This window comes from Curvibacter sp. GW821-FHT09D12, from assembly GCF_059416245.1.
The window spans coordinates 1-57,137 of sequence record NZ_JBWKOU010000008.1; the positions used below are offsets into that span (position 1 = coordinate 1).

Below are 57,137 nucleotides of genomic sequence, written 5' to 3' on the forward strand. Positions count from 1 at the left end.
AATGTCCATTTAGAAGTGAAATGGGCATCTTCGGGACCTCGGAAATGGGGGGCAAGATGGGAGGACTGGCCGCTTACGCTCTCTGAGCCAACTGCTCCGCTGTTTCAAGCCGCCAATGTGCATTCAGGCCTTGGGCACGCGAGCCAGCACGGGCGCCCGAAAAACCACGTCTGGGTAATTTTCAAACATCGATTTGATCAGTTCGCGAAGCAAGCCGCCATTTTCGAAAGACAACTGCACCCCTTTCAGAGGTGGTCTTCGTGGGTCGGGGCAAGAAATTGGCTACTACCGGGTGATCAGATTTTTACGAAAGAACGCTAGGACTTGGGCATCGAATTCCTTATGAAATGAGGCTCGATCAAAGCTTTGGCGATCTGAACAAATCTCGGGAGCACGCTTCACCATTTCGGGCGGGCAAGGAGGCAGGAAATCGAAATGCTGGGAAGCTGGCACTGTATGAAATTCGACTGCCGCTGGCAATGCGTGAGCAATAGCGGCAACGCTTGCCGGCTCCACGCCATCTCCACCATGCTCGGAACGCCAGAGTTGTATCGGGATCCTCACATTTTTGAAGCTCTCCGCAGTGAAGAAGTTACTGAGCGGATCAGCTATCGCAGCGGCTTTTATTCGAGAATCATGGGTAAGTTCCAGGAATTCGTGCCTTTTAACTTGCTTGCAAACTTGCTTGTTTTTGTCTCGACACAACTCACCGAGAGGGTTGGCTCCGGCAACGACAAGCCCAGTGTAGCCTCCGCGTGAGAAGCCAAAAAAACCGATATTTTCAGGGTCAATTTTCTGAGCATCTGGCCATGTACCCAGCATGAAGTCGATTACCCTCTTGATATCATCAGGTCTCTCTATCAGCACAGATAGATCTCCAAGACGCCTCGGATCCATCGCGTTATCACCATGATTAATGGCGGCCACGACAAAACCGGAATTCGCTAATTTTTCCGCAATGTCACGATGACTGAGAAAAGTTCCACTCCAGCCATGAGAGATCACAACGAGAGGAAATTTGCTGCCAACGACTGGACAATCCTTGGCGACGGACATGACATAAGGTCCAATTTTCACATCGCCCAGAGGTTGTGTACATGGAAACCAGACCGCCCCCCTCAGAGTTGGACTGTCATTATCAGTTGGGACCTCAATGAGTCGGAAACCAGCAGCATGAGCAAAAAACATCGTGCAGCCAAATGTTGCCGCAAAAAATAATTTCAATAGATTCATTTATTTTCTCCCGATATCAATCACAGTCCTTGAGGTCTTCATCAGCCCGAGAGACCACTCAAGCGCGATTAAGTAGTTTAGCCCCATCAGAACGCAGCCCTTTCTAGGTAGACAAGTCTCGATACAGTGTTTAACGCGTAGTCCCAAGTTTCTGGCAAAGATTATTGGTGCGCAGCCCGACCCTGCTCTCGACCCATCCCGGCTCGGGCATCAAGAGCCTGGCTGATTTGAAAGCCAAGGTGGCCGGTGGAGGCCTGTCACTGAGCTATGCGTCGTGGGGAATCGGCGGCCTGGGCCATTTGCAGGGCGAAACGCTGAACCGCAGCCTCAAGGCGGGCATGGTGCATGTGGCTCAACGGGGCGAGGCACCTGTGATCTCGGACCTGCTCGCTGGCACGGTGGAGCTGGGCTACTCATCGGTGGGCAGTGCTATGCAGCATGCCCCGACCGGCAAGCTGATCCCGCTGGCCGTGATGGGGCGTCAACGATCCACCTCGCTGCCTCAGGTGCCCACCCTGCGCGAACTGGGCATGGCCGACCCGATCTACGACACCAGCATCTGGATCAGTCTGCTGAGCCCGGCCAAGACACTGGCCCCCATCGTTGACCGCCTGGCGCGCGAGGTGCGGGCCATCGTGGGCACCCCCGAGATGAGCCAGTTGCTCAATGGCCGAGGTTTTGAAGTCATGAACTCGACGCCCGAGCAGTTTGCAGATGATTTCAAGCCTGAGTTCGAAGTGGTGACCCGCAAGCTCCGGGAGCTGGGCATTCAGCCCCAGTGAGGCTTTGCTCAAACCCGCGGGATGAACGTCACCACCAACAACACGTTTGAAGGCTGTCGAGCCACCCGGGCCATCGCACGGCAGACGGATTTCGCCCAGGCGTGCATGCGACTTGGCGTCAAAAGGGGCTCGACCGTTGCCAAGCGGCCCCTGGCTCATCATCGGGCTGCTGCCGATGGATCGCTCAAAAGGGCCGTGGAGGCTTCGTTCGGCCTCCCGGGCGTGGCCTCCCCGGCGCGATCCTCCCAGTCCTCCCACGCCACAGACTCAGCCACGAGATAGCGCTTCACCGCTTCTCCGAGCGTCGGAAAAAAGCGTTGCTCGCCGAGTCTGGAAAACAGCCCAAAGCGCTTGAGCTTGTCTTTGACGGGGCCCTTCATTTCTGCAAAGCACAGCTCAATGCCCGCCTGGTGCAGCGTCTGGTCGAGTTCGTCAAGCACATCGGCTGAGGTCACGTCCACACTGGTCATCGGCTCGGCACCGACAACCACCCAACGAACCGGCGTGGGGGAGTTGGCGACCACCTCCAGCACGCGGTCTCGAAACAACTCGGCGTTGGCGAAGAACAGCGGCGCATCCCACCGGAACAGCACCAGCCCTGGCACCACCCGGGCCTCTGGGTGGCGAATGATGTCGTGATACCCCTTGACGCCGTCTACCCTGCCCAGCACGGCTGAGTAGGGGCGCCAGCCATCCCACAGGAATTCGATGACCGCAGCGACAATCGCCAAACCAATGCCCGGTATGGCTCCCAGCAGTGCCACGCCGAGCAGGCAGCCAATGGACAACCAGAACTCCCAGCGCTGGATTCGCCAGATGCGGCGCAGGTCACTGATTTCGATGAGTCCGATGGCAGAGGCGATCACCACGGCAGACAGCGCCGCGACCGGCACGTTGCGCACCAGACCGGGTGCCAGCAACAACAGAGCGCCCACCGCACAGGCCCCGACGACACCGGCCAGCTGCGTTTTTGCCCCCGCGGCCTCGGCCACCGGCGTGCGTGAGGCACTGACACTGATCGGAAAGCCCTGGAACAGCCCTGCAGCCAGATTGGCGGCCCCCAGGCCAACCATCTCCTGATTGGGATCAACATGGGTGCCCGAACGACCGGCATAGGTTCGCGACAACACGCTGGTGTCGGCGAACGAGATCAGCGCCACCGCCAGCCCACCCAGCAGCACCGGCGCGACGTCGTTGGAGCCGATCCATGGCAGCGAGAAGTGGGGGAGTCCCTGGGGCAATGCGCCGAGTACAGGCACACCTGCCTGGCCGTCGGTCAACGCCAAGTCCTGCAGGGTGACAACCAGAGTGGCCCCCAGTACGCCGATCAAGACACCTGGCGCGCGTGGATACCGCCTGAGCAGAAGAAGCGCCAGCAAGGTACCCGCACCAATGAGCAGCGCTCTGGGGTTCGACTGGCCCGCCGCCAGGGCCCATCCGAATTGCCAGGCCTCGCCCAACAGCCCGCGGCCATCGACACTGAAGCCGAACAGTCCCGGCAACTGACTGACGATCACGGTCAGTGCGATACCGTTCATGTAACCGTACCGGATCGGCTTGGACAACAACTCGGTGACAAAGCCCAATCGCAGGGCGCCGGCACCGATGCACAGCGCGCCCGACACCAGCGCCATCATGCTGGCCAGCGCGACCGCCCGTTGGGGATCGCCCGCCGAAAGCGGCAACACCACGGCCAGGATCAGGGCGGCCAGCGAGGAATCCGGGCCCAACACCAGGATGCGACTCGGCCCGAACAAGGCATACGCCAGCAGGCCAGCCAGAGTGGCATACAAGCCGCAGATGCCGGGCAGCCCAGAGGCGACCGCGTAAGCAATGCCCACCGGAACCAACACCGCGGTCAGCGCCAGACCGGCCACGAGGTCATGCCCCAGCCATCCGATCGGGTAGTGGCGGACCCTCTGAAGGCACGGAAGCCAGCGCGCCCAGCCCACAGCAGGCCGCACGGACCTTGGGCCAGGCACTCGCTGCGCTGGCAGCGTTTTGGTCTGAGTTGGTTGCGGATTCACCCTGGCAATTTACCCCGAACCCAGGTGGCTCAAATCGACCTGATGTGCACCCCACCCTCGCGTCAGCCGCGCCACGCAGGGCTTACCCCAGAAGCTCGGGGCCAAGGAAGCTGCGCCGCACTTGAGGCCTTGTTCGCCGCAGGGTCTTCAAAAATCGGTCGACAGAAACGGCAAGCCACATATGATTCACAAAAAATACATTTTACAGAGAAGCCTTGTTGACTCCCCACTGGCAAAGGTCTCGAACCTGCTCCGAGGTTCAGGCATCCAAGCCTGCACCTCAGCCAGCAGACCCGACGCCTGTGCCAGTGACTGAACCGCGTGTTTCGCCATGTCACACCGACCTGACCGCCCCTTGCACGAACCGCCTGAGGCCCTGCCGGCGCAAGCGGGCCCGAGCGTGTACCTGTGCCACATCCTGTTTGCCCAGGCCCCCGGGCAGGATGCCCATGCCCTGCGCCTGCAGGCCGAACGGGTCTTGCTGGCCCTCACCAGCGCCCAGGCCGAGCCAGACCAGTTCGCCCGCCTGGCACGCCAATGGTCCGCCTGCCCATCGGCGCACAGAGGCGGTGAATTGGGCTGGGTGCGCCCTCAGGACTGCGCCCCCGAGATGCTCAATGAGTTGTTCGAAATGCGCGAACCTGCCTGGGGCATGGGCGTGCATCCCCGCCTGGTTCATACGGATCAAGGCGTCCACATCGTCCAGGTGCTGGGCCGCCGTCGCACAGACCGCCGCCCTTCACGGACCGAGCTTCCGCTTTCGTTGTAAAGGAGTGCCCATGGCACCGTCAGTCTCTTCCGCCCCGACCTTCGAGTCCGGGATTTCTTCGCTGCCCGAGGGCGACTGCCCCAGTCAGTCAATGCAGGCCTTGTGCCATCAAAACAATTTGCGGCCCTGGTCACTCAAGGGGCGCAGCCTGCTGCCCGTGGTACAGGGGGGCATGGGCGTGGGGGTGTCGGCCGGGGGCCTCGCGGGGGCCGTGGCCCGCTTGGGCGCGATGGGCACGATTTCATCGGTCGATCTGCGGCGCAAACATGCCGATCTGTTTGAGCAGACCCGGCACCTTGAACACGAACCCGATGCCAAGCAACGCATCGATGCCGCCAACCTGGAGGCGCTGGCGCGCGAAATCCGCCGGGCCCGCGAAGTGGCCGGGGGTCAGGGCGTGATTGCCGTCAATGTCATGAAGGCCCTCAGCGAATACGAGGCCTACGTCCGCCAGGCGCTGGCCTGCGGGGTGGATGCCCTGGTGGTGGGCGCCGGGCTGCCGCTCGACCTGCCCGACCTGGCGCGCGAGCACCCGCAGACCGCCCTGATCCCCATCCTGTCGGACGCCCGGGGCGTGCAGTTGCTGGTGCGCAAATGGGACAAGAAGGGCCGCCTGCCTGACGCCATCATCATCGAACACCCACGGCTGGCGGGTGGGCACCTGGGCGCGGCCCGAGTGGCCGACCTGCAAGACACCCGCTTTGACTTCGACGTGGTGCTGCCCCAGGTGCAGGCCTTTTTCCAGAGTGCCGGCCTGGAGCGCGACATTCCCCTGATCGTGGCCGGGGGCATCGGCAGTCAGGAGGAACTGCGTCGCTGGCAATCCATGGGCGCCGCCGCAGTGCAAATGGGCACCGCCTTTGCCGTGACCGAAGAGTGCGATGCGGATCTCGCGTTCAAGCACATCCTGGCTCAGGCCCGGCCCGAAGACCTGGTGGAGTTCACCAGCGTGGCCGGCCTGCCCGCCCGCGCCGTGCGCACGCCCTGGCTCGACAAGTACCTGCGCCTCGAACCCCGCCTGAAGGCGGTGGCCCATCCCAAGCCACGCTGCACCCTGGCCTTTGACTGCCTGGCCCACTGTGGCCTGCGCGACGGCGACGCCAGCGTGGGCCAGTTCTGCATCGACCGGGCCCTGGGTCATGCCTTGCGCGGGGACCCGGGCAAGGGCTTGTTTTTCAGAGGTGCCGGACACCTGCCGTTTGGCTCGCACATCCGCCCGGTGCAGGATCTGATGCGTTGGATGTTGGGCGCCCTTCGCCCCGCCGACCTGGTGGCGTGATACCCCAGGCCCCGGGGCGCAGTGGTCCAGACCATCCTCCTTCCGGGTAATGGCGCGCAGCCCCCGTCATGCCTACAGTCAAGCACCATGTCTGATCCCCTCCTGCCGGCCCTGGTCGATACCTTCGGGCGGCGCATCGATTATTTGCGCGTCTCCATCACCGACCGGTGCGATCTGCGCTGCACCTATTGCCTGCCCAAAGGCTTCAAAGGCTACGAAGAGCCGGCCCACTGGCTGCGCCCGCCCGAGCTGCTGCGCCTGCTGGGCCTGTTTGTGCGCAGCGGCGTGTCCAAGGTGCGACTCACCGGCGGTGAGCCGCTGCTGCGGGGTGGTCTGACCGGGCTGGTGCGCGGCATCGCGGCCTTGCCGGGCCTGCGCGATCTGTCCTTGTCCAGCAACGGCACCCAACTGGCCCGGCTGGCCCGCGAATTGCGCGAAGCCGGCCTGCAGCGCCTCAACATCAGCCTGGACACCCTGGACCGGGGCTGTTTTGCCCGCATCACCGGACGTGACGCGCTGGGCAGCGTGCTGGAGGGCCTGCAGGCGGCCCAGGCCGCAGGCTTCAGCCCCATCAAACTCAACATGGTGGTGCAACCGGGCGTGAACCTCGACGAGGTGGCGAGCGTGCTGGCCTTCGCCATGGCCCATGGCCATGTGTTGCGGCTGATCGAGCCCATGCCCATGGGCACCACTGGCCAGGCTGTGGCGCCGCCCGACCTCAGTGCCCTGGGCCAAAGCCTGGCGCAGCAGCACGGCCTGCTGCCTTGCGTGATGGGCCAGGGCGGGGGCCCCGCACGCTACTGGGCCAGCCCGGACGGTCGCGCCAGCCTGGGCGTGATCACGCCCCTGTCGCAGCACTTCTGCGCCACCTGCAACCGCGTGCGCCTGGGGGTGGACGGCACCCTTTACCTTTGCCTGGGGCAGAACGACCGGGTGCCGCTGGGCCCGATGCTGCGGGCCGGTGCCAGCGACGCCGAGTTGTTGAAGGCGCTTCATGCGGGCATCGCGGCAAAGCCCGAGCGCCATGTGTTTCAAGAGCAACCCCAGCATGTGATGCGATTCATGGCGCAAACCGGCGGATGAAGGACATCACCAAATCACCAAAGCGCACAATTCATGCTGCAAACGATTGGAGAATGGATTGAGCCTGCCGCCGGAGCCCTTGGAGCCAGAACCGATGCCGCCAGCCTCAGACCCGGCACGGGTCCGGCTGCGCGCCCGCCTCTCGGGCCTGGGCCTGGCTTCCAAGCTGATGGGCATCGGCGGGCTGTGCCTGGTGCTGGCGCTGGCCTCGGTCGGGCTCACGCTGTGGGTGACCTGGCAATTGGAGGGCGGTGCCGCCGCCGTCAACGAAGCCGGGCGCATGCGCATGCAAAGCTACCGGCTGGCCCTGCGCCTGCAGACCCCGGTGCCCGACACGGGCCGGGCCGAGCTGAATCAGCAGGTGCAAGGCCAACTGCAGGACTTTGACGCCAGCCTGAGCCTGCTGCGCGATGGTGACCCCGCCCGCCCCCTGGCCGTGCCCTGGGACCAGGACACAAGGGCCCATTTCGAGCTGGTGCAGCGGCGCTGGCAACCCCTGCGCGAGCTGGCCGGTGAACTGGCCGTCCAGCGACCTGGCCCCGGGCTGAGCCTGCAGGTGGACGACTTTGTGCATGAGGTGGACAGCTTTGTCTCGGCCATCGAGCTGCACCTGGCGCAATGGACCACCCTGCTGCGCACGCTGCAGCTGGTGATGATGTCGCTGGCCCTGCTCAGTGCCCTGGTGCTGTTGTACGTGGGCCATGTGCTGGTGCTGGACCCGGTGCGCCGACTGCAGCGCAGCCTGGGCCGCATCGAGCAGGGCGACTTCGGCACCCGCGTCCAGGTGGCCAGCCACGACGAACTGGGCGCCCTGGCCGAAGGCTTCAACCGCATGGCTGAGCGCCTGCAAGACCTTTACAGCGGGCTGGAAGGCAAGGTACGAGAGAAAACGGCCCGCCTGCAACTGGAACAGCAACGCCTGCGCACCCTGTACGAGACCGCCACCTTTGTGGCCCAGGCGGACACCCTGCAAGCCCTGGCCCAGGGGTTTTCACGCCAGTTGCGCAGCATTGCGGAGGCCGACGCGGTGGCCATTCGCTGGTCAGACGAGGCCAACCAGCGCTATGTGCTGCTGGCCAGCGATTGCCTGCCCAAGGTGATGGTGGAAGAAGAGCACTGCGTGCTCACCGGGGACTGCCTGTGTGGCGCATCGTCCGAACGCGCAATGGCCCAGCCACTGAAGGTGATCCCCATCCTGGATGCGTCGCGGCTGACCCCACCCGACGGTGCCAGCCAGCGGGTGCAGCAGCATTGCGAGCGCGCCGGCTTCAGAACCCTGGTGACGGTCAGCCTGACCTGGCACCAGCGGGTGCTGGGCGAGATTGAACTCTTCTACCGCCACGACACGGTGCTGGGCCCTGAGGAGCGCAGCCTGTTCGAAGCCCTTGCCAGCCACCTGGCGGGGGCCATGGAAAACCTGCGCAGCGCCGCACTGGCGCGCGAATCGGCCGTGGCCGACGAGCGCCAGATGCTGGCCCGCGAGCTTCACGACTCCATCGCCCAGTCACTGGCCTTTCTGAAGATCCAGATGCAGTTGCTGCGCAGCGCCATGAACGACTCGCGCCCGGCGGCCGTCGAGGCCACCCTCGATGAGCTGGACGCCGGCATCCGCGAAAGCTACAGCGATGTGCGCGAACTGCTGCTGCACTTTCGCACCAACACCCATGCCGAGGACATGGAGCCCGCACTGCGCGAGACTCTCTCCAAGTTCGAGCTGCAGGCCGGCATCCGGCCCAGCCTGTCCATCCACGGCGAAGGCCTGCCGATTGCGCCCGATGTACAGGTGCAGGTGCTGCACATCGTGCAGGAGGCGTTGTCCAACATCCGCAAGCATGCCCACGCCCGCCAGGTCGAGGTGTGTGTCGACACCCACCCGCAATGGCAAGTCACCATCCGCGACGATGGCCTGGGCTTTGACGCCCGGGGCGGCCCGCCCGATGGCACCCATGTGGGACTGCGCATCATGCGCGAGCGTGCCGAACGCATCGGCGCGCAACTGACCCTCGAATCGGGCCACCAGGGCACCTGCGTGACCTTGCGCCTGCCTCAGAATCCGCAGCCTGCTGCGGCCCAGACCCACGAAGCCCCTGTGACATGACCCTGCCTCCTCCGATCCGACTGCTGGTGGTCGACGACCACAAACTGTTCCGTCGCGGCCTGGTGGCCTTGCTGTCTCAGCAGCCCAGCCTGCAGGTGGTGGCCGAAGCCACCGATGCGGGCGAAGCCCTGAAGCTGGCCGCCCAGCACGCGCCAGAGGTGGTGCTGCTGGACAACCACCTGCCCGGCGTGCACGGGGTCGATGTGCTGCCCCAGTTGATGGCGCTGTCGCCCACGCCCCAGGTCATCATGCTCACGGTGAGCGAGGATGCCGAAGACCTGTCGCAGGCCCTGGCGCGTGGCGCCAGCGGCTACCTGCTCAAGACGGTGGATGGCGACGAGCTGGTGGCCTCGATCCGCCGGGTGCGCGAGGGCCAGTCGGTGGTCTCGCCCGAGATGACGGGCAAATTGTTTGCCGCCTACCGGCAGGCCGTGGCGGCAGCCCCGGCGCCAGACTTCAACGCTGAACCTGCTGAGGCGCCCCCCCCTGAGCCGCAGGTGCGCCCGTCCGAATCGGCGCTGGCAGCGTCCAAGCTGTCGCCCCGCGAGCGCGAGATTCTGCGCGAGATCGCGCGTGGCGCCAGCAACAAAGAGATCGCCCGCACCCTCAAGATCGCCGAGACCACGGTCAAGATCCACGTGCAACACATCTTCCGCAAGCTCAACCTGAGCTCGCGGGTGCAGGCCGCGGTGTACGCCGTGACTGATCCAGATCAAAGCTGACGCTCGGGCTACTCCTTTCGGAGGATGGTGCCTGCCCGGAAGCAGGATGTTCACGGCGCACTGATTTTTTGACACTGGGGACCACTCAAAAGGAGGTTCCCCCATGTCTTCACGCGGCAAAGCGCTTTCGGTACTGACCGTCAGCACGCTCGCCTTCACGGTGTGCTTCATGGTCTGGATGATGTTCGGCGTCATCGGCATCCCGATCCGCAAGACCCTGGGCCTCAACGCCACCGAATTCGGCCTGTTGACGGCCATGCCGGTGCTCACGGGTTCGCTGGTTCGTGTGCCCCTGGGGGTGTGGACCGACCGCTTTGGCGGGCGCATCGTGATGATGGGCACCCTCCTGGCCTGCGTGCTGCCGATCTGGCTCATGAGCTACGCCACCCAGTACTGGCAGTTTCTGGTGCTGGGCCTGTTCGTGGGCCTGGCCGGTGGCGTGTTCTCGGTGGGCACCCCTTACGTGGCGCGCTGGTTCCCCAAGCACCAGCAGGGCTTTGCCATGGGCGTGTTCGGCGCCGGCAACTCGGGTGCCGCCGTCAACAAGTTTGTGGCCCCGGCCCTGATCGTGGCCTTTGGCTGGGCGGTGGTGCCGCAGGTGTATGCCGCCATCATGCTTGGCGTGGCCGTGCTGTTCTGGTTCGGCAGCGCCAGCGACCCCAGCCACCTGGTGGCCAGCAAGACCAGCTGGGGCGAACAGCTCAAGACGCTGAAGGACCCGCGCGTGCTCAAGTACTGCCAGTACTACAGCATCGTGTTCGGCGGCTATGTGGGCCTGAGCCTGTGGATGGTGCAGTACTACGTGGGCGAGTATGGCCTGGACATCCGCTGGGCCGCCCTGCTGGCCGCCTGCTTCTCGCTGCCCGGGGGCGTGCTGCGCGCCATCGGTGGCTACCTGTCTGACAAGCACGGCGCGCACCAGATCACCTGGTGGGTGCTGTGGGTGAGCTGGATCTGCCTGTTCCTGCTGAGCTACCCGCAGACCGACTTCAGCATCACCACCGTCAACGGGGTGCGCAGCTTCCACATCGGGCTCAACGTCTACAGCTTCACGGCCCTGATGTTCACCCTGGGCATTGCGTTTGCCTTCGGCAAGGCCAGCGTGTTCAAGTACATCAGCGATGACTACCCCGGCAACATCGGCGCCATCTCGGGCGTGGTGGGCCTCGCCGGTGGCCTGGGCGGCTTTGTGCTGCCGATCCTGTTCGGCGTGCTGCTCGACCTCACGGGCGTGCGCTCCAGCGCTTTCATGCTGCTCTACGGCGTGGTCTGGGTCTCGCTGATCTGGATGTACTTCACCGAAGTGCGCAGCCGCGACGTGCTGCGCGGCAACCCGGCCTGAGCAGCCCCCCCCCGACAACCCCTTCAAAAGGAATCCCCATGTCAAGCAAGACCGTGGCGCCCCAGCGCGCCCGCCCCGGCAAGACCCTGGCGGTCTGGACCCCGGAAGACAAGGCCTTCTGGGCCTCGCAGGGCCAGGCCATCGCCAAGCTCAATCTGTGGCTGTCGGTGCCGGCCCTGTTCCTGGCCTTTGCCATCTGGCAGCTGTGGAGCGTGGTGGCCGTGAACCTGCCCCTGATGGGCTTCAAGTACTCCACCAACCAGTTGTTCTGGCTGGCCTCGGCACCGGCCCTGTCGGGCGCCACGCTGCGCATCTTCTACTCGTTCATGGTGCCCCTGGTGGGCGGGCGGCGCTGGACAGCGATCTCCACCGCCTCGCTGCTGTTGCCCGCCATCGGCATCGGCATCGCGGTGCAAGACCCCAACACGCCCTACCCCACCATGCTGATGCTGGCCCTGCTGTGCGGCCTGGGCGGCGGCAATTTCTCGTCGTCGATGGCCAACATCAGTTTCTTTTTCCCGAAAGAGCGCAAGGGCTCGGCGCTGGGCGTGAACGCCGGCCTGGGCAACCTGGGGGTGTCGGTGGTGCAGTTTCTCAGCCCCATCATCATCTCGGTGGGCGTGTTCGGTGTGCTCGGCGGCGAGCCCCAACACATCAGCAAGGCGGGCCAGGTGATCGACGTGTGGGCGCAGAATGCCGCCTTCGTGTGGGTGCCGTGGATTGCGCTGACCGCCGTGGCCGCCTGGTTCTTCATGAACGACATCGCCGACGCCAAGGCCTCGTTCGCGGCACAGGCGGCCATCTTCCGCAACCCGCACAACTGGGTGATGTGCCTGCTGTACCTGGGCACCTTCGGCTCGTTCATCGGCTATGCCGCCGGCTTTCCGCTGCTCATCAAGTCGCAGTTCAAGGACGTGAACCCGCTGGCCTACGCCTGGATGGGACCGCTGGTGGGGGCCCTGATCCGCCCCGTGGGCGGCTGGCTGGCCGACAAACTGGGCGGCGCCCGCGTCACGCTGTGGAACTTCGTGGTGATGGCCCTGGCGGTGGTCGGGGTGCTGTTCTTCCTGCCCAAGGGCACGGGCAGCAGCCTGGCCCTGCCCTGGGGCCCGGCCGAGGGCAGCTTCACGGGCTTTTTCCTGATGTTCCTGGTGCTGTTCTTCACCACTGGGGTCGGCAATGGCTCCACCTTCCGCATGATCCCGGTGATCTTCATCGACCTGAAGACCCGCCGCGCACCGCGCAACGATGAGGTGGCCCAGGCCCAGGCCGTCAAGGAAGGCAACACCGAATCGGCCGCCGTGCTGGGCTTCAGCGCCGCCGTGGCGGCCTATGGCGGCTTTTTCATCCCCAAGAGCTATGGCTCGTCGATCGCCAGCACCGGCGGCCCTGAGCTGGCGCTGCTGACCTTCATCGTCTTTTACCTGCTGTGCATCGTGGCCACCTGGTGGTTCTACGCCCGCCGCGATGCCGATGTGCCCTGCTGAGCACGCCCCCCGAACCGACCCCAACGGAGCCATTCCATGAGTCATTTTCTGGACCGACTGAGCTTTTTTGCCCAGGCCCGCGAACCCTTTTCCAACGGCCACGGCGTCACCACCGGTGAAGACCGCACCTGGGAGGACGCCTACCGCAACCGCTGGCAACACGACAAGATCGTGCGCTCGACCCACGGCGTGAACTGCACGGGCTCATGCTCGTGGAAGATCTATGTCAAAGGCGGCATCGTGACCTGGGAGACCCAGCAGACCGACTACCCGCGCACCCGCCCCGACCTGCCCAACCACGAGCCGCGCGGCTGCGCCCGCGGCGCCAGCTATTCGTGGTACCTGTACAGCGCCAACCGCGTCAAGCACCCCATGGTGCGGGGCGAGTTGCTCAAGCATTGGCGTGCCGCCCGCACCGTGGCCAAGAGCCCGGTGGACGCCTGGGCGACCCTGATGGCCAATGACGAGGTGCGCCGCAGCTGGCAGACCCAGCGCGGCCTGGGTGGCTTTGTGCGCAGCAGCTGGGACGAGGTCAACGAGATCATTGCCTCGGCCAACGTGTACACCATCAAGGCCCACGGCCCTGACCGCATCATCGGCTTCTCGCCGATCCCGGCCATGTCGATGGTGTCGTATGCCGCCGGCAGCCGCTACCTGAGCCTGATCGGGGGCGTGTGCATGAGCTTCTACGACTGGTACTGCGACCTGCCGCCCGCCAGCCCGCAGGTCTGGGGCGAGCAGACCGACGTGCCCGAATCGGCCGACTGGTACAACTCGACCTTCATCATCGCCTGGGGCTCCAATGTGCCGCAGACGCGCACCCCCGACGCGCACTTCTTCACCGAGGTGCGCTACAAGGGCGCCAAGACCGTGGCCGTGACGCCCGACTACGCCGAGATCTCCAAGCTCGCCGACCTGTGGATGCACCCCAAGCAGGGCACCGATGCCGCTGTGGCCATGGCCATGGGCCATGTGATCCTGAAAGAGTTCTACTTCGACAAGCGCAGCGCCTACTTTGACGACTACGCGCGCCGCTACACCGATCTGCCCATGCTGGTGATGCTGCAGGAGCAGGACACCCCGGCCGGTCGCGCCCTGGTGCCGGGCCGTTACCTGCGCGCCAGCGACCTCAGCGCCAGTGCCGCCACGGCCAACGCCGACTGGAAGACCCTGGCCTGGGACGATGAAGGCCAGGTGGTGCAGCCGCAGGGTTCGATCGGCTTCCGCTGGGGCGCCGAAGGCCGACCCGACCAGGGCCGCTGGAACCTGGAGAGCCGCGAAGGCACCGAGGGCCGGCCGGTGCAGCTCAAGCTCTCGGTGCTGGAAGGGGCCGGTGGCAGCACCCCAGCCACGAGCAGCGTGAACAAGGTGGCCTTCCCCTACTTTGGCGGCATCGAGTCGCCCCAGTTCACCGCCAACAAACAAGGTGACGTGCTGCTGCGCAACGTGCCCATGCAACGCGTGCTGGTGCAGCAAGACGGTGTGCCACGCGAAGTCTGGGTGGCCACGGTGTTCGACCTGCAGGTGGCCAGCTACGGCGTGCACCGGGGCCTGCGCAATGCGGCCGGCGACCTGGTGGACGACGGCGCTGCCTCGTACGACGACAACCTGCCCTACACCCCGGCGTGGCAGGAGCAGATCACCGGCGTGCCGCGCCACCAGGTGCTGACCGTGGCGCGCCAGTTTGCCGACAACGCCGACAAGACCCGGGGCAAGTCCATGGTCATCATCGGCGCGGCCATGAACCACTGGTACCACAGCGACATGAACTACCGCGGCATCATCAACATGCTGATGATGTGCGGCTGCATCGGCCAATCCGGGGGAGGCTGGGCCCACTATGTGGGGCAGGAAAAGCTGCGCCCGCAGACCGGCTGGACGGCGCTGGCCTTCGCACTGGACTGGTCACGCCCGCCGCGGCAGCAAAACTCGACCAGCTTCTTCTACGCGCACACCGACCAGTGGCGATACGAAAAGCTGGGGGTGGAAGAGGTGCTGTCGCCGCTGGCCGACAAGACCCAGTTCGGCGGCAGCATGATCGACTACAACGTGCGCGCCGAACGCATGGGCTGGCTGCCCAGCGCACCCCAACTCAAGACCAACCCGCTGCAGGTGTGCCGGGATGCCAGCGCCCAGGGGCTGGACGCCAAGGACCATGTGGTCGACGCGTTGAAGAACGGCGCGTTGCAGATGTCTTGCGAAGACCCGGACGACCCGGCCAACTGGCCGCGCAACATGTTTGTGTGGCGCTCCAACATCCTGGGATCGAGCGGCAAGGGGCATGAGTATTTTCTCAAGCACCTGCTGGGCACCACCCACGGCGTGCAGGGCAAAGCTTTGGGCAGCGATGAAGCGCGGCCGCAAGAGGTGCGCTGGCACGCCGAGGCTCCCCAGGGCAAGCTCGACCTGCTGGTGACGCTGGACTTCCGGATGAGCACCACCTGCCTGTACTCGGACATCGTGCTGCCCACGGCCACCTGGTACGAGAAGAACGACCTCAACACCAGCGACATGCACCCCTTCATCCACCCGCTGTCCACCGCCGTGGACCCGGCCTGGGAGGCGCGTTCGGACTGGGACATCTACAAGGGCTTTGCCAAGAAGTTCTCCGAAGTGTGCGTGGGCCACCTGGGGGTGGAAAAAGAAGTGGTGCTGACACCCATCATGCACGACACCCCGGGCGAGATGGCCCAAGCCTTCGATGTGCGCGACTGGAAGCGCGGCGAGGTTGAGCTGATCCCCGGCAAGACCGCCCCGCAGATCACGGTGGTCGAACGGGACTACCCCAACACCTACCGCCGCTTCACCGCCCTGGGCCCGCTGATGGACAAGCTGGGCAACGGCGGCAAGGGCATCGGCTGGAACACCCAGGACGAGGTGCGCCAGTTGGGCGAGCTCAACGGCACGGTGCGTGAAGCCGGCGTGAGCCAGGGCCGACCCTCGATCGACACCGACATCGACGCGGCCGAGGTGGTGATGATGCTGGCCCCCGAGACCAACGGCCATGTGGCCGTGAAGGCCTGGGAGGCCCTGTCCAAACAGACCGGGCGTGAACACGCCCACCTGGCCCTGCACCGCGAGGACGAGAAGATCCGCTTCCGCGACATCCAGGCCCAACCGCGCAAGATCATCTCCTCGCCCACCTGGTCGGGGCTGGAGAGCGAGAAGGTCAGCTACAACGCCGGCTACACCAATGTGCATGAACTGATCCCATGGCGCACCCTGACCGGTCGCCAGCAGTTCTACCAGGATCACCCCTGGATGCGGGCCTTCGGGGAAGGTTTTGTCAGCTACCGGCCGCCGGTGGACCTGAAGACCCTGGCCGAAGTGCAGGGCCTGAAGCCCAACGGGCACCGCGAGATCGCGCTGAACTTCATCACGCCGCACCAGAAGTGGGGCATCCACTCGACCTACACGGACAACCTGCTGATGCTCACGCTGAACCGTGGCGGGCCAGTGGTCTGGCTCAGTGAGGACGACGCCAGGAGCGCCGGCATCGTGGACAACGACTGGGTCGAGCTGTTCAACGCCAACGGTGCCATCGCGGCCCGCGCGGTGGTCAGCCAGCGGGTGAAGAACGGCATGGTGATGATGTACCACGCCCAGGAAAAGATCATCAACACCCCGGGCTCGGAGATCACGGGCACGCGCGGCGGCATCCACAACTCGGTGACCCGCATCGTGCTCAAGCCCACCCACATGATCGGTGGCTACGCCCAGCTCAGCTACGGCTTCAACTACTACGGAACGATAGGCACCAACCGCGACGAGTTCGTGGTGGTGCGCAAGATGGCCCGGGTCGATTGGCTCGACGGCGAAACCACCCAAGGAGCACACGCATGAAGATCCGAGCCCAAATCGGCATGGTCCTGAACCTGGACAAATGCATCGGTTGCCACACCTGTTCGGTGACCTGCAAGAACGTCTGGACCAACCGCCCCGGCGTGGAATACGCCTGGTTCAACAACGTCGAGACCAAGCCTGGCATCGGCTACCCCAAGGAATGGGAAAACCAGGACAAATGGAACGGTGGCTGGGTGCGCAAGGCCGACGGCCGCATCGAGCCCCGCCAGGGCGGCAAGCTCAAGCTGTTGATGCGCCTGTTTGCCAACCCCAACCTGCCCGAGATCGACGACTACTACGAGCCTTTCACCTTCGACTACGAGCACCTGCAAAGCGCGCCCAAGTCCAAGGCACCGCCCACGGCGCGCCCGCGCAGCCTGATCACCGGGCAGCGCATGGAGAAGATCGAATGGGGCCCGAACTGGGAGGAGATCCTGGGCGGCGAATTCAGCAAGCGCAGCAAGGACAAGAACTTCGACGCGATCCAGAAGGACATCTACGGGCAGTTCGAGAACACCTTCATGATGTACCTGCCGCGCCTGTGCGAGCACTGCCTGAACCCGACCTGCGTGGCCAGCTGCCCCTCGGGCTCGATCTACAAGCGCGAGGAAGACGGCATCGTGCTGATCGACCAGGACAAGTGCCGCGGCTGGCGCATGTGCGTGTCAGGCTGCCCGTACAAGAAGATCTACTACAACTGGCAAAGCGGCAAGGCCGAAAAGTGCATCTTCTGCTACCCCCGCATCGAAGCCGGTCAACCCACCGTGTGCTCCGAGACCTGCGTGGGCCGCATCCGCTACCTGGGCGTGCTGCTGTATGACGCCGACCGCATCGAGCAGGCGGCCCAGACCGAACACGACCGCGACCTGTACCAGGCCCAGCTCGACGTGTTCCTCGACCCGCACGATCCGGCCGTGATCGAGCAGGCCCGCCGTGACGGCGTGCCCGAAGCCTGGCTGACCGCGGCGCGCAACAGCCCGGTCTACAAGATGGCCGTCGACTGGAAGGTGGCCCTGCCCCTGCACCCCGAATACCGCACCCTGCCCATGGTCTGGTATGTGCCCCCGCTGTCGCCCATCCAGGCCGCCGCCAACTCGGGCGATCTGGGTGTGAACGGCGAGATCCCGGATGTGAACCAGCTGCGCATCCCCGTTCAGTACCTGGCCAACCTGCTGACCGCAGGCGACACCGGCCCCGTGATGCGGGCGCTGGAACGCATGCTGGCCATGCGGGCCTACATGCGCTCGCGCCATGTGGACCAGGTGGAGAACACCGCGGTGCTGAACCAGGTCGGCCTGGACGCCGCCACGGTGCAGGACATGTACGACATCATGGCCATCGCCAACTACGAAGACCGCTTTGTCATCCCCAGCACCCACCGCGAGTACGCCGAGAACACCTTCGATGTGCGCGGCGGCTGCGGCTTCTCGTTCGGCAACGGCTGCTCGGACGGCGCCAGCGACACCAGCCTGTTCGGTGCCAAGAAGAAGCGCACCATCCCGATCAAGGCAGAGGAATGAGCATGAACACGCCCCATCATCCAGCCTCCACGGCCCCTGCGACCCCGGCGTCCAACCCCCGGGCCCGCAGCCTGCGCGCCCTGGCTCATCTGCTGACCTACCCCGACGCCACCTTGCGGCAGGTGTTGCCGGAGATCGAGGCTGCGCTGCAAACTGATGCGGCGCTGTCGACCGAGCGCCGAGCCGGGCTGCTGGCCCTGACCCAGGCCCTGCTGCAAAACCACCCGCTGGAGGTTGAAGGCGATTATGTCGACCTGTTCGACCGTGGGCGAGCCACCTCGCTGCACCTGTTTGAGCACGTGCACGGTGACTCGCGCGACCGGGGCCCGGCCATGATCGACCTGCTGCAGACCTACGAGCAAGGCGGCCTTTACCTGGACCCGGCCCGCAGTGACGGCGAGCTGCCTGACTACCTGCCGGTGGTCCTGGAGTTCGCCTCCACCCTGCCACCAGAGGCCTGCTGCGACTTCATTGGCGAGTTTGCCCACATCCTCAACAGCGTGCACGACGCCCTGGAGGGCCGCCAGAGCGCCTATGCCCAGGCTGTGGCCGCTGTGCTGGAGCTGGGAGGGCAAGCCCTGGTGGCGCGCCCCCTGGTGGCCGAACCCGCCATGGACGACAGCTGGGCCGAGCCCGAAGCCTTTGCCGGCTGCAGCAGCCCGGGCCAGCAAAAGCCTGGCGACAGCCAGCCCATCCATTTCATGCCCCGCACCGGGGCTGCCCCCACACGAGGAGCCTTGTCATGAGCCTCAGCCATCAATTCGTCTTCGGCATCTACCCCTACCTCTGTGGCGTGATCTTTCTGCTGGGCAGCCTGATCCGCTTCGACCGCGAGCAGTACAGCTGGCGCAGTGAATCCAGCCAGATGCTGGCCTCAGGCAGCCTGCGCTGGGGCTCCAACCTGTTCCACGTGGGGGTGATCGGCCTGTTCTTCGGTCACCTGTTCGGCATGCTGACGCCGCCCGAGATCGTGCACGCCCTGGGCGTGAGCCCGGCGCAGAAGCAGCTGTTGGCCGTGGTGGCCGGGGGCACCCTCGGTAGCCTGGGTCTGGTGGGCCTGCTGCTGCTGATCCGCCGCCGCCTGGGCAACACCCGGGTGCGCGCCACCTCGCGCAAGCGCGACTTCGTGGTGCTGTTCTGGCTGCTGGCCACCCTGCTGCTGGGCCTGTCCACCGTGCCGCTGTCGCTGCAACACAGCGATGGCGCCACCATGCTGCTGCTGATGGCCTGGGCACGGCACATCGTGACGTTCCAGGGCGATGCAGCCAGCCTGATCGCGGGCGTATCGCCGGTGTTCAAGCTGCACATGTTCATGGGCATGAGCCTGTTCGCCCTCTTCCCGTTCACCCGCCTGGTGCATGTGTGGAGCGGCTTTGCCTCGGCCGGCTATGTGGCCCGCCCCTGGCAGATCGTGCGCAGCCGCAAGATCGGCCTTTGAGCCGGCGAGCTTTTGATCAAGGAACGCCCCATGGCACCCACCACCCCACAGCCCCTCCCCCTGAGCGTGGCCGGCCAGCGCCTGGACCAGGACCGCAACGACCTCAGCGAGGCCGAGCGGCACCAGCGTGCCCGCCTGGCCCTGCTGCGCCTCGCGGCCATGGCCGACGGCCTGTTGCCCGACAGCGACCCGGCCCCCCATGACGGCGTGCTCAGCGAGGCCGCGGCCGATGCCATCGACCAGTGGCTGGAGCAGAACCTTCAAGTACCCGACCCCGACGAAGCGGCCTGCCGCCGCTACCATGCCGCACACCGCGCCCGCTATGCCGTGGGCGAGCGGGTGCAGGCCCGCCACATCCTGTTTGCGGTCACCCCGGGCACTGATGTCAAGGCGCTGCGCGGTCGCGCCGAGCAGGCCTTGCTGAGCCTGCGCGCAGAGCCGCAACACTTTGCCGAGCAGGCCGCCGCCCTGTCGAATTGCCCCAGCGGACAGCATGGGGGCGAATTGGGTTGGCTGAGCGAAGCCGATTGCGCCCCCGAACTGGCCCGCGAACTGCTGGGCCAGGACGCAGACCGGGCCCACGTGGGGGTGCTGCCACGCCTGGTGCATTCGCGCTTCGGCCTGCATGTGGTGGAGGTCTTGGCCCGAGAGCCCGGCCAGCACCCCGAGTTCGAACAGGTGCGCGACGCCGTGGCCCAGGCCATGCGGCAAAGCGCCTGGATCACAGCGCTGCGCCAGCAATTGCTGGTGCTGGCCGCCCGCTGGCCGGTGCAGGGCGTGGCGCTGGAGCAAGCGGGGTCAGCGCTGATGCAGTGAGGGCGCGCTCACGCGCCACGCAACCGTGTCATCACGGCGTCGGCCTGGGCCTGTGCTTCGGCGTTGTCGCCAGCCCAGGCCACAAAGGCATCGGGACGCACCAGGATCAGGGGCGCCTCGTAGCGGATCAGCTCCTGCTCTCGCGGGGCTGCGATCAGCGTCAGGGGCAGGCCTGCACGGGTGGCCGCGTCTTGCAGTGCCTGCACGGCTTCGGTGGCGGCCCCCAGGGCCAGCAAGGTGTAGCCGCTGCCCAGGGCCTCGAACACATTGCGCCCATCGGGCAGCGCAGCGGGTGCCAGATGATGCCCTGCACGGGCCTTGAATTGATGCGAGCCCTTGGCGCTGCAAGCGGCCGCGCTCGGCCCGCCCGTGATGAGCGGGGAGCCTTCGTAATGAGGCTCAAAGGCATGGACCTCGCCCACCGCCCCTTGTGCGCGGGCCTGCCAAGCCTGCTCGAAGGCAGCCCGGTCCTGTTGAGGATCGAATGCGGCCAGAAAGTCGCGGTCGGTGGCAATGGAGCGGGCAATGAAGTCTTCGATCGTGGAGGCGAACACGGGGCGACGCTCCGCGTCGTAGGACGCCAGCAGGGCCTCGCCGCCCCAGCCTTGCCGATGCGCGGCCAGCTTCCAGCCCAGATTGCGGGCGTCTTCCAGACCTGAATTGATGCCATACCCCCCATACGGCGGATGGCTGTGCGCAGCATCACCGGCCACGAAAACGCGCCCCTGGCGGTACTGATCGGCCAGCATGAATCGAAGATCCCAGAAGCCGATGTGATCGAAATCGACATCGAAGGACTCGCCCACGGCCTCCTGAAGATAGGCCTTGAAATCGAAGTTGTCCGCCGTGGTGCCGGCCGGCACAGGGGCATGGAAGAACCATTGACCTTGCAAGTCGACACGCCCGAAGAACTTCCAGTAGCCCTTCAACTGAGGATGCAGCACGTTGAAATAGGACTTGCCAGGGTAGCGCTCCAGCATGCGCTGATTGAGCTGGGCCGAGCGAAAGACGAGCAGCACCATGAGGCTGTCGTGGTCGGTGCGGGTCTGGTGGATACCCACCTGCTCCCGAACCCGGGATCGGGCGCCATCGCAGGCCACGAGATAAGGGGCACGAAGTTGCTGACTGGCGCCCCCATCGCGGGGCCGCACGATGACACTGACGCCATCCGCATCTTGCAGCACGCTGTCGGCGTCCCAGCCATACAGGGTCCGGATGCCCGGGATCTCGGCCACCCTGCTGCGCATGACCGCCTCAGTGGCGTATTGCGGCAGCCGTTCGTTGGCCGTGAAGTAGAAAGGCTTGACCAGATCGCGTTGCAGCCAGTCATAGGCATAGGGCCCGAGCAGGGTGCCATAGGCCGTCAACCCTCCAATGCCATAGGTGGGCGGGATGGTTCGCGCAGCCCGCAGGGCCGGCTCGGCGCCCCAGGCATGGAAGTGCTCCAGGGTGCGCTGGGTCAGGTTCTGCCCTTTGGGGATGGGCTGAGGTTGCAGGTGGCGCTCCACCACGGTGCAGGGCACGCCGCGCTGTCCCAGCTCGATGGCCAGGCCCATGCCGACGGGCCCTCCCCCCACGATGATGATGTCGGTGTCCATGTTCTTGTCCTTGTTCTCGATTGGCGTTTTTCTGTGGGTCAGCGCTGGGTAGGCCAGGCTGTTGCGGGTCGATGCCAGCTCAGTCGGCGGTGATGCCCTGCTCACGGATCAGGTCGCCCCAGCGCCGGGCGTCGGCTTGCATGGTCTGCTGCAGGGATTGGGGGCTGCTGGATTCAGGGGTCATGCCCTGGCTTTCGAAGGCCGTGCTGACATCGGGCTGCGCCAGGATGGCCTTGACCTCCTGGTTGACACGCTGGATGAAGGCCGGAGGGGTGGCGGCCGGCCCGAGTAACCCATACCACATGTCCACGTTCAAGTCGCCGAGGTTGAGGCTGCGCAGGGGCGGCACCTCGGGCAGCAACCGTGAGGATTGGTCAGAGCTGATGGCCAAAGCGCGCAACTTGCCGCTCTTGACATGCTGCAGTGCCACATGAATGGGCAGGAACATCAGGTCGATCTGCCCCCCCAGCAGTTCGGTGAGGGCAGGCGCTGTGCCGCGGTAGCTCACATGGGTCAGCGCGATCTTCGTCCGGGCCTTGAGCAGTTCCATGGCCAGGTGATGGGGCGTGCCGGCACCTGGTGAGCCGTAGTTGAGCTCGCCTGGATGGCTTTTGGCGTAGCTGATCAGGCCGGCCAAAGAGTCCACCTTCTTGCTGCTTCCCACCACCAACAGCAGTTGACCACGGCTGGTCAGGGTGATCGGCGCCAGATCCTGCAAGGGGTTGAAGCCGAGTTTCGGGTAAAGCGAGGGGTTGATCACCAGGGTGTTGACGGTCACCAGAAGGGTGCTGCCGTCGGGTGTGGCCCGGATCACCTCCTGGGTGCCAATGTTGCCCGAGGCACCAGGCTTGTTGTCGACGTAGACCTGGCACTTGAGCCGGGCCGACAAGGGCGCGGCCAGTTGGCGGGCGATCAGGTCGATGCCCGTGCCGGGGGTGAAAGGCACCACCAACCGAATCGTGGACGGGCCAGGGGCTTCGGCTGCAGCGGCCACCCGGGGCAGGAACAGGGCGGAGGCCCCGGCCAGCAGGGCCTGACGACGAGACAGTTCGCCGAATACAACGGGGCTTGAGGACATGGTGTGACAAAGGTTGACGACGGGATGGATTCCAAACGCTTTTTTGATATAAATCAAACGAAATATTCTGCTTAATTCTTCAAAAATTTTGATCAATGTCGACAGCCGCCAGCTCATGGCGTTTTTGGAAATCACCCGCCATCAGAACTTTGCCAAGGCAGCCCACAGCGTGCACTTGTCACCGTCTGGGGTGAGCATGCTCGTCAAGGAGCTGGAGCGCCAGGTTGGGGCCCAGCTCTTTGAGCGCACCACGCGTTCGGTGGCATTGACCGAGGCCGGTCTGCGCCTGGTGCCGGTGGCCGAACGCATTCTTGAGGAATTGCATGGCCTGGGTGAGGCCGTGCGCGGCACCGAGGAGGCCTTGCGTTCACGCCTGGACATCGCGGCCACCCCCATCGTCGCCGCGAGTCTGTTGCCCCAGGTCCTTGGTGAATTCAGCCGCGACCACCCTGGCGTGAGGATGCGTTTGGCCGATCTTCCCGTGGGGGCGGTCCATGACGCGGTCATCCAGGGGGAGGCCGACCTGGGTCTGGGCTTTTTCGTCAAGGCCGCCCCCAGCCTTCTGCGCGAGCCATTGTGCCGTTTCCGGCTGGTCTGCATCAGCCCACCGGGGGTGGGATCTGCCAGCCAACGAGGTCGCCGGACCTGGCGCAGCCTGGCCGACGTGAACTTGCTGAGCCTGCCTGCCGACAACCCGATCCAGGCGGTGATCGAAAGCCACCTGCCGCGCCGTCTGGCCCGCACGGGGGAGCGCATGACGATGAACTTTCTGGGTTCTTTGATCGCCATGGTCGAAGCCGGCATGGGGCACGCCGTCGTGCCCTCCATCGTGATGGCCGAGTGTCTGCGGCATGGCCTGACTGTCGAGTTGCTGGAAGAGCCAGCCGTGCACCTTGAGCTCTTCGTTGTGACTCGCCGTGGCGCAGCGGTCAAAGCACAGGCCCAGACCTTCGAGAGTGTTCTGAGAGCCGCTGCACAGCGGCTTGAGAAGGCGGGAACATGGGCGCCCGCATGAATCGCGTCGGGCCGACTCGGCCAACGACTTGACTCAGCGCAACGCCAGGGGACGCCCGCGATGAGAGGCACGCCCTACCACCCAGCGGATTGAGCCCCCAGCTCGTTCTGCACGGCTCACGCCTTCACGCCCCCGGCTTTTTCCGCACAAACGCCCGCGCCTCTTTGTCAGAACGCCGGATGTGCAGCGACAGCCAATCGCGCAGCACACTGGACAGCTGCGACGCCACGGTGATGCTGCCGGCCTCGTACTGCCGCTTCAATGCCTCGAGCTGGCCGATGAAATGGGCGTGACCGATCTGGTGCTGCTCCAGGTGCGGAAACCCCACGCTACGCATCAGGGCCTCTTCACGGTTCAAGTGATCTCGGGTGTAGGCCAGCAATGCATCAAGCACCCCTTGCACTACCTCACGCCCCCGCCCCTGGCTGGTGGCGGTGTGCAACTGATTGACCAGATCGACCAGATGCCGGTGGTCGCGGTCGATGGGGCCGTGGTCGATCACCAGATCGTCGGCCCATTCAAAGTAAGCCATTCAGGATCTCCTGGGTTGAAGCGGGCCGGACGGTGTCATGCCCTCAGGCGAGCTTGAAAAACCGCACCGTGCCATCAAGGGACTGGGCCTGCTGCTCCAGCGCCTGGGTTGCCGCGGCCGCTTCTTCGACCAGGGCGGCGTTCTGCTGGGTGACCTGGTCCATCTGGCCCACCGCCTGGCAGACCTGGTCGATACCGGTGCTCTGTTCGCGGCTGGCCAGCGAGATTTCACGCATCAAGTCCGCCACCCGGCGCACGCTGACCACGGTTTCGTCCAGCGTGCTGCCGGCGCGTTCAACCTGGGCACAGCCCGCGCCCACATGGACCACCGAGGTGTCGATCAGGTGCCGGATCTCGCGCGCCGCATCCGCTGCCCGGCCAGCCAGTTGCCGCACTTCGCTGGCCACCACGGCAAAGCCACGCCCTTGCTCACCGGCACGGGCTGCCTCGACCGCCGCATTGAGTGCCAGCAGATTGGTCTGGAAGGCGATGCCATCGACCACGCCGATGATGTCGGCAATGCGCTTGGATGAGCTGTCGATGGCCTCCATGGTCTGAATCACCTCGGCCACCACCTGGCCGCCCTGCACCGCCACCTTGGCAGCCGACTCGGCCAGGCGGTGGGCACGCAAACCGCTGTCGTCGTTCTGCCGCACGGCGGCAGCCAATTGCTCCATGGAGGCCGCGGTCTGCTCCAGGGCGCTGGCCTGCTCTTCGGTGCGCGACGACAGGTCCAGGTTGCCGGCGGCAATCTGGCGCGTGGCCGTGGCCATGGCCTCGGTGCCACCTCGGACCTGACTGACCACGTGATGCAGGCTGCGGCTCATCTCGTGCAGTGCCGCCTGCAACTGGCCGATCTCGTCACGGCGGGTCGTTTCGATGCGGCGGCTCAGGTCACCCTGAGCCACATGCCGGGCCAGCAGCAGGGCCTGTCCCATCGGAACGGTGATGTCACGCGTCAGCCAAGCCGACAGACCGACGCCGCAGAACAAGCCCAAACCGCCCAGCACAGCCATCAGCAGGCGAGACTCGTTGCTGGCTTCCAGTACCTCCTGCGCGCTGAGGTCAGCCAATGACTTCTGCAGCCGATTGAGGTGGTTGATGGGGGCTTGCAGGGCATCAAGGGCCGGCAGCGTCTCGTGTTGCAGCAAGGTGGCGGCCTGTTCGCGCTGGCCACTTTCGACCAATTGCATCACGCGCGAAAACGAAGCCACATAGCGCTCGCGGGCCTGCTGCAACGCCTGCATCAGGGCCCGACCTTCAGCCCGGTAGATCAGGCGATCCAGGGCTCCCAAGGCTTCGGTGATGTCGCGCTTGGTGTGCTCGATCCGCTCACGGAGGATGTCGCGCTGAGGCCCTTCGACCCCAAGCACCAGTTCCATGGTGCGTCGCGCGTTGGCCCGGGTGCCCACGTCCACCGCATGGATGGCCTCGACCTTGGCCCAGTCTTTGTCGACCAGGCGTTGATTGATGTCACGCACCTGCGTGAAACGCCATCCGCTGATCAGGGCCATGCCCATCATCATCACCATGAGCAGGCCAAAGCCCAGGCTCAGGCGAACCCCGATCTTCATGTCACTGAATTTGCCCATGCCATCCCCCTGTCAGAGCCGATGCGGAACACCCCGCATACATGCAACGGATGGTAGGCAAGACCGGGCGATTTGCCCCTCCTCCATTGGAACTACGGCGAGCCCTGTCGGCCCCAAATTTGATGTAAATCAAATTTCAGGACATCCAGCCATCAAGCGCTCAGGCCTGTGCAAGACAGCAGGCATGAGGCCTCAGCCCACGCCAAGCTGGCTCTGCGCCAATTCTTGCGTGATGCGCAAGAACGCATCCACCTCCGCAGGGCTGTTGCAATGCAAAGGCGAGACCCGCACCGCGCCCTGCAGGCCGAGGGATTGCAGCATGCGGCGCGAATACAGGCTGGCCACACTGCGTTCGTAGACGGTCACGCCACGCAAGCCGTATTCGTGCACGGCACGAGTGCAGTCCAGGCCGTTCACACCCAACGCAATGATGAGGTCGCGGCGGGTCAGGTCGTCATGGTCCAGGTAAACCTGCACGCCCGCCATGGCCCGCAAGCCGGGCTGCGCCTGGCTGCCCAGCAGCAGTCGGGCCAGCAGGGCCCGCTCGTGCAACGCAATGCGCTCCATGCCGGCCTCGAACAGCGCGCGACGCGACAGCGTCGCCTCTGCCGCAGGCCGCCACTCGGGCAGTTCCTGTGCGGCCTGTTCGCCCAGCCAGCACACGTAGTCGGCCACTTCCTTCAGCACGGCAAACTGCCAGGGCGAAGAGCTGCCCAGGTCCCAGAAGTTGGCGCTCTTGCCTGCCAGCTTGTGGTGGGGCAGCAAGGCGGCGCGATCAGACAACCAGGCCAGGCCCGAGCCGCGGCAGCCAAAAAACTTGTAAGGAGCCAGGTTGATGCCATCCACCGGGGTTTTGCGCAAATCGATGAGCCCATGGGGCGCATGCTGCACGGCATCGACCACGATGTAGAGCTCGGGCTTGATGGCCCGCGCCCGGGCCACGATCTGCTCAAGATCGAGCTTGGCCCCCGAAATGTTGGAGGCATAGATCACGTTGAGCAACACCGTGTCGGTGTCCACCAGGCCCACGATGGCGTCGACATCCACCCCGCCAGTCAGCGGGTTGCTGGGCGCCACCCGCAGTTCGCGCCCGGTTTCTCGGGCATAGCGTTCCATGGCGTCGTAGGAGGATGGATGCTCCAGCACCGTGGTCACCAGATTGCCGCCGGGCACGTTCTGCACAATGGCCCGAACCATGTCGAACATGGCAGCCGATGCCGTCAACGCGGCGAAGACGGTGCCGCCTTCGGCCTGTAGCATCATGCGGAAGTCATCCGTGCCCGCGGCCTGAATGGCCTGCAGCTCACGCGCCACCGGGTGGATGCGCTCGGTGTTGTCGGGCACGGCATCGATCAGCGCAAAGCGCTCGACGGCCGCCTTGAGCCGGAACGAGCCGCCGGCGTTGTCAAAGTACAGGCGCGGGCGGCCCAGGTGATCGTGCTCAATCTGCAGAAAGCGCTCGCGCACCGCCTGCATCAGCGCGGGCGGGAACAGCAGCCCCTGAGGGTACGCGGCGGCCGTGCTTGTCATGTTCAGACCCCCTTCTTGCTGGGGTTGCGATAGGCCTCGCGGATGGCCTCGGTCATCGGGAAGTTCAGATTGATGTTGCTGGGCGGGATCGGCTGGGTAAACCAGCGGGCGTACAGGCGCTCGATCTCGCCCGATTTCATCAACTGGGTGACGGTATCGTCGACCACCGCCTGGAATTGCGGATCGTTCTTGCGGTACATGATGCCGTAGGGCTCCTGGCGCAACACCACGTCGTGCAGCATGCGGAAGTCGCCCGGCCGCGGCGCAGTGGCGATCAGGCCGGCCAGCTGCACATCGTCCAGCACATATGCGACGGCACGTCCGCTGGCCAGCAGCAGGAAGGCGTCGGCCGTGTCCTTGCCAGTGATCTCTTGCACTTCGACGTTCTCGGCCCGTTTGTAGGCCCGCAACAGCTGGATCGAGGTGCTGCCAGCCACGGTGGCCACCGTCTTGCCCGCCAGATCGGCCAGGCTGTTGATGCCCGAGTCTTTTTTGACTGCCACGGTGATGCCCGCGACGAAGTGGCTGGGCGCAAAGGCCACCAGCTGCTGGCGCGCCACCGAGTTGGTGGTGGTGGCACAGTCCAGATCCACCGTGCCGTTCTGCATCAGGGGCATGCGGTTGAGTGAAGTCAGGGTGGTGTACTCAACCCGCAGCGCGGGCAACCCGAGCCTGGCTTTCACCGCATCGACGATTTTCAGACAGATGTCATTGGAAAAGCCGATCGGATCGCTGCCACCCTTGGCCACATAGGAAAACGGAATGGAGCTGTCGCGGCTGCCGATGCGGATGACCCCGCTGTCCTTGATCTTGCGCAGCGTGTCAATGTCCTGCGCCGAAGCGGCCTGAGACGCAAGCAGGGACACAAAGGCTGCGCCGAGCAGCAGGGCCCGTGGCAATTTGGCAAGGCGGTTCATGGTGCTGAGACTCCATTCGAGGGAACAGGCGGGGTGGTTGATTCGGTCTCCGCCAACGGTGACGACGGCGGTTGAGTGAATTCTGGTGCGCCCCTCAATTCAAAAAAAGCGATTTTTTGTTCTGCTTTAACATTCCATAAAGAGATTTGAATACGCGCCCGCACCATGATGACCTTCAAGCAACTCGAGGCCCTGTATTGGATCGTTCAGCTGGGGGGCTTTGCCCAGGCCGCCCAGAAGCTGCACACCACGCAGTCGGCCGTGTCCAAACGGGTGCATGAGCTGGAGCAGGTGTTCGACACCCCCCTGTTCGACCGCAGCCAGCGCGCGGCCCGCCTGACCGAGAAAGGTGAAGAAATGTTTTTGCTGGCGCGCAAGCTGCTGAGGGAGCGAGACCTGGCGGTGGAGCAGTTTGCCAAGCCCGAAGTGATTGAGCGGCGGCTGCGCATCGGCGTGACCGAGCTCACCGCCATGACCTGGCTACCCCGCCTGGTGGCCCTGGTGCAAGAGCACTACCCCAAAGTGAAGCTGGAGCCCGATGTCGACGGCAGCCTGCCGCTGCGCGACAAGCTGCTGGCCGATGAGCTTGACCTGATCCTGGTGCCCGATGCGTTTGCCGACACCCGCCTGCGCTCCAAGGTGGTGGGACACGTCGACAGCGCCTGGATGGCCAAGCCTGGCCTGGTCCCCGCTGACACAAGCCGCCTGCACCAACTGGCACAAGTGCCTTTGCTGGTGCAGGGCGACAGCTCGGGCACCGGCCGCCTTTATGACACCTGGCTGCGTGATCAGGGCATCGAAACCACCGACGCGATCGTGGTCAGCAACCTGATCGCGCTCACCAGCCTGACCCTGTCGGGTTTTGGTGCCAGCTACCTGCCGCGTCAATGCATGGCCCCACTGGTAGAGCTGGGCATGCTGTCGGTCATCGAGGTGGAGCCCGCCCTGCCCCCTGTGCCCTACGTCGCCATGTACAAGGGCGAGGTGCGCAGCACGCTCACATCGGCCTTGATCATGCTGGCCCAGTCGTGCTGCGACTTTTCACGGGCTTTCCAGGCCGTGCCGGCCTGAAGGCCCGGCACCTGTCCACCGAGCAGACCGGACACACCAGACATGACACCCTGGATTCAGGAGCCTGGGTGCTGCGCCCCATCATCCAGGTGTGCCAGACTGGCCTCGTATAGCGCGGCCACCAGGTCGCTCTGCGTGACCATGCCCACCAGGCGGTGCTCGGCGTTCACCACCGGGACCTGGTGCAGCCCCTGATCCGACATCAGCGGGACCAGCTCGACCATGGGCTGCGTGTCCAGCACGGTCCGAACCTGGGTGCTCATGATCTGCCCGACCACCTCAGCCTTGGTGCTGTGGCTGAAGGGCGAAGCCTGCAGCAGGCGTTGCAGGCGCCGGCTCAGACCCGGGTAGCGCCGGGCCTGGGCATGGGCCAGAAAGTCGGCTCGGGTGACGATGCCCTGCACCCGCCGCACCCGGTCGAGCACCGGCAATGCCGGCAAGGCGTGGCGCTCCATCAGGCGCCAGGCCTGGCTCAACTCGGTGGCAAACACCACCGACACCACGTCGCGCGACATGATCTGCCCGCAAGTCACCGAGCCGAAGCGACGGCGAAAGGCTTTCATCTCGGTCTGCAGGAACAGCGCCTCCAGGTCATCGCGGCTGATGTCGAGCACCTGGTTGTAGTCCTGCATCACACGGGCCAGGTCATCGGGCCGGAACCCCAGCCGGGCTGAGGGGCGCAGGTCCTCCGTGTGGTGCACGCTGCGGGCATCCGGCAAGGCGGTGTGGGGGTAACGACGGCCCACCGCCTTGTTGTAGAGCACGGCGATGAGCAGCAGCAAAGCGGTGTTCAGGCCCACGGGGGTGAGCACGAAGCCATAGCCAGCCTGATGCACCGGCGCACCGCCCAGCACCGCCGTGAGCGCCACCGCACCCGATGGCGGATGGATGCAGCGCAGCGCAAACATGGCCGCAATGGCCAGGGCAATGGCCAGCGCCGCCGCCAGCACCGGGGCATCGACGAAGCGCGCACAACTCACCCCGACCAAGGCCCCCACCAGGTTACCGCCCACGATGGACCAGGGCTGTGCCAAGGGGCTGGAGGGCACCGCGAACAACAGCACGGCCGAGGCCCCCATGGGCGCGGCCAACCACAAGGCGCCCATGTTGGTGCCCAGGGCCCAGGCGCTGATCAGGCCCGTGAGCAGGATTCCGATCAGGGCACCAGCACTGGCGCGCAGGCGTTCCATGGGGTCGACAGGGGATGCGGCAGGCCACTGGCGCTGCAGCCAGCTGAAGAGAGACGTGTTCATGGTGCGGAAAGTAGGCCGACCGTGGGTCGGCAAGTGATTCAAGCCCCGGGCGTGCTTCGACAAGCCCAGCGCCGGGCGACGGATTACATCACAGCGCGATATATAATTTCAAGCCGATTGAAAAGCCCTGAGAAGCCTTGAAAAGCCCCATGACTGCACCACCCGCCCCTGAGCCACTGCACAAGCGCGACTACGAAGCACTGTCCGAATTTCGCTATCAGCTCAGGCGCTTTCTGCGCTTCAGCGAAGACGCCGCCCAATCCGAAGGGCTCACGCCCCAGCAATACCTGCTGATGCTGCACGTGAAAGGCACACCCGGCCGCCACTGGGCCAGCGTGGGTGAACTGGCCGAACGCCTGCAGACCGTGCACCACGCGGTGGTCGCCCTGGTGTCGCGCTGCGAGACCGCTGGCCTGGTGGAGCGCCAACCCAGCGCCACCGACCGGCGCCAGGTGCAGGTGCACTTGAGCGAGGCGGGCGAGCAATGCCTGGAGCGCCTGGCGGGTCGCCATCGGGCCGAGTTGCAATCGCTGTCAGGGGTGTTCCAGGTGGCCCATATTTCAGCCTTCAATGACCACCAGGGCGGCTGAGGCCGACCCTTTTTTTGCCTTTTAAGTTGCATAAAAGATGCATTTGAATTTCACAACCGATCAGGTGCCCAGATGACAAGCCCCCGTGTGATCCCCATCCAGCCAGACACGGCCCAAGACCCAGAGCCGGAAATGGTCTCGCTCTATGCCAGCCAGGCCAAGGTCTACCCGCGCTCCGTCAGCGGACGCTTTGCTCGCTGGCGCTGGGTGATGGTGTGGCTGACCCAGTTGTTCTTCTATGGCCTGCCCTGGCTGAACTGGAATGGGCGCCAGGCCGTGCTGTTCGATCTGGGGGAGCGGCGCTTCTACATCCTGGGGCTGGTGATGCAGCCGCAAGACTTCATCTACCTGGCCGCCTTGCTGGTGATCGCGGCGCTTTCGCTGTTCTTCTTCACGGCGGTGGCTGGGCGGCTGTGGTGCGGCTACGCCTGCCCGCAAACGGTGTACACCGAGATCTTTCTGTGGATTGAGCGCCGGGTGGAGGGTGACCGCCAGGCCCGCATGCGCCTGGACGCCGCACCGTGGTCGGCCCACAAGCTCGGCCGCAAGGCGCTCAAGCAGGCCTTGTGGGTGGGCGTGGCGCTGTTCACGGGCTTCAGCTTTGTGGGCTACTTCACGCCGGTCCGTGTGTTGAGCAGCGAGCTCGCGCTGGGTGCGTTCTCGCCCTGGGAATGGTTCTGGGTGCTGTTCTATGGCCTGGCCACCTACGGCAACGCGGGCTATATGCGTGAGCAGATCTGCAAGTACATGTGCCCCTACGCCCGGTTCCAGAGCGCGCTGATCGACATGGATTCACTGGTGATCGCCTATGACACCCGGCGCGGCGAACCCCGTGGCTCACGCCCACGCAAGGCCGACCCGGCCAGCCTGGGGTTGGGCAGCTGCATCGACTGCACCCTGTGCGTGCAGGTCTGCCCCACGGGCATCGACATCCGCCAAGGCCTGCAAAACGAGTGCATTGCCTGTGCCGCCTGCATCGACGTGTGCGACGACGTGATGGGCAAGATGGGCTACCAGCCCGGGCTGATCCGCTACAGCTCGGGCCACGCCATGGAGCAGCAACTGCCCCGCTCGGCCCTGTTGCGGCGGGTGTTGCGCCCCCGCGTGCTGATCTACGCCGGACTGCTGTCGCTGACCTGCCTGGGCTTTGCGCTGAGCCTGGTGCAGCGGCACGACTTTGCGGTGAACGTGATCAAGGACCGCGGCACACTGGCCCGCCAGGTGGGGCGCGGTGGCATCGAGAACGTGTACCGGCTGCAGGTGATCAACAGCACCGAGCAAGCCCATGAATTCAAGGTGGAGGTGCTGGGCCAGCCCGGGCTGACGCTGGCCAGCGAGCCCGGGCTCAGCGTGCCGGCCACCGGCATCGGCACCCTGGCGCTGCGCCTCAACCTGGAGGCCGGTGAAGCCGAAAGCCATCGAGGGCAGGTGCTGCCGCTGCAATTGCGCATCACCCGTGAAAGTGGCCAGAACGGGCCCGCCACGAGCATCACGGAGAAGACCACCTTCGTGGTGCCCCGCTGACCCGGACGGCCCCGGGGCCGCTTTCGCCCTTCAGGGGCGGCGCGGCGCCTTCATGGGGGCGCCGAGGCCTGGGCCCGCACGAAAGCCGCCCCCAGATTCATGCCCCAGAGGCCCCCCCATGCCGTGAGGACCGGGGCCATGCGGGCCGGGCTGCGTCAACAGATCGAAAATGGTTTTCTGCTTGGCGTCCAGCGTGTCATAGAAGGCCTGGGTGCGCACCTGGCCGGCTTCGAGTTGTTGCAAATGCTGATCCAGCAGGTATTTGTGGTCGCGCAGTTGCGAAATGGCCCGGGCCATGCGCTCCGGTGCGCTCAGCTCGACAGGGGGCTGGCCCTGCGGCACGTGGGCGGCCTGCCAGGCCTGGTGTTGCTCCATGCCTTGCTTCAAGGCCTGCAGCTCAGCCGCAGACCAGGTGTCCCATGCACTCTTCTGCTCGGGGGACAGGCTCAGCTTGCGCTGCAGCTCGCTCAAGCGGAACTGCGCATGCTGCAGCTCATCATGGCGATGGGGCTGCAGGGCCGGTGTCGGGCCAAAGGTGGGCCCCACTGCGGGAGCAGGAGCCGTCTGGGCCTGGGCCAGCGTGAGGTTCATCAGCAGGGCGGTGCCCAGGGCCAGCAGCGGGGGGCTGGATTTTCGAATCGACAACATCTTCAAACTCCCTGAAAAGGTACTGGGTTCAAAGCTTAATGGCCGCGTGTTACCTGGGCGTTAACACTTGCACAAGCTCAGGTATCGATCTCGCAAGGCCGCAGAAACAGGGCCCGGAGGCACTCAACCGCGCAGCGCAAAGCGGATCGGAAACTCAACCCAGCTGGCGATCGCCTGATCGCCGCTTCGGGCCGGTACAAAGCGCCAATCCCTGACGGCCCGCATGGCCGCATCGTCGAGCAAGCGGTAGCCGCTGCCTCGGGCCAGGCGGACCTCACCGGGGCGGCCCTCGCCATCCACCCAGACACGCAACCAGACCACGCCAGCGATCCCCTGCTCGCGCATCGCCAGCGGGTAATCGGGCGGCGGGTTGTAGGCGTAGTCGGGGCGCGCGCCCACATGAGGCTCGGTGGTCTGAACGGCCGCGGGGGCGGTGGCGACGGTGGGGGCGATGCGGGGTGCCGGTGCCGACGCGGCCGGCGTGCCCTGCCCCGCCGAGACCAGGGGGCTGGAGGGCGGGCCTTCGGGCATGGACTGGCTCTGCGGACCCGGGGCAGGCTCCACCTGCCAGGGCGCCTCACTGTTCGCCTGGCGCCAGAATGGCCGCTGCGGAGCACTGGAGGGCCGGGCGGGACGGGTCGCTGGCCTGGGTGGGCTGGACACGGGATTCAAGGCAGCGTGGTTGACCTGGGCCGGTGGGGGCGCCACCCAGACCAGCGCCAAGGGCGCCGATCCCCGTGCGCGATCGACCGGCGCCAATCGGCCCCCAAGCTGAAGCAGGCCCAGCAGCGCCAGCCCATGCATCAGCAGGGCCATGCCCGCCGCCACCCACTCGCGACGCCGTCGCCTCGGCGTCATGCCCGAACCTCTCCGGCCGGTCCTTGCGCTGGCCGCTTGCTCCGGGGTTGGCGCAAGGGCGCCACCACCAGTGCCCCATGGCGATCGGTGAAGCAACTCAGGCTGACGCCGTACAGCGCCTCCAGCGCCGGCAGCGCCGGTGCTGTGGCGGGCAGATCGGCCACCAGGCGGCCCTGGCGGATCAGCAGCAGACGGTCAAAGCCTGCCAGGGCCTGATTGATGTCGTGAAGAATGGCCACCAGGGCGTGCTGTCGTGCGCTGGCGTAGCGGTCCAGGCTGTCAAGCAGCTCACACTGCAGGCCCGGGTCCAGCGCCGCCAGGGGCTCATCCACCAGCACCAGGCCCTGCTGGCGGTCCCACAACTGGGCAAAGATGCGCGCCAGTTGAACCCGCGCCTGCTCGCCCCCTGACAAGGTATCGAAACGACGCCCCAGCAGGTGGCCGGCGTGGGCCAGCCTGGCCGCATCCTCCACGATGCGGGCCCGCTGCGGGTCGTGCGTGCGAGCCACCCGCCCCAGGCCGATCACCAGTTCGGTCTGCAGGCCGAAGGCCACGTCGCCCGCCTGGGGCAGCACGGCCCGGTGCTGGCTCAGCTCGGCCAATGGCCAATCGGCCGTGGCTCGGCCCAGGAACAGCACCTGCCCACCGGCTGGCCGACGCTCGCCCGAAAGGAGCTTGAGAAAGGTGGATTTGCCCGCCCCGCTGGGCCCCAGCACGGCGATGCGTTCGCCCGCAGCCACTTGCAGCGAAAAAGGCCCGAAGCGCTGCTCGCCCACGACGAAGGTGGCGGCCTCCAGGGTCAACAGCCGGCTCATGCCATCCGCCCGCGCGCCCCGCGCAGCAAAAACAGAAAGAACGGGCTGCCCAGCAAGGCCGTGAAGATGCCCACCGGGACCTCTGCCGGGATGACCACGGTGCGCGCCAGCGTGTCGGCCACCAGCAGCAGCAGGCCCCCCATCAGCAAAGACAGCGGCAAGACCCGGTGCTGATCGCCCCCCACCCAGACCCGGACCAGGTGCGGGGCGATCAGGCCGATGAAACCGATCATGCCGCACCAGGCTACCGAGAACCCGGCCAGCACGGCCACCAGCACAATGACCCGGCTGCGCAGACGCTGCACATCCACCCCGACATGGGCCGCAGCGGCTTCGCCCAGGGCCAGGGCATTCAGGGCGCGAACGATCTGGCGCAAAGGCCAGGCGGCGGCCAACAACAAGGCCCCCATCAGCAGCACCAGCCCCCACTGGGCCCCGGCCAGTGAGCCCAGAGTCCAGAACGACAGGCTGCGGAGTTGCTCGTCCGTGGCCAGATAGGTGCACAGGCCGATGATGGCGGCAGCCAGGGCATTCAGGGCCACGCCGGTCAGCAGCAGGCCCGAGATGGAACCTGGCGTGATCCAGCGAGCCACACGGTCCAACGTGAAACACACCCCCAGCGCACCCGCAAAGGCTGCCGCCGGCAGGCACCAGACTCGCCACGCCAGCGGCAATGCCAGCACCGGGCCCGAGACCAGCACGATGGTGAGGGCCGCTGCGCAGGCGGCCCCTGCACTGACGCCCAGCAAACCGGGATCGGCCAAGGGGTTGCGGAACAGGCCCTGGGTCAAAGCCCCGGCCAGCCCCATGCTGGCGCCCACCAACAGGGCAAACACCGCCCTGGGCAGGCGGATGTGCCACAACACATAGGCCCCACCGCCCAAACGGGGCGGCGCGTCGGTGCCAGCGCCTGCGGGCGCCAGCAGAGCCCACCAGTCATGCCCACTCACAGGCACGGCGCCGGCTTGGGCGGCCAGTACCCCAGCCAGCAGCAAGGCTGCCCCCAGCACCCGTGCAGGCGACGCCCGCCAGCACGATCCGCCCCTTGCCGTCCAAGTGACTGGCGCACTCATGTCTTCATCGCCCGGCCGATGGCCTTGTCCAGCGCCGCCACGGCGGCAGGCAGACGGGGCCCAAAGCCCAGCAGGAACATGGCTTCCAGGGCCAGCACCCGCCGCTGCTGCCCTGCCGGGGTCTGTGCCAGACCGGGCAGCCGAAGAATGCCGTCCACCCCGCCTGCGGTGCTCAGGCCCTGGTCGGTCAGCAGCACGAGGTCTGGCTGGGCCGCAATGACAGCTTCGGGCGTCAGGGGCTTGTAGCCGCTGACGCCGTTGATGGCGTTGCGGGCCCCCACGTAGTCGAGCATGGCCTGGGCACTGGTGTCGGCACCAGCCACCAGGATCTGGTTGGGCGCATGGGCCAGCACAAACAAGACGCGGGGTGGCTTGCCAGCCCGCTCGGCGATCTGTGCCTGGACCCGGGTCCACTGCTGAACCAGCGCTTGCTGCAGCGCCCGGGCTTCGGCCACCCGGCCGGTCAGCTCGCCCAGACGCTGAACTCGCTCACACAGGCCCTCGAAGCGGTGCCTCGCCGGCAGTACCGAAACCTCGACACCGGCGCTCGTCAATTGCCGGATCACGCCCGGGGGACCTGCATCCTCGGTGGCGATGACCCGCGTCGGCGCCAGCGCCAGCACCCCTTCGGCCGACAACGTGCGGGCGTAGCCCACACTGGGCAGCTTCTGGGCCGCCTCCGGAAACAACGAGGTGGTATCGACCCCCACCAGCTCGGCCTGGGCCTGCAGGGCAAACACGATCTCGGTCAGCGCCCCGCCCACACTGACAATGCGCTGCCTGGCCGGCGCGGCACGGGCCGATGATGTGAACCATGCGGCAGCCAGCAAACCACCTTGCAGACAATGGCGGCGTCGGGGGAGTAACCCACCGAGGCCTGTGATCGGGGACATCACACCAGGCATGGGCGGCGCTCCTCGGTCAGGGTGTCGAGCAGGGCCCGCCACTCGCAACGCTCGGCCTGCCCGGGTTGGCGGGCGCCAAACAGCATGGCGATGCTGTCGCCCTGGCTGTCGAACAGCTCCAGCGAGCTGACCAGCCCGTCCACCGTGGGCTTTCTGACCACCCAGGCGCTGGCAATGTGGTCCTCGCGCAGGTGCAGGTTGAAGCCCGGGTCCAGCACATTGAGCCAGGGGCCCATCAGCACCACCTGACGCACCGGGCCGGTGTGGATCTGGAGGGCGCCGGGATTGCCCACGAAGACCATGATCGGTAAGCCCTGCGCGGCAGCGGCCTGCAACAGACCTTGAGCATCTTCGGGCTGCACGGCCTGGGCAAACCGGGGGTCAGCCAGGCGCAGGGCCTGGGTGCGCGTGGTGCCAAAAGCCCTCAGCAGGCCCACGAAATCGTGGGTGTCGCGCAAGCGGCCCCAGGCCTGACGCAGGCCGGCCACATCGATGTCTGCGTCAGACCGCTCAGGCTCGCATGGGGGCGGCGCCTGCATGCCCAGGCGGGCAGTCTGGTCGGGATCGGCCAGCCCCTGCACCAGGCGGGTGTAGGCTGGCAGATCGCTGGCGGAGCGCAGAAATACCTTGTGCAAGGCCATGCCCGCGGCATCGAAGAACTGCAGGCTGCGCTGCACGCCCTGAGGGGTCTGCTCCTGGACCGCAAAACCATGGACCCAGGCCTGGTAGTACAAGCGCAGGTCGATGTCGGGGCCCAGCACCAGGCCGACCTGTTCGTGCAGGGAGGGGGGCTGGTAGGTGCCCGTTTTCTCGTGCACACAGGAGGCATTGCGGGTCAAGGCCATCACCTCGCCCAGGGTGGGCAAGGCCTCGACGATGGCCGGCCACTGGGGGCGCAGGCGGGTGGCGCTCAACAGGGCTTGCGGATCGGCGTGCGGCAGGCCAGTGTGCGCCGCGATCAACTCGCACTCGGACACACGCAGTTGCTGGGCGATGTCTCGGTGGCGGGCCTTGCCGTCGTGCCGCAGCAGGCGAAAGGCGTCGCGGAGGGTCTGGGGGGAAGCGTTCATGAGTGCTCCTGATTGAGGGGGGCAAGGTGCCGAGTCGGTGGCTGGCGTCAGTGCGCCGAGGCGCCCAAGGCCGTGGCCGTGGCCTGATCGGGGCTGCGGTGGCCTTGTTCGCGCCGATGCCGGATCTCGCCCAAGCCAACACCCGCCAGGGTGTAGGCCTGGGCAAAGCCCGCCACATAGGCGCCACTGAGGGGGCGCAGGCGATACAGGTGAAAGTCGGTCAGCTTGCGCAGCATCGCCATGAAGGCACCGAACTGCTCGACAAACTGATCCAGCGTCCGGTCAAACTCGGCGCTGCCGCGGGGGCACTCGGTGACAGCACACTGCAGGGTCAGGCGACGCCGCGCAAACAGGTGCCGGGCCTGGTCCTCGCTCTCGATGAACATCACCGAGCAGCGGCCGCTGGCCGCCAGGTTGGCGGTGTGGGCAGACAACTCGCTGGTGTAGACGTAGTAGCTACCCTGGTGCTCGACGTAAGCCGCATAACTGGCCTCAGGCTCGGCGTCGGCATTGCAGGTGGCCAGATGCAGGCTCTGGAACAGTCCTGGGAACTGCCGGCATTCATCCAGTACGGCCACGAGGTCGGGGAGGTGGGACATGGCGGATCCTTTCTTCAGAAGTCGTAACGAACAGAGACCTGGGCGTTGCGCCCCGGTGCGGTATAGGCCTCGGCCACCGTGCTGCTGGCGGCCAGGCCGCTGACATCAGACCAACGCCAATACTTGGCGTTGAAGACGTTGTTCAGGTTGGCATTCAGGGTCACCTGGGGTCGCACTTTCCAGTGCCATCCCAGGTCCAGCACGTTGTAGGCGGGTGGGGCAAACTGGGCCGCACCGGTCGAGATGTCACTGCGGGCCTTGCCGGCGCTGTGAGTCAAATGCGCGCGGGCACCCCAGGTGGCCTGCTCGTGGCGCAGGCCCAGGACCAGCTTGAAGGGCTGCACCGTGTCCAGCGGGGTTTTCACACCGTTGGCTTCGCTGTGACCCTTGGCATAGGCCAGGCCGGCGGTGCCCGTCCAGCTTCGGCTCAGCGTCCACTCCGAGCGCGCCTCCAGGCCATGGATGCGGGCGTTGGCGAGGTTGATGTACTGAAACACCGTGGGGTTGGCCGCTGTGCCGGCGCCACTCACAGCCTGCTGGCTGATGAAGTCGCGGTAACGGTTGTCATAGGCCGCCACCGAATAGCGCACCCGATCCAGCCGGCCGCGAAAGCCCAACTCGAGGCTGTCGGCGTGCTCGGCCTTCAGTTGGGCATTGCCGACGGTGGTGTAGCCCGAGGCCAGGTTGCTGAAGCCGTTGTTGACCTGGTCTGGCGTGGGGGCCCGAAAGCCCTTGGCCCACTGGCCATAGGGCGCAAAGGCAGGTGCCCATGGCCACACCACCCCCAAGCGCGGTGTGACGGCTTGGCCAGACAGGCTGACAGCCGTGCCGCTGTAGCCCGCGGTGGACGGTGAAAGCTTGTAGTGATCGAAGCGCAGGCCAGGGATGATGCTGAACGCCCCAGCCTGGATCTCGCTTTGCACAAAGGCGCCAGCCAGCACGTGGTCGGTGTCCGGGAAAGGCTTGGTCGGAAAGCTTTCACCGTAGGGTGGCACCGTGCCGTCGCGCACCCCGCTGATCTTGCTGCGGCTCCAATCCGCGCCGTAGGTCAGGCGCTGGTTGAGCCAGCCCGTCAGATTGCTTTCGGCCAGGGTCGAGAAACCGGCCACCTTGCTGCGGTAGGTGGTATCGCGGGTTCGATCCGCTGCGGTGTAGCGGTCTTCAGCGCCGTATTGGCTGACCTTGGCGTCCTGCCAGTAGACGCGGGTTTCGGCGCGCTGAATGGCCAAGGCATTGAGGTCGTTGAAGCGATGCTCCAGTGAGACTCGGTTGCGTTCGATGCGGTCGCGCGCATCCAGATCGATGACACTGGTCGAACTCAGTGGCGCCACGCCCCGGGCCGAGTAGACCTCGGTGTCTTGCTGGCGCTTCTGGGTTTCGAAGGTAAAGCCCAGTTGCTGGGTCGGGTCGATTTTCAAAAACGCCTTGCCCAGCAGGTAGCGGTTGTTGTAATCCACCGGGTTGGGGGTGGTGCGGTTGGCATTCAAGACATCGTTGCTGCCCTGGTTGCCCACCTCGTGGCCCTGGCGGTAACTGCCCAGCAGCATGCCTTGCCAACGCTCATTGGCGCCGGCCACCCCCAGGGTGTTGGACCAGGACCGGTCGATCGACGCATAGCTGGAGCGCGCAAAGCCCCCCACGGTCTGTCCCGGCTTGAGCAGGTCACCCGGGTCGAGGGTACGAAAGCTGACTGCGCCGGCCAGCCCATCGCTGCCGAACTGGGTGGACGCAGGGCCCCGCAGCACTTCGACGGTCTTGATGCCATCGACGTCGAGGTAGTCACCCCGACCGGAGGCAAACGAGCCGAACGAGAAGCTGTTGGGCACGCGGATGCCATCGACCAGCATCAGCACCTGATTGCCTTCGAGGCCGCGGATGTTGATGCCCTCGTTGCCAGCCCGACCCGTGGAAGCCCCCGCAGCGGTGAAGCGGGTGGGCGCGGCACGCACGGACACGTCGAGTTCGTCACGGAACACATCCTTGAGGTCGCGGGCGCCGCCTTGTTCTATTTGGGCGGCCGGAATGACGGTCACGGTGGCGGGCACCTTGTCCACCCGCCGCTCCGAACGGGTGGCACTGACCGTGATCTCATCGAGGCGGGTGGCCTCGGCCGGTGTCGGTGGTGCAGTCTGGGCCAGCAGCAGGGTCGGGGCCGTGCCCCAGACCATGCCCAGCGCCAACGCGAGCTTCTTCTTGCGCAGCATGGTGGTTCCTAAAACGAAGTTCAGGCACTGGCTGGCAAGCGCTTGCTGGTGCAGAGAGTGAGACGATTCGCAGCTTCGCCGACGGGTCTGGCCCCGGAGGGCAAGGGAGACGAAGACTGGACGCCGGGCGATTCTTCCGGCGTTGTGTGCATTCTAGATGGGATTAATTCTTATTTGCGACACATTTGAAGTCGACAATCTTTCTCCACGGAATCTTTTCAAATGACAATGGTTATCATTCAGAATCTGATAACCCCCTTGACCACTCCACGCCGCACCGGCCTGCCCCTCCCGAATGCCATGAAAACGCCAGCCGCCAGCGCCCCCCTTTTGTCGACAGACACCGCCCGGGCCAAACGCCGCCACCAGACCTATTCGCGTTTTGTCCACTGGGTGCGCAAGACCCATGGCTGGATCGGCCTGTGGGGCGCCTTGCTGGGCCTGGTCTTCGGCTTGAGCGGCATCTGGCTGAACCACCGGACCGTGCTCAAGCTGCCCTTGAGCCAGCAGAAAAGCCATGCTCAGATGGCCCTGGCCGATCCGCCGCCCAGTACCCCCGAGGCCATGGGCCAGTGGCTGGCCCCGGCACTGGGCCTGTCCGGGCCGCCGAACAGCGTGCGCATCGACCCAGCCAAAGCCTTGCCCTGGGCCGAAAAGAACAGCGATGCCCCGCGTCAACCGGAGCGTTGGGTGTTCAACTTCGGTGGCCCGAGCGAAACCGTGCAGGTGGAGTACTGGAAAGGCAATCGATCGGTCGGTATCAACACCACGCAGCACGGCTTCATCGCCGCTCTGACCAACCTGCACAAGGGCACAGGCATGACCGTGCCCTGGATCCTGCTGGTGGACACGATTGCGGGCAGCATGGTTTTTTTGTCCATCTCAGGCGTGATCCTGTGGGTGCAGATGAACCGCCGAAGAGCCCTGGGGGTGGGCATCTTCAGCGCCTCGGTGCTGACCGCACTGGGCATGGTCCTGACACGGCTGTAGGCCAGCCCGCAAGCGCACCCATCGGATCTGTTGGACCCGTTGGACCCATTTCAGGGGCCTGCCTCGCTCCATGCCCGAAGGCCTGTTCTTTCAGTTTCTTGAAGGCCGACAGACATGAACCCACCCCGGCGAGGCAGGCCTGTTTTTGCCAACTCGTGAGGCGCTCTTCACACTGAGTGCAAACCGCGGCGTCGCATCATGTCCCGGCTCATTTCGGCGTTTGACGCCTCGTTGCCCAGTTGGCACGCCGCAGGGTAGGCCACTTCGTCTTCCGCCTGCAGGTGGGCCCGGTACAGGCTCACAAAGGCCTGCAACTCCAATGCCCTGCCCTGGCCAGCGGCCACCTGTTCCAACTGTTGCCGCAGCCCCGCCCAGGCCGGCACCATGTCACGGTGCTCCTGTTGCAAACGCCCTGCCAACGCCACCCAGGCCGGATCTTCGCTATGCAGCAGCAGCGGGAACACATGACGCTCCTCGTCCTCATGATGCAAAGGTGCGGCCAGGTCAAAGTAGCGCATCACGTCGCGAGCGGCCTGCGCCGCCTGGCCGTCGGGCCCGTGCTCACGCAGGTGGGCCTGCAAGCGCTCCAGCAGGTCGAGCATGCGCTGCACCTTGTCATGGCAGGCCCCCAGCATCTCGTAAGGGGCGGCAAAGCCGGCCTCGGGCGCGGGACGGCCGGGCAGCAAAGAAGCGTTGGCAATACGGACGGTGGGGATCATGGCAGGCATGGCAGGTGGCTGGAAAGTCGATCATGCGGCAAACCGTGGCCGCATGAGCCCTCTCATGCGCAGGAACAGGCCCCTTCGCATGCAGCGACCACCGGCGCGGCGGCCGGCTCAAACTGCGGAAACAGCACGTTGTTTTCGAGGTGAATGTGCTGGATCAGGTCGTCATGAAACTGCTGCAAGCCGGCATACAGTGCTTGCCAGGTGTTGCAGGCGCCAGCCGGCGGCACCATGTCATGGGCCAGCGCCAGCATGCGTGCCAGCTCGGCGCCATGGGACACATGCTCGTGGCGCATCATGGCGATCGGTTGCGGCACAAAGGGATTGCCACCGGCCTTGAGCATCGGAAACAGCACGTTCTCTTCCTTGGCCATGTGGTCCAGCAGCTCCTGTTCCATGTGCTCCAAGTGATCGGCCAGGCCGGCCGGGGCCTCGGGGTGATCGCGGTGCACGGCCTCGACCCGCCGCGCCATGCGGATCAGTTCGGGCAACTGTTGACGGTGCACCGCATGAAAGCGCTCCAGGATGTGGTCGACGAGGGCAGGTGCGGGTTGCGGGGCTGCCGGCTGGTCTTCGCGCTGCAGGCTCTCCAGTTCGCGCAAAAGGGCCGCCAGGTCCAGGCTCTTGTCCTGTGCCGCCTGGCGCAGGCTGATCTGGCCCCCGCAGCAGAAATCAAGCTTCAGACGCCGAAAGACAGCCGTTGCGCCGGGCAGTTGCACGGCGATACGGCCCAAGGCCTGTTCGGCCAGCCCATTGACGCTGGCCTGGTTGGCAGAGGGTTCGAGCGTGGCGGTGTTCATGCAAAGGTCCTTTTTAAGATGCATTGTTTGCACATCTTAAAAAATATAAACATGCATGTCTAATGTATTTTTAAAACCAGGCACTGACTGAGGCTGTCACGGTGGAACGGCGCTCTGTACAGGCCAGTGCCAACAGCACCTGCCGCATCTCGCTATTTTTTGACGGCCCGCAAATGCCCATGCCCACCACTGAAGCGGTCAAGCCGCGGCTTGCGGACCCAGGCCGGCTATATTGAAGGGCTTGCCAAGGGCCGATGAAAAGCCGGACGGAGCAGCCGCCGCTGGCGCTCCGGCTCCGATCCAAGGCAGGTCGGTAGAGGTGCGATGCAGCTAAAACCATGACCCCGTTGAACGCCATGAAATCCGCTTTCATCCGTCTCCTTTTTGGCGATGTCTCCTTCGAGGAGAAGGAGGAGCTGCGCGAATTTCAGTACAAGTTTCTGCTGGCCTTGATGTTTGCCGGGGCCGTCTTCACTGCCGCGCTGGTGGCTGCCCACCTGAGTGGGATCAACGTGCTGGATGGGCCGCACATCTATTCCATGATGGGCTTCACTGTGCTGGCGCTGGGCTGTTGGGCCGCTTTGCGATCGAGGCCTGAGCGCTTTCTTGGTGTCGCCTGGGCTTACGAGCTGCTGTGCATGCTGGAGTACACCTCTGCCCTGCTCTTTGTTCCGGCCGACGAGCTGCGACTGCTCTGGTTCATGGTGAACATTCCAGGGGTCTTCATTCTGCTGGGGCCCCGTGCGGGGTGGGCGATGACGGGCCTGTCGCTGCTGATCGTCCTGGGCCTCAACCCCAGACTGGCCCACCCTTATTCGGGCAACGCACAAGCCACCTTGCTGCTGGCGGTGCTTTACATGAGCGTGATGTTCCACGTGTTCGGCGATCGCTCGGTGTCGTACTTCTCGCGCATGCGCAAGTACAACCTCAAGCTGATCCGGATCGCCTCCCATGACGCGCTGACCGGCGTGTTCAATGCCCGGGCGTACCAGGCCCAAAGCCAGGCCCTGATCCAGACCGGCGCCGACGCTGGACGAGGCTACTCCGTGCTGTTCGTGGACCTGGACCACTTCAAGCGCGTCAACGACCAACACGGCCACGCGGCAGGCGACAAAGTGCTTCAGGCCGCCGCCAGGGCATTGCAAAAAGGGGTTCGACACAACGATGTCGTGGGCCGCATCGGCGGCGAGGAGTTCGGGGTGCTGCTGCCGCAGACCGACCTGGGCCAGGCCCTGCGGGTGGCCGAGCACCTGCGGCGCAGCATCGAGCAGTTGCCGATCGACGTGGGCGGGCATTCGCTGCAGATCACGGCCAGCATCGGCGTGGCGCACAGCCCGGATGGCCGCCTCGACTTGCCAAGCCTGCAGCAGCGCGCCGACAGCGCCATGTACCAGGCCAAAGCCGCCGGTCGAAACCGGGTCACCTGCCTGCCCTGAGGCAAGCACCCGAGGCGCCACAACGTCATTCGGATTTCCGAACGCCTGCGGGCCAACAGGTTCGGGAAACCGACCATAGCCGCCACGCCGGTTTGAAATTCTCCTTTCAAATCAAGCCTCTCCGCTCAGGCAAAGACTGGCACGCTCCGTGCAAAACAGAAGGCGGCTGCGCCTGGCGTGGCCCTGGATTTCCTGGAGACAAGAACTGATCCGACTCGCGCCAAGCCCCTGCAGAGGGGCTGGCGTGGGCTGGGTGGGGCCCGGTCGCCAGGGATTTCTACCCCTCCGGACGACAGATCGCATCCATCGGAAAACAACATGAAACTCAATCGCTTGACCACCCTGGTCATCCTGGCCATGGTCCTGGGCGTGCTGGTCGGCTACGCCTGCCATGAATTCGCTCCCAGCCCCGAAGCCGCGAAAGACATCGCGGGCTACTTCAGCATCCTGACCGACATCTTTCTGCGCATGATCAAGATGATCATTGCGCCACTGGTCTTTGCCACGCTGGCTGCCGGGTTGGCCAACATGGGCGACTCCAAAGCCGTGGGCCGCATCGGCACCCGCGCTGTGGGTTGGTTCCTGGGGGCCTCGCTGATGTCCCTGCTGCTGGGTCTGGTGATCGCCAACCTGCTCCAGCCCGGGGCTGCCTTGAGCGTGCCGCTGCCCGACGTGGGCACCAGCACCCAGCTCAAGACCGGGTCGCTCAACCTGAAAGAGTTCATCACCCAGGTGTTCCCCAAGAGCATCGTCGAATCGATGGCCAGCAACTCGATCTTGCAGATCCTGGTGTTCTCGCTGTTCTTCGGCCTGGCACTGGGCCACCTGCACAACCAGGCCGCCCGCTCGCTGGTGGCCACCCTCGATGAAGTGGTGCATGTGATGCTCAAGGTCACGGACTATGTGATGCGTTTCGCCCCCGTGGGCGTGTTCGGTGCCGTGGCCGGGGCCATCACCACCCAGGGCATCGGCATGCTGAGCGTGTTCGGCCGTTTCATGCTGAGCTTCTACCTGGCTCTGGGTTGCCTGTGGCTGGTGCTGATCGGCGCCGGCTTCCTGGTGCTGGGCCGCGATGTGTTCAAGCTCGTCAAGCTGGTGCGCACACCGATGCTGATCGGCTTCTCGACCGCCAGCAGCGAATCGGTCTACCCCAAGTTGATGGAGCAGCTCGAGAAGTTTGGCGTGAGCCCGCGCGTGACCGGCTTTGTGCTGCCGCTGGGCTATTCGTTCAACCTCGACGGCTCGATGATCTACACCACCTTTGCGGCGATTTTCATCTCCCAGGCCTACGGCATCGACATGCCGCTGAGCGCTCAGATCACCATGCTGCTGGTGCTGATGGTGTCGAGCAAGGGCATTGCCGGCGTGCCGCGGGCCTCGCTAGTGGTGGTGGCGGCCGTGCTGCCGATGTTCAAGCTGCCTGAGGCAGGTGTGCTGCTGATTCTGGGCATCGACCACTTTCTGGACATGGGCCGCACCATGACCAACGTGCTGGGCAATGCCATTGCGACCGCTGTGGTGGCCAAATGGGAAGGCGCCATCTCGCCCGTCGATCCGGCCCTGGCCGAGGCTGAAGAAGCCCTGCCGGTGGAAGGCGACGACAGCGCCGTGGCCGCCCGAGCCTGAGGACCCCCCAGCCCCCTGGGGGCTGGCGGCGCTGCTACCATCCCCGTCTGCCGCCCATGCCTCCACGCCTGTCCCCACGTCTTTCAAAGCGCCTCGTCAGCCCACCCCTCACACGCCACCTGCCGCGTGTACTGCGCTTCGCCCCCATTGTCTTGCTGCTGTTGGCCCTGATGGGCCTGAGCAGCCTGGGCGCGTATCAGATGGCGCAACGCCTGGGCCTGGCCGAGATGCAGACCACCGGGCTGCACCGGCTCGATCTGTATGCCGCCAGCCTGGAGCGCGAGATCGGCAAATACGCTTTCCTTCCGGGCACCCTGGAGCTGCAAGCCGACGTGCTGGACTTGCTGGCCCATCCCGCCGGTCAGAAATCGCCAGGCCGGGTCAATGCCTACCTGGAGCAGCTCAACGACCGCGCAGGCACCCTGGCCATCTACGTGATCAACCCCCAGGGCCAGGTGCTGGCCACCAGCAACTGGCGCCGTGCCGACAGCTACCTGGGCGAAAACCTGTCGTTCCGCCCGTATTTCCGCGATGCGGTGGCCAACGGCAGCGGCCGTTTCTTCGGCATCGGCACCACCCGCGGTGAGCCCGGTTACTACCTGGCCTCCACCCTGGTGGACCCGCGTGGCACCCAGGGCGTTGCCGTGATCAAGGTCAGCCTGGACCAGTTGGAGCAGTCCTGGACCACGGTGGAGGCGCCAGTCATGGTCAGCGACGAGAACGGCGTCGTCATCCTGGGCTCGGTGCCCGACTGGAAGTTCACCACCCTGCGTCCGCTCGACGAAGCCACGGCCAAAGCCTTCGATCAGACCCAGCAATACAACCGTCGCGCCCTGAAGCCCCTGGGCCTGCGTGAACTGCGCGAGCTGGAACACGGCGCCCGCCTGGTCAGCATCGCCAAGGAGCGCCCCGAGATGGTCTCGGTCTACCCCGTGGCGGGGCGCTTTCTGGCGCAGTCCAGGGCCCTGCCCGGCACGCCCTGGACCTTGACCGTGCTGTCGCACCTGGAGCAGGTGGATGAGATTGCCCAAAGCCGTGCCCTGATCGCCTTGATCGGTGCGGCCCTGTTGTTTGTGCTGGGCCTGATGCTCAATGAGCGCCGCCGCCACCTGAAAGACCGGCTGGCCGCGCGCGAGGCCTTGCAGGCCGCCCACGACGAGCTAGAGCGCAAGGTAGACCAGCGCACCGCCGACCTGTGGGCGAGCAACCACCGGTTGCAGGCTGAGGTGACCGAGCGCACCCGCACCGAAGCCAACCTGCGCGCCGCCCAGGACGAACTGGTGCAGGCCGGCAAGCTGGCCGCGATCGGTCAGTTGTCCACCGGGATCGCGCACGAGCTGAACCAGCCCCTGACCGCCCTGCGCACCCTCTCGGGCAACAGCCTGCGATTTCTGGAGCGGGGCGACCTGGCCACCACCCGAACCAATCTCGAACGCATGGCCCAGTTGGCCGACCGCATGGGCCGCATCACCGGACAACTGCGCTCGTTTGCCCACAAGTCGCCCGCGACCAGCCGCCCCGTGCCGCTGGATCAGGCGCTGGACAATGCCCTGGCCGTGCTGGAGGGCCGGATCACCGAAAGCCGCGCCGACATCGTGCGCGCGGCCAACAGCCCCTGCCCTGTGGCGCTGTGCGACGGCAACCGGCTGGAGCAGGTGCTGATCAACCTGATCGGCAATGCGCTGGACGCGGTGCATCCGCCCCAGCGCCCCCGCATCGAGATCGCCTGCAGCCAGGAGGCCGAGCGGGTGCGCGTGCGGGTACGCGACCACGGCCCCGGGCTGGCCGACGCCGCGCAGGCCCACCTGTTCGAGCCCTTCTTCACCACCAAAGAGGCCGGCGTCGGTCTGGGACTGGGCCTGGCCCTGTCGGCCGGCATCGTGCGCGAGTTCCAGGGAAGCCTCAGCGGCGCCAACCACCCCGACGGCGGCGCCCTGTTCACGCTGGAGCTTCCAAGAGCCCTCGACGTGCCAACCGACCCACCGAGCCCACCCCATGACTGACGCCCTCAAAGTTCTGATCATTGAAGACGACCCCGACATTGTGCTGGGCTGCGAGCAGGCGCTGCAACTCGAAGGCATCGCCTGCGACAGCGTGGGCAGTGCCGAGGCGGCACGCAAGCGTCTGGGGGCCGACTTTGCAGGCATCGTGGTCAGCGACATCCGCCTGCCACGCTGCGACGGGCTCACCTTCATGCGCGAGCTGATGGCCCTGGACCCCGAATTGCCCGTGGTGCTGATCACCGGCCATGGCGACATCGCCATGGCGGTGCAGGCCATGAAGGACGGCGCCCACGACTTCATCCAGAAGCCCTTCGCCCCCGAGTACCTGGTGGGTGCCGTGCGCCGTGCCCTGGAGAAACGCCGCCTGGTGCTGGAGGTGCGCGAGTTGCGGCGCCAACTGGCCCAGCGCGACACCATCGAAGGCCAGTTGCTGGGCCAGGCGCCCGGCATGCAGCGCCTGCGCCAGCGGTTGGCGGGCCTGGCCAGCAGCGCGGCCGATGTGCTGATCCAGGGCGAGACCGGCACCGGCAAAGAGCTGGTGGCGCGCTGCCTGCACGAGGCCAGCGCGCGCCGGCAGGGCCACTTTGTGGCCATCAACTGCGGCGGCCTGCCCGACACCCTGTTTGACAGCGAAATGTTCGGCCACGAGGCAGGTGCCTACACCGGCGCTGCCAAGAAACGCATCGGCAAGATCGAACACGCCAACGGCGGCACCTTGTTCCTCGACGAGATCGAGAGCATGCCCCTGGGCATGCAGATCAAGCTGCTGCGCGTGCTGCAGGAGCGCACCCTGGAGCGCCTGGGCTCCAACACCCTGATCCCGATCGACTGCCGCGTGATCGCCGCCACCAAGACCGACCTGCTGGCCCTGTCGGACCAAGGCGGCTTTCGGGCCGACCTGTACTACCGCCTGAGCGTGGCCACCCTGCCGCTGCCGCCGCTGCGTGAACGGCGCGAAGACATCCCCTTGTTGTTCGAGCACTTTGCGCTGCAGGGCGCCGCCCGCCACCAGCGCACCGCCCCCGAGACCAGCGCCGAGCGCATGCGCCAGCTCATGGCCTACCACTGGCCCGGCAATGTGCGTGAACTGCGCAACGTGGCCGAGCGCTGCGTACTGGGCATCGAAGGGGGGTCGCCCCCGTTTTCAGAGGCAACCGGCCCCGCCCCCGCGCAAGCGCTGGCCAGCACGGTCGAGGCCTTTGAACGCGCCCTCATTGCCGATGCCCTGCGCCGCCACGGCGGCAGCCTCGCGCGCAGCGCCGAGGCCCTGGGCGTGGCCAAGACCACGCTGCACGACAAAATCCGCAAGCACGGGCTGGATCAGGGCAGCACCTGAGCCTTTGCGGACCAGGTTGAGGGTGGGCCACCGGGCTGGGCCCGGTGGTACCAAGCCGCGCTTGCGTCTTGGATCAGAAAGATTCCCAGTCTTCATTGCCACCCACCACCGATTTGGCCGAGTTGGTCAAGGCCGGACTGGGCGACTTGCCCAGGCTGGGCCGACTCGGTGCAGCGGCCTGGGTCAGGGGCGCCATTGCCGGCGCCTTGCCGAACTGGCGCGAAGGCAGTGGCGCCGGGTTGGCCTGCCCCAGGCGGGCGGGCTGCCCAGTGATCTTGAACACCGACACCAGTTCGGCCAGTCGCTGCGACTGGTTCTTCAGGCTGTCGGCAGCGGCCGCACTTTCTTCGACCAGGGCCGCGTTCTGCTGCGTCACCTGATCGAGCTGGTTCACCGCATCGCCAATCTGGCTGATGCCACTGCTTTGCTCCATCGAGGCGCTGGAGATCTCGCTGATCAGCGCGCTCACGCGCTTCACCTGGGTCACGATGCCCTCCATGCTTTGGCCGGCCTCGTCTACCAGCGTGGTGCCGGCCTCCACCTTTTCGACACTGGCGCCGATCAGGGTCTTGATCTCTTTGGCTGCCTCGGCCGAACGCCCGGCCAGGCTGCGCACCTCGCTGGCCACCACGGCAAAGCCGCGGCCTTGCTCTCCGGCCCGGGCCGCTTCCACCGCCGCGTTCAGCGCCAGGATGTTGGTCTGAAAGGCAATCCCGTCGATCACACCGATGATGTCCGAGATCTTCTTCGAGGATGCCGAGATGTCCTGCATGGTCGCTACCACCCGGCCCACCACGGCACCCCCCTGTTCCGCGGCTTGGGTGGCTTCCGACGCCAGCCGGTTGGCCTGCTGGGCTGTGTCGGCATTGGTCTTGACCGTGCTGTTGAGCTCCTCCATCGAGGCCGCCGTCTCTTCGAGGTTGCTGGCCTGCTGCTCGGTGCGCTGGCTGAGGTCGGCATTGCCGGTGGCGATTTCTGCCGAACCGGTGGCGATGCTGTCGCTGCTCAGTCGCACCTGGCCCACGATGTCGACCAGGCGTTCGTTCATGTGCTGCAGGGCGCGCAGCAGGTCGGCCGGCTCATCGTGGCCCTGAATATCGAACTTGGTTGTCAAATCCCCTTGGGCCACGGCCTCGGCCACAGTCACACCTGTGTTCAAGGGCTGCACAATCGAGCGGGTGACCAGCACTGCCAGCACCGCGCCCATCAACAGAGCGATGACGATCACGGCACTCGAAACGATCAATGAATGCTGGTAGCTTGATTTGGCTGATGCTGTTGCGTTGTCCGCGCCCGCCAGATTGATGTTCACATCTTTTGTGACGCCGGCCATGATCTCTGTGAAAGCACTCGCGGCAGGCCCCACGGCCAGCTGACGCGCTGCGTCGCGATCGGCTTCATTGCCGGCGGCCAAAGCCATCTGCTTTTTCTCGATCTCCAAAAAGGCCGTCCAACCGTTCCTGATCTCTTCATAGGCCTTGCGCTCTTCCGGCGAAGCGATCATGGGTTCGTATTCGGCAAATAATTTGGGCACCGCCGTCTCTACAGCGGCCTCGTAGAGCTTGACCTGCTCGGCTTTGGCCTCCGGGGTATTTTCAAGCAGGTGCCGCAGGCTGACTCGACGCACTTCATTGAAGGTTGTGCGAATGTCGCCCAACACTTTCACGCTGGGTAGCCAATTCGTGCCGAGGTCATTGGCATAAAAGTTGGCACGGCTCATCTGGTACATGCCAAAGCCGCCGAGCAGGGCCAGCATCAGCAGCACAGCTGCAAACGCCCAGCCCAGGCGGGCGCCTATCTTGACTTGTCGCAATACGTTCATCATGACCTCCATCCGTCCGTGAATTGTTCAAAAAATCACTTCTTATTTTAGTCAAATTCCATCAAAAAACAAGCATTAATATCATTTCAATGATACTTTTAATCAATATTTCGGCGCATCCACAAGACAACATGCCGCTCAATTGAGAAATACCATTTCTTCTCTTTTGTTCGTTCAACGAATTCCATGCGCAATTCGCATGCCACGGCCTGCCTGAGGCATCTGAATAAGCGATCATCGAGACTGCGTCTGCCAACGCTCCCCCCCATGCCTTCACCACTCCGCCTCTACCTCGCCGGCTTTGACGTGTTCCGCCCTGATGCCCGGCAACAGGGCGAGGCCTTGCAGCTTCTTTGCCAGCGACACGGCTTTGTGGGCCACTACCCCACCGATCCCAGCCCACCCCCTGCCCTGACGGGCGCGGCCCTCGCCCACTGGATCCTGCAAAGCAACTTGGCCGCGATCCGGCAAGCTGACGCCTTGATGGCCAACCTCAACCCTTTCCGCGGCCTGGAGCCCGACTCGGGCACGGTGTTCGAAGTGGGCTATGCCCACGCGCTGGGCAAGCCCGTGTGGGCCTATGTGGACGATGACCGCCCCTTGCCGCAGCGTGTCCCCCATGAGCTGAGACAGGACGGGCGTCGGTTCGACACACAGGGCTACCAGGTGGAAGATTTCGGCCTGCCCCTCAACCTGATGCTGGCCTGCAGCGTGCGACTGGTGCGGGGCAATGCAGCCACCTGCCTGCAGGCCATGGCCGCGGCCTGGGGCAACAGGCCCGGTTGAAGCCACCGCAATGAAAATGAGGCCTGCGCTCATCGCGCTTTGCCGCAGGACGGGTTCAAGCCACCCCATCGAAGGACCTGCGCTGAGCAGCGCCCCGAGGCTGCGGGCGACTTCGGGCCACCTCGGGCATGTGTGCATCGACAGTGGGCGCAGCCCGGGCTAGGCTGGCGGCCGCCTTCAACACCCTCACTCGACGCCCTCAGTTAGTGACTCACAGCCCTCGCACCGATTGCCATGAAACACCAACCCCAACCCTCAGCCGACACGGTCCACCACACCGCCCTGAACCAGGCCCTGCACTGCGCCGAAACCCTGGCCAGCCAGTTCGCCACCACCGCGGCCGCACGCGATCAGGCCGGAGGCACCCCCAAGGCCGAGCGCGATGCACTGCGCGCCAGCGGTCTGCTCGCCCTGTCGGTGGCCCCCGAACTCGGCGGCCTGGGCGCCGACTGGCGCACCACGCTGGGTGTGGTGCGACGGCTGGCCCAGGTCGACAGCTCGCTGGCCCACGTGTTTGGCTTTCACCACCTGATGCTGGCCACCGTGCGCCTGTTCGCCGAGCCCGCCCAATGGCAGCCCTGGTTGACCGATACCGTGCAACATCGCTGGTTCTGGGGCAATGCCTTGAACCCGCTGGACAAACGCACCACGGTACAGCACCACGACGGCTGGCATGCGTTCTCAGGGCGCAAGAGCTTTTGCTCGGGCTCGGCCGACTCTGACATGCTGATCGCCTCGGCCCTGGACGAGGCCACCGGCAAGCTGTTGATCGCCGCCGTGCCCACCACGCGCCCCGGCATCACCCTGCATGGCGACTGGGACAACATGGGCCAGCGTCAGACCGACAGCGGCAGCGTCACCTTCGACCAGGTCCGGGTGGAAGAGCGCGAGTTGCTGCTCAAGCCTGGCCCGCTCAGCACCCCCCAGGCCTGCCTGCGCCCCCTGCTGGCGCAGCTGATCTTCAGCCACATGTTCCTCGGAGTGGCCGAGGGGGCATTTGAGGAAGCACGCCGCTTCACCCGCACCGAGTCGAGGCCCTGGTTCAAGTCGGGGGTCAGCGAGGCCGGCCAGGACCCTTATGTGCTGGCCCATTACGGCGAGTTCTGGGTCGGCCTGGAAAGCAGCCGCCTGCTGGCCGAGCGGGCCGCCGCTCTGTTCGATGCGGCCTGGCAGCAGGGCGACCAGCTCACGCTCGAACAGCGTGGCCAGGTGGCCGTGGCCGTATCCACCGCCAAGGTAGCCAGCAGCCGCTACGGCCTGGACCTGAGCAGCCGCCTGTTCGAGGTGACAGGCGCCCGCGCCACCCACGGCGCCCTGCGCCTGGACCGCTTCTGGCGCAACCTGCGCACCCAGAGCCTGCACGACCCGATCGACTACAAGCTCAATGAGCTGGGCCAGTGGGCCCTCCATGAGCAAGCGCCGGCGCCCAGCTTCTATTCCTGAGGCCATCCAAGTTGGCGGTCCGCTCAGCGGGTTGCGCCAGCAGACCCGTTGGGCTCCCGCGGAACTCTCCTGGGCTCGACACCGCCCCCCTGTGCGCTGCGATGCAAACCTTGCCCCACCCGGGTGACCTATTGCGGCTGCCCCCGAAGGCCGCAGATGCCATCAGGGGTACAAGACGCGGTGCCACAACGACCTTCTGCCCAGGCAGACTCGGCTGCTGAATGGGGTCATCGGTCTTGGAACACCGTTGGGATCCGGGTGGCCTTGGTTCCGGCACCGTCACGGACACTGGGCCCTACAGTTCACGCTGCGCCTACTTCGGACCCCTGCCATGCCCCAACGAATTGACCTGCGCAACGACATTGCAGCCATCACGGACTCACCCCTGGCACGTTTCAGCGATCTGCAACCTTGGGAACTGACGGCCGCAGCAGCACCCATCGTCGCGAATCTGCTGGTGGCGCTGCCAGCCGACGACTACCTGATTCAGGGGCAGATCGCCATCCACCGCAGCGCTACCATTGAGCCAGGCGCCACGCTCAAGGGTCCCCTGATTGTGGGGGCCCGCTGCTTCGTGGCCTCAGGGGCCTATTTGCGAGGGGGCAACTGGCTGGACCGAGACTGTTGCATCGGCCCTGGCGCCGAGTTGAAGTCTTCGTTCATCTTTGCGCATACCCACCTGGCGCACTTCAATTTTGTGGGCGACTCCGTGCTGGGATCGGGTGTGAACCTGGAGGCCGGCAGCATCATCTGCAACCACCGCAACGAACGGCCCGGGCGTGAACTGCGAGTGCGGCTGGGCTCAACATTGCATTTGCTGCCGCAAAGCAAATTCGGTGCCCTGGTGGGCGATGGCGCCCAGATCGGTGCCAACTCAGTGCTCGCGCCCGGCACACTGCTTGGACCTGGCGCCGTGATACAGCGAGGCGCCCCGTGCGATCAGGAACTGACAGAACCACACTGACCAACGGGCACCATTCGGAGCGCTTGTAAGCCGCGACTCAGAGGCAGACCCCGAGCCGCTTGCAAAGCCATTGGAAGGTATCCCCTTCCAGCATGGCGAACCGGAACACCCGGTGCTCACCCGGCATAACCTGCTGGGCGATGGGTTCAGCCAGCGCCAGTCCGTTCTCGCTGTTGGTCAGCATCACAAAGCCGTCACCGCTTGCGGGGCGGGCCATCACAAAAGCCCGGTAGCCTGGGTTGTTGCCCCAATGCCAAAGCGTGAACCCCTCCGCCGAGCGCTCCAGGCCCCAGCCCAGACCCCAGGCCAGGTTCAGGTGGCGGTCCACCTCGACGGGCGAGGCAAGCGAGGTGACGAGCAGGGGTTGATCGTTGAGCAGTGCCACGAGAAATCGAGCGTAGTCTGCCGCACTGGTGTAAAGCGTGAACGCCGCAAACGGCGTGGTCAGCTTCAAGGTTTTGCGGGGCGAACCGTTGGCCTTGGTGCCGGGCAGGAAGTCGGGGGCCATCGCCTCATCCCAGGCATAGGCACTGTGCTGCATGCCCAACGGCACAAACACCTGCTCGTTCATGAAGAGGTCCAGGGCTTGGCCGGTGATGGCTTCGACCGCCCGCTGTAACAGCACAAAGCCCTCACCTGAGTAAGACCAGCGCGCGCCCGGCTCGGCCTCGAAACGCAGCGGCCCGGAGGCCCAGTTGGGCAAGCCCGTGGTGTGTTGGAGTGCCTGGCGCGCCGTGAGCCCCTGAATGCGCACATCGGTGACCCATTCCGAGGGCTCCGCCTGCAGCGGCTGATATCGGTGGCGGTAGCCCTGCGGCAGGTAACGCATGAGGGGAGCATCCAAATCCAGCCGCCCCTGTTGCACCAGCTTCAGCACTGCATAGGCAAACACAGGTTTGCCCAGCGAAGCAGCCTGAAAGAGGGTGTCAGCCCGCACGCCCTGTGAGGCGTCGCAGGTGCTGGCCGTGTCCACGCGATCAAGCTGCCGGTTCCGGATCTGCGCCAGCGCGACTGCGCACACATGGCTGCGAGCGGCCCATTCATTCAAGTGCCCCGACAGGGACTGAACCTGCGACGCATCTGGGCCCGGGGCAGCGCATCCTGCCAGGGTCAACGCAATGGCCCCTGCCAGACCTGCCGGGCAGCGCCGCCCGAACCGCAAGGCTGAAGCCCATGACAGAGTGAGGGTTGGCGGCACAGGATTCCTTTTTGAGCACAACAGTGGCAACCGGTCAGTCTTTCAGGGCCCGCAGCACCCGCCCCAGCACGTCGGTAAAGCGGTCTGGCCGCTCTGCCAGCCAGTCGTGCAGGCGGTGGCCCGCGCCCTGCAAGCGCATCAACTCGACACTTTGAGCCTGGTCGGCCCGGCTGAGGTACTGCTGCTGAACCGCCTCGGGGATCACGTCGTCCTCGGTGCCAAATACCAGCAACAAACGCCCGGTAAACCGCCCCAGGGCCTCGTAGGCAGGCGACGAATCAAACGATGTCGTGGCGCGCAGGGCGCCCTGGAAAGCAGGCCCAAAAGGCAGGCGCTGAGCCACCGCCGCGTAGGCCGCCGGGCCGAACAGCACCAGGGCCCGAGGTGCCAGGGCGTCGATCAATGTGCAGGCCACATGGCCCCCCATGCTGCTGCCCAGCAGCGCCACCGGAGGCTGCAGGCCCAGGTGGCCGGCCACCGCCAGTGCCTGCTCGGCGCGGTGTGCCAGGCTGGAGCCGATGAGCTGCCCGCCGCTTTCGCCGTGGCCGGCAAAGTCGAACGCCGCGCTGGTGTGACCGTGGGCGGCCAGCGCAGACAGCAACGGCCGAAAGCCCCGGCGCGACGACGTTCCGCCCCCATGCAGTGCCAGGATGCGCGGCGCCTTGGCCGCCTGGCCAGGATGATGCACGCTGCCGCGC

General features: G+C 65.5%; 47 protein-coding genes (1 of these 47 running past the window's edge). 25 read left to right on the plus strand and 22 right to left on the minus strand.

Annotated features, from left to right (window positions below):
- Positions 1–285 precede the first annotated feature (285 nt).
- Positions 286–1,233, minus strand: coding sequence for an alpha/beta hydrolase family protein (locus tag AC07PT_RS14360; RefSeq protein ID WP_494657042.1), 948 nt, complete (start codon positions 1,231–1,233; stop codon positions 286–288).
- 167 nt (positions 1,234–1,400) lie between these two features.
- On the opposite strand from AC07PT_RS14360, the gene AC07PT_RS14365 reads away from it, so the two are divergent.
- Positions 1,401–2,015, plus strand: coding sequence for a Bug family tripartite tricarboxylate transporter substrate binding protein (locus AC07PT_RS14365; RefSeq protein WP_494657043.1), 615 nt, complete (start codon positions 1,401–1,403; stop codon positions 2,013–2,015).
- Between the two features lie 158 nt (positions 2,016–2,173).
- Here the strand turns inward: AC07PT_RS14365 and AC07PT_RS14370 are convergent, their stop codons facing one another.
- Positions 2,174–3,967: a SulP family inorganic anion transporter gene (locus AC07PT_RS14370; protein ID WP_494657044.1), complete on the minus strand. Its 1,794-nt coding sequence runs from the start codon at positions 3,965–3,967 to the stop codon at positions 2,174–2,176.
- Between the two features lie 406 nt (positions 3,968–4,373).
- Here AC07PT_RS14370 and AC07PT_RS14375 point away from each other — a divergent pair, with 406 nt between their 5' ends.
- The 12 genes from AC07PT_RS14375 to AC07PT_RS14430 all read left to right on the plus strand — a co-directional run bounded on the left by AC07PT_RS14375 (position 4,374) and on the right by AC07PT_RS14430 (position 20,439).
- Entirely contained in the window at positions 4,374–4,811 is a 438-nt protein-coding gene (locus AC07PT_RS14375; RefSeq protein ID WP_492345956.1) for a peptidylprolyl isomerase, read from the plus strand.
- Between the two features lie 91 nt (positions 4,812–4,902).
- The gene (locus AC07PT_RS14380) at positions 4,903–6,090 is read left to right on the plus strand and encodes an NAD(P)H-dependent flavin oxidoreductase (protein WP_494657233.1); all 1,188 of its coding nucleotides are present in this window, start codon (positions 4,903–4,905) and stop codon (positions 6,088–6,090) included.
- A gap of 87 nt (positions 6,091–6,177) precedes the next feature.
- Positions 6,178–7,173: a GTP 3',8-cyclase MoaA gene (moaA, locus tag AC07PT_RS14385; RefSeq protein WP_494657045.1), complete on the plus strand. Its 996-nt coding sequence runs from the start codon at positions 6,178–6,180 to the stop codon at positions 7,171–7,173.
- A 94-nt stretch (positions 7,174–7,267) separates the two neighbouring features.
- The gene (locus AC07PT_RS14390; RefSeq protein WP_494657046.1) at positions 7,268–9,271 is read left to right on the plus strand and encodes a type IV pili methyl-accepting chemotaxis transducer N-terminal domain-containing protein; all 2,004 of its coding nucleotides are present in this window, start codon (positions 7,268–7,270) and stop codon (positions 9,269–9,271) included.
- Positions 9,268–9,993 (plus strand): response regulator, encoded by a 726-nt coding sequence (locus AC07PT_RS14395; protein ID WP_492345959.1) that lies wholly within the window; start codon positions 9,268–9,270, stop codon positions 9,991–9,993. Before AC07PT_RS14390 ends, AC07PT_RS14395 begins: the two co-directional genes overlap by 4 nt.
- A 103-nt stretch (positions 9,994–10,096) precedes the next feature.
- Positions 10,097–11,335 (plus strand): MFS transporter, encoded by a 1,239-nt coding sequence (locus tag AC07PT_RS14400; RefSeq protein ID WP_492345960.1) that lies wholly within the window; start codon positions 10,097–10,099, stop codon positions 11,333–11,335.
- Between the two features lie 38 nt (positions 11,336–11,373).
- Positions 11,374–12,822, plus strand: coding sequence for a NarK family nitrate/nitrite MFS transporter (locus tag AC07PT_RS14405; RefSeq protein ID WP_494657047.1), 1,449 nt, complete (start codon positions 11,374–11,376; stop codon positions 12,820–12,822).
- Positions 12,823–12,858: 36 nt separating this feature from the next.
- Positions 12,859–16,665 (plus strand): nitrate reductase subunit alpha, encoded by a 3,807-nt coding sequence (locus AC07PT_RS14410; RefSeq protein WP_494657048.1) that lies wholly within the window; start codon positions 12,859–12,861, stop codon positions 16,663–16,665.
- A complete protein-coding gene (gene narH, locus AC07PT_RS14415) occupies positions 16,662–18,185 on the plus strand; it encodes a nitrate reductase subunit beta (RefSeq protein WP_494657049.1) in 1,524 nt (507 codons plus the stop codon). The genes AC07PT_RS14410 and narH overlap by 4 nt, the downstream gene beginning before the upstream one ends.
- A gap of 2 nt (positions 18,186–18,187) precedes the next feature.
- A complete protein-coding gene (gene narJ / locus AC07PT_RS14420; protein ID WP_494657050.1) occupies positions 18,188–18,931 on the plus strand; it encodes a nitrate reductase molybdenum cofactor assembly chaperone in 744 nt (247 codons plus the stop codon).
- Positions 18,928–19,623: a respiratory nitrate reductase subunit gamma gene (narI, locus tag AC07PT_RS14425; protein WP_492345965.1), complete on the plus strand. Its 696-nt coding sequence runs from the start codon at positions 18,928–18,930 to the stop codon at positions 19,621–19,623. Before narJ ends, narI begins: the two co-directional genes overlap by 4 nt.
- Positions 19,624–19,653: 30 nt before the next feature.
- Positions 19,654–20,439, plus strand: a complete 786-nt coding sequence (locus tag AC07PT_RS14430) for a peptidylprolyl isomerase (RefSeq protein ID WP_494657051.1) — start codon at positions 19,654–19,656, stop codon at positions 20,437–20,439.
- Positions 20,440–20,447: 8 nt separating this feature from the next.
- Here AC07PT_RS14430 and AC07PT_RS14435 read toward each other — a convergent pair whose 3' ends face one another.
- Positions 20,448–22,037 carry an FAD-dependent monooxygenase gene (locus AC07PT_RS14435; RefSeq protein WP_494657052.1) on the minus strand — a complete coding sequence of 530 codons (1,590 nt, stop codon included), beginning with the start codon at positions 22,035–22,037 and terminating at the stop codon, positions 20,448–20,450.
- A gap of 79 nt (positions 22,038–22,116) precedes the next feature.
- Positions 22,117–23,115, minus strand: coding sequence for a Bug family tripartite tricarboxylate transporter substrate binding protein (locus AC07PT_RS14440; RefSeq protein WP_494657053.1), 999 nt, complete (start codon positions 23,113–23,115; stop codon positions 22,117–22,119).
- A gap of 115 nt (positions 23,116–23,230) precedes the next feature.
- On the opposite strand from AC07PT_RS14440, the gene AC07PT_RS14445 reads away from it, so the two are divergent.
- Complete coding sequence (locus tag AC07PT_RS14445) at positions 23,231–24,130, plus strand: LysR family transcriptional regulator (RefSeq protein ID WP_492345969.1); 900 nt, start codon at positions 23,231–23,233, stop codon at positions 24,128–24,130.
- Between the two features lie 124 nt (positions 24,131–24,254).
- Here AC07PT_RS14445 and AC07PT_RS14450 read toward each other — a convergent pair whose 3' ends face one another.
- From AC07PT_RS14450 to AC07PT_RS14465, 4 genes are all read right to left on the minus strand, one after another.
- Positions 24,255–24,662: a bacteriohemerythrin gene (locus AC07PT_RS14450; RefSeq protein WP_492345970.1), complete on the minus strand. Its 408-nt coding sequence runs from the start codon at positions 24,660–24,662 to the stop codon at positions 24,255–24,257.
- A gap of 43 nt (positions 24,663–24,705) precedes the next feature.
- The gene (locus AC07PT_RS14455) at positions 24,706–26,253 is read right to left on the minus strand and encodes a methyl-accepting chemotaxis protein (protein WP_494657054.1); all 1,548 of its coding nucleotides are present in this window, start codon (positions 26,251–26,253) and stop codon (positions 24,706–24,708) included.
- Between the two features lie 192 nt (positions 26,254–26,445).
- Positions 26,446–27,783, minus strand: a complete 1,338-nt coding sequence (locus tag AC07PT_RS14460; RefSeq protein WP_494657055.1) for an aminotransferase class V-fold PLP-dependent enzyme — start codon at positions 27,781–27,783, stop codon at positions 26,446–26,448.
- 2 nt (positions 27,784–27,785) lie between these two features.
- Positions 27,786–28,700, minus strand: a complete 915-nt coding sequence (locus AC07PT_RS14465) for an amino acid ABC transporter substrate-binding protein (RefSeq protein WP_492345973.1) — start codon at positions 28,698–28,700, stop codon at positions 27,786–27,788.
- A 165-nt stretch (positions 28,701–28,865) separates the two neighbouring features.
- Here AC07PT_RS14465 and AC07PT_RS14470 point away from each other — a divergent pair, with 165 nt between their 5' ends.
- Positions 28,866–29,771 carry a LysR family transcriptional regulator gene (locus tag AC07PT_RS14470; RefSeq protein ID WP_492345974.1) on the plus strand — a complete coding sequence of 302 codons (906 nt, stop codon included), beginning with the start codon at positions 28,866–28,868 and terminating at the stop codon, positions 29,769–29,771.
- Between the two features lie 56 nt (positions 29,772–29,827).
- Here the strand turns inward: AC07PT_RS14470 and AC07PT_RS14475 are convergent, their stop codons facing one another.
- Positions 29,828–31,024 carry an HPP family protein gene (locus AC07PT_RS14475; protein WP_494657056.1) on the minus strand — a complete coding sequence of 399 codons (1,197 nt, stop codon included), beginning with the start codon at positions 31,022–31,024 and terminating at the stop codon, positions 29,828–29,830.
- A 149-nt stretch (positions 31,025–31,173) separates the two neighbouring features.
- On the opposite strand from AC07PT_RS14475, the gene AC07PT_RS14480 reads away from it, so the two are divergent.
- Both AC07PT_RS14480 and ccoG read left to right on the plus strand, forming a co-directional pair.
- Positions 31,174–31,614: a MarR family winged helix-turn-helix transcriptional regulator gene (locus tag AC07PT_RS14480; protein WP_492345976.1), complete on the plus strand. Its 441-nt coding sequence runs from the start codon at positions 31,174–31,176 to the stop codon at positions 31,612–31,614.
- 72 nt (positions 31,615–31,686) lie between these two features.
- Entirely contained in the window at positions 31,687–33,138 is a 1,452-nt protein-coding gene (gene ccoG / locus AC07PT_RS14485) for a cytochrome c oxidase accessory protein CcoG (RefSeq protein WP_492345977.1), read from the plus strand.
- A gap of 30 nt (positions 33,139–33,168) precedes the next feature.
- Here the strand turns inward: ccoG and AC07PT_RS14490 are convergent, their stop codons facing one another.
- From AC07PT_RS14490 to AC07PT_RS14525, 8 genes are all read right to left on the minus strand, one after another.
- Positions 33,169–33,786: a hypothetical protein gene (locus AC07PT_RS14490; RefSeq protein WP_494657057.1), complete on the minus strand. Its 618-nt coding sequence runs from the start codon at positions 33,784–33,786 to the stop codon at positions 33,169–33,171.
- A gap of 123 nt (positions 33,787–33,909) precedes the next feature.
- Positions 33,910–34,644 carry an energy transducer TonB gene (locus AC07PT_RS14495; protein ID WP_494657058.1) on the minus strand — a complete coding sequence of 245 codons (735 nt, stop codon included), beginning with the start codon at positions 34,642–34,644 and terminating at the stop codon, positions 33,910–33,912.
- Positions 34,641–35,459 (minus strand): ATP-binding cassette domain-containing protein, encoded by an 819-nt coding sequence (locus AC07PT_RS14500; RefSeq protein ID WP_494657059.1) that lies wholly within the window; start codon positions 35,457–35,459, stop codon positions 34,641–34,643. Before AC07PT_RS14500 ends, AC07PT_RS14495 begins: the two co-directional genes overlap by 4 nt.
- Positions 35,456–36,532, minus strand: a complete 1,077-nt coding sequence (locus AC07PT_RS14505; RefSeq protein WP_494657060.1) for a FecCD family ABC transporter permease — start codon at positions 36,530–36,532, stop codon at positions 35,456–35,458. The genes AC07PT_RS14500 and AC07PT_RS14505 overlap by 4 nt, the downstream gene beginning before the upstream one ends.
- Complete coding sequence (locus AC07PT_RS14510; RefSeq protein ID WP_494657061.1) at positions 36,529–37,362, minus strand: heme/hemin ABC transporter substrate-binding protein; 834 nt, start codon at positions 37,360–37,362, stop codon at positions 36,529–36,531. The genes AC07PT_RS14505 and AC07PT_RS14510 overlap by 4 nt, the downstream gene beginning before the upstream one ends.
- 62 nt (positions 37,363–37,424) lie before the next feature.
- Positions 37,425–38,507 (minus strand): hemin-degrading factor, encoded by a 1,083-nt coding sequence (locus AC07PT_RS14515; protein WP_494657062.1) that lies wholly within the window; start codon positions 38,505–38,507, stop codon positions 37,425–37,427.
- A gap of 47 nt (positions 38,508–38,554) precedes the next feature.
- Positions 38,555–39,106: a HugZ family pyridoxamine 5'-phosphate oxidase gene (locus AC07PT_RS14520; RefSeq protein WP_494657063.1), complete on the minus strand. Its 552-nt coding sequence runs from the start codon at positions 39,104–39,106 to the stop codon at positions 38,555–38,557.
- Positions 39,107–39,120: 14 nt separating this feature from the next.
- Entirely contained in the window at positions 39,121–41,310 is a 2,190-nt protein-coding gene (locus AC07PT_RS14525; protein WP_494657064.1) for a TonB-dependent hemoglobin/transferrin/lactoferrin family receptor, read from the minus strand.
- Between the two features lie 300 nt (positions 41,311–41,610).
- Between AC07PT_RS14525 and AC07PT_RS14530 the strand changes: the two genes are divergently transcribed.
- Positions 41,611–42,300 (plus strand): PepSY-associated TM helix domain-containing protein, encoded by a 690-nt coding sequence (locus tag AC07PT_RS14530; protein ID WP_494657234.1) that lies wholly within the window; start codon positions 41,611–41,613, stop codon positions 42,298–42,300.
- A 167-nt stretch (positions 42,301–42,467) separates the two neighbouring features.
- Here the strand turns inward: AC07PT_RS14530 and AC07PT_RS14535 are convergent, their stop codons facing one another.
- On the minus strand, positions 42,468–43,028 hold the full coding sequence (locus tag AC07PT_RS14535) for a hemerythrin domain-containing protein (RefSeq protein ID WP_494657065.1): 561 nt from the start codon (positions 43,026–43,028) through the stop codon (positions 42,468–42,470).
- Between the two features lie 53 nt (positions 43,029–43,081).
- Positions 43,082–43,825 carry an iron-sulfur cluster repair protein YtfE gene (ytfE, locus tag AC07PT_RS14540; protein ID WP_494657066.1) on the minus strand — a complete coding sequence of 248 codons (744 nt, stop codon included), beginning with the start codon at positions 43,823–43,825 and terminating at the stop codon, positions 43,082–43,084.
- Positions 43,826–44,163: 338 nt separating this feature from the next.
- Here ytfE and AC07PT_RS14545 point away from each other — a divergent pair, with 338 nt between their 5' ends.
- The 4 genes from AC07PT_RS14545 to AC07PT_RS14560 all read left to right on the plus strand — a co-directional run bounded on the left by AC07PT_RS14545 (position 44,164) and on the right by AC07PT_RS14560 (position 50,226).
- Positions 44,164–45,261, plus strand: coding sequence for a GGDEF domain-containing protein (locus AC07PT_RS14545; RefSeq protein ID WP_494657067.1), 1,098 nt, complete (start codon positions 44,164–44,166; stop codon positions 45,259–45,261).
- Between the two features lie 318 nt (positions 45,262–45,579).
- A complete protein-coding gene (locus AC07PT_RS14550) occupies positions 45,580–46,887 on the plus strand; it encodes a dicarboxylate/amino acid:cation symporter (RefSeq protein ID WP_494657068.1) in 1,308 nt (435 codons plus the stop codon).
- A gap of 170 nt (positions 46,888–47,057) precedes the next feature.
- Positions 47,058–48,890, plus strand: a complete 1,833-nt coding sequence (locus tag AC07PT_RS14555; protein WP_494657235.1) for a sensor histidine kinase — start codon at positions 47,058–47,060, stop codon at positions 48,888–48,890.
- Positions 48,883–50,226 carry a sigma-54-dependent transcriptional regulator gene (locus AC07PT_RS14560; RefSeq protein WP_494657069.1) on the plus strand — a complete coding sequence of 448 codons (1,344 nt, stop codon included), beginning with the start codon at positions 48,883–48,885 and terminating at the stop codon, positions 50,224–50,226. Before AC07PT_RS14555 ends, AC07PT_RS14560 begins: the two co-directional genes overlap by 8 nt.
- Positions 50,227–50,299: 73 nt before the next feature.
- Here AC07PT_RS14560 and AC07PT_RS14565 read toward each other — a convergent pair whose 3' ends face one another.
- On the minus strand, positions 50,300–52,048 hold the full coding sequence (locus AC07PT_RS14565) for a methyl-accepting chemotaxis protein (RefSeq protein WP_494657070.1): 1,749 nt from the start codon (positions 52,046–52,048) through the stop codon (positions 50,300–50,302).
- A 267-nt stretch (positions 52,049–52,315) separates the two neighbouring features.
- Between AC07PT_RS14565 and AC07PT_RS14570 the strand changes: the two genes are divergently transcribed.
- The 3 genes from AC07PT_RS14570 (at position 52,316) to AC07PT_RS14580 (ending at position 55,241) form a co-directional block, all read left to right on the plus strand.
- Positions 52,316–52,834 carry a nucleoside 2-deoxyribosyltransferase gene (locus tag AC07PT_RS14570; protein WP_494657071.1) on the plus strand — a complete coding sequence of 173 codons (519 nt, stop codon included), beginning with the start codon at positions 52,316–52,318 and terminating at the stop codon, positions 52,832–52,834.
- A 234-nt stretch (positions 52,835–53,068) separates the two neighbouring features.
- Positions 53,069–54,277 (plus strand): acyl-CoA dehydrogenase family protein, encoded by a 1,209-nt coding sequence (locus AC07PT_RS14575; protein ID WP_494657072.1) that lies wholly within the window; start codon positions 53,069–53,071, stop codon positions 54,275–54,277.
- 331 nt (positions 54,278–54,608) lie between these two features.
- Entirely contained in the window at positions 54,609–55,241 is a 633-nt protein-coding gene (locus tag AC07PT_RS14580; protein ID WP_494657073.1) for an LbetaH domain-containing protein, read from the plus strand.
- Positions 55,242–55,278: 37 nt separating this feature from the next.
- On the opposite strand, the gene AC07PT_RS14585 is transcribed toward AC07PT_RS14580, so the two are convergent.
- Together AC07PT_RS14585 and AC07PT_RS14590 are read right to left on the minus strand one after the other, a co-directional pair.
- Entirely contained in the window at positions 55,279–56,289 is a 1,011-nt protein-coding gene (locus tag AC07PT_RS14585) for a serine hydrolase domain-containing protein (protein ID WP_494657074.1), read from the minus strand.
- Between the two features lie 184 nt (positions 56,290–56,473).
- A protein-coding gene (locus tag AC07PT_RS14590) for an alpha/beta fold hydrolase (RefSeq protein WP_494657075.1) crosses the window boundary here: on the minus strand, positions 56,474–57,137 show its 3' portion. It continues 47 nt past the right edge of the window; the window shows 664 of its 711 coding nt (coding positions 48–711); the start codon falls outside the window, past its right edge; its stop codon occupies positions 56,474–56,476.

Excerpts from the sequence above, each read along its gene's own strand:
- AC07PT_RS14455 (WP_494657054.1), bottom strand. The coding sequence starts at position 26,253 with ATGGGCAAATTCAGTGACATGAAGATCGGGGTTCGCCTGAGCCTGGGC.
- AC07PT_RS14400 (WP_492345960.1), top strand. The coding sequence starts at position 10,097 with ATGTCTTCACGCGGCAAAGCGCTTTCGGTACTGACCGTCAGCACGCTC.
- narJ (WP_494657050.1), top strand. The coding sequence starts at position 18,188 with ATGAACACGCCCCATCATCCAGCCTCCACGGCCCCTGCGACCCCGGCG.
- AC07PT_RS14450 (WP_492345970.1), bottom strand. The coding sequence starts at position 24,662 with ATGGCTTACTTTGAATGGGCCGACGATCTGGTGATCGACCACGGCCCC.
- AC07PT_RS14520 (WP_494657063.1), bottom strand. The coding sequence starts at position 39,106 with ATGTCCCACCTCCCCGACCTCGTGGCCGTACTGGATGAATGCCGGCAG.
- AC07PT_RS14430 (WP_494657051.1), top strand. The coding sequence starts at position 19,654 with ATGGCACCCACCACCCCACAGCCCCTCCCCCTGAGCGTGGCCGGCCAG.
- AC07PT_RS14525 (WP_494657064.1), bottom strand. The coding sequence starts at position 41,310 with ATGCTGCGCAAGAAGAAGCTCGCGTTGGCGCTGGGCATGGTCTGGGGC.
- AC07PT_RS14440 (WP_494657053.1), bottom strand. The coding sequence starts at position 23,115 with ATGTCCTCAAGCCCCGTTGTATTCGGCGAACTGTCTCGTCGTCAGGCC.
- AC07PT_RS14535 (WP_494657065.1), bottom strand. The coding sequence starts at position 43,028 with ATGCCTGCCATGATCCCCACCGTCCGTATTGCCAACGCTTCTTTGCTG.
- AC07PT_RS14490 (WP_494657057.1), bottom strand. The coding sequence starts at position 33,786 with ATGTTGTCGATTCGAAAATCCAGCCCCCCGCTGCTGGCCCTGGGCACC.
- AC07PT_RS14470 (WP_492345974.1), top strand. The coding sequence starts at position 28,866 with ATGATGACCTTCAAGCAACTCGAGGCCCTGTATTGGATCGTTCAGCTG.
- AC07PT_RS14575 (WP_494657072.1), top strand. The coding sequence starts at position 53,069 with ATGAAACACCAACCCCAACCCTCAGCCGACACGGTCCACCACACCGCC.
- AC07PT_RS14545 (WP_494657067.1), top strand. The coding sequence starts at position 44,164 with ATGACCCCGTTGAACGCCATGAAATCCGCTTTCATCCGTCTCCTTTTT.
- AC07PT_RS14460 (WP_494657055.1), bottom strand. The coding sequence starts at position 27,783 with ATGACAAGCACGGCCGCCGCGTACCCTCAGGGGCTGCTGTTCCCGCCC.
- ccoG (WP_492345977.1), top strand. The coding sequence starts at position 31,687 with ATGACAAGCCCCCGTGTGATCCCCATCCAGCCAGACACGGCCCAAGAC.
- AC07PT_RS14505 (WP_494657060.1), bottom strand. The coding sequence starts at position 36,532 with ATGAGTGCGCCAGTCACTTGGACGGCAAGGGGCGGATCGTGCTGGCGG.
- AC07PT_RS14395 (WP_492345959.1), top strand. The coding sequence starts at position 9,268 with ATGACCCTGCCTCCTCCGATCCGACTGCTGGTGGTCGACGACCACAAA.
- AC07PT_RS14475 (WP_494657056.1), bottom strand. The coding sequence starts at position 31,024 with ATGAACACGTCTCTCTTCAGCTGGCTGCAGCGCCAGTGGCCTGCCGCA.
- AC07PT_RS14555 (WP_494657235.1), top strand. The coding sequence starts at position 47,058 with ATGGGCCTGAGCAGCCTGGGCGCGTATCAGATGGCGCAACGCCTGGGC.
- AC07PT_RS14560 (WP_494657069.1), top strand. The coding sequence starts at position 48,883 with ATGACTGACGCCCTCAAAGTTCTGATCATTGAAGACGACCCCGACATT.
- AC07PT_RS14480 (WP_492345976.1), top strand. The coding sequence starts at position 31,174 with ATGACTGCACCACCCGCCCCTGAGCCACTGCACAAGCGCGACTACGAA.
- AC07PT_RS14465 (WP_492345973.1), bottom strand. The coding sequence starts at position 28,700 with ATGAACCGCCTTGCCAAATTGCCACGGGCCCTGCTGCTCGGCGCAGCC.
- AC07PT_RS14495 (WP_494657058.1), bottom strand. The coding sequence starts at position 34,644 with ATGACGCCGAGGCGACGGCGTCGCGAGTGGGTGGCGGCGGGCATGGCC.
- AC07PT_RS14530 (WP_494657234.1), top strand. The coding sequence starts at position 41,611 with ATGAAAACGCCAGCCGCCAGCGCCCCCCTTTTGTCGACAGACACCGCC.
- AC07PT_RS14565 (WP_494657070.1), bottom strand. The coding sequence starts at position 52,048 with ATGAACGTATTGCGACAAGTCAAGATAGGCGCCCGCCTGGGCTGGGCG.
- AC07PT_RS14435 (WP_494657052.1), bottom strand. The coding sequence starts at position 22,037 with ATGGACACCGACATCATCATCGTGGGGGGAGGGCCCGTCGGCATGGGC.
- AC07PT_RS14500 (WP_494657059.1), bottom strand. The coding sequence starts at position 35,459 with ATGAGCCGGCTGTTGACCCTGGAGGCCGCCACCTTCGTCGTGGGCGAG.
- AC07PT_RS14445 (WP_492345969.1), top strand. The coding sequence starts at position 23,231 with ATGGCGTTTTTGGAAATCACCCGCCATCAGAACTTTGCCAAGGCAGCC.
- ytfE (WP_494657066.1), bottom strand. The coding sequence starts at position 43,825 with ATGAACACCGCCACGCTCGAACCCTCTGCCAACCAGGCCAGCGTCAAT.
- AC07PT_RS14380 (WP_494657233.1), top strand. The coding sequence starts at position 4,903 with ATGCAGGCCTTGTGCCATCAAAACAATTTGCGGCCCTGGTCACTCAAG.
- moaA (WP_494657045.1), top strand. The coding sequence starts at position 6,178 with ATGTCTGATCCCCTCCTGCCGGCCCTGGTCGATACCTTCGGGCGGCGC.
- AC07PT_RS14390 (WP_494657046.1), top strand. The coding sequence starts at position 7,268 with ATGCCGCCAGCCTCAGACCCGGCACGGGTCCGGCTGCGCGCCCGCCTC.
- AC07PT_RS14550 (WP_494657068.1), top strand. The coding sequence starts at position 45,580 with ATGAAACTCAATCGCTTGACCACCCTGGTCATCCTGGCCATGGTCCTG.
- narH (WP_494657049.1), top strand. The coding sequence starts at position 16,662 with ATGAAGATCCGAGCCCAAATCGGCATGGTCCTGAACCTGGACAAATGC.
- AC07PT_RS14410 (WP_494657048.1), top strand. The coding sequence starts at position 12,859 with ATGAGTCATTTTCTGGACCGACTGAGCTTTTTTGCCCAGGCCCGCGAA.
- narI (WP_492345965.1), top strand. The coding sequence starts at position 18,928 with ATGAGCCTCAGCCATCAATTCGTCTTCGGCATCTACCCCTACCTCTGT.
- AC07PT_RS14405 (WP_494657047.1), top strand. The coding sequence starts at position 11,374 with ATGTCAAGCAAGACCGTGGCGCCCCAGCGCGCCCGCCCCGGCAAGACC.
- AC07PT_RS14580 (WP_494657073.1), top strand. The coding sequence starts at position 54,609 with ATGCCCCAACGAATTGACCTGCGCAACGACATTGCAGCCATCACGGAC.
- AC07PT_RS14570 (WP_494657071.1), top strand. The coding sequence starts at position 52,316 with ATGCCTTCACCACTCCGCCTCTACCTCGCCGGCTTTGACGTGTTCCGC.
- AC07PT_RS14375 (WP_492345956.1), top strand. The coding sequence starts at position 4,374 with ATGTCACACCGACCTGACCGCCCCTTGCACGAACCGCCTGAGGCCCTG.
- AC07PT_RS14360 (WP_494657042.1), bottom strand. The coding sequence starts at position 1,233 with ATGAATCTATTGAAATTATTTTTTGCGGCAACATTTGGCTGCACGATG.
- AC07PT_RS14515 (WP_494657062.1), bottom strand. The coding sequence starts at position 38,507 with ATGAACGCTTCCCCCCAGACCCTCCGCGACGCCTTTCGCCTGCTGCGG.